Origin of the sequence: Nitratireductor sp. OM-1 (assembly GCF_003296175.1) — a bacterium.
In the GTDB taxonomy this organism is placed as follows: Bacteria; Pseudomonadota; Alphaproteobacteria; order Rhizobiales; family Rhizobiaceae; genus Nitratireductor; species Nitratireductor aquimarinus.
The window spans coordinates 229138-286357 of record NZ_CP029208.1; the positions used below are offsets into that span (position 1 = coordinate 229138).

Annotated in this window: 54 protein-coding genes and 1 tRNA gene (2 of these 55 running past the window's edge); 28 read left to right on the top strand and 27 right to left on the bottom strand. The window is 62.4% G+C overall.

Annotation, left to right across the window (positions count from 1 at the left end):
* Window positions 1–292 carry the 3' portion of an NfeD family protein gene (locus DEJ54_RS01030; protein ID WP_113152926.1) on the top strand. It extends 170 nt beyond the left edge of the window, so only the last 292 of its 462 coding nucleotides appear in the window; the start codon falls outside the window, past its left edge; the stop codon is at window positions 290–292.
* Between the two features lie 101 nt (window positions 293–393).
* Here the strand turns inward: DEJ54_RS01030 and DEJ54_RS01035 are convergent, their stop codons facing one another.
* A complete protein-coding gene (locus DEJ54_RS01035; RefSeq protein ID WP_113152927.1) occupies window positions 394–606 on the bottom strand; it encodes a hypothetical protein in 213 nt (70 codons plus the stop codon).
* Window positions 607–787: 181 nt separating this feature from the next.
* A complete protein-coding gene (locus DEJ54_RS01040; protein WP_113152928.1) occupies window positions 788–1783 on the bottom strand; it encodes an SIS domain-containing protein in 996 nt (331 codons plus the stop codon).
* Window positions 1784–1959: 176 nt separating this feature from the next.
* On the opposite strand from DEJ54_RS01040, the gene DEJ54_RS01045 reads away from it, so the two are divergent.
* Window positions 1960–3567: an outer membrane beta-barrel protein gene (locus tag DEJ54_RS01045; protein ID WP_245447656.1), complete on the top strand. Its 1608-nt coding sequence runs from the start codon at window positions 1960–1962 to the stop codon at window positions 3565–3567.
* A gap of 130 nt (window positions 3568–3697) precedes the next feature.
* Here DEJ54_RS01045 and galU read toward each other — a convergent pair whose 3' ends face one another.
* Complete coding sequence (gene galU / locus DEJ54_RS01050) at window positions 3698–4570, bottom strand: UTP--glucose-1-phosphate uridylyltransferase GalU (RefSeq protein WP_113152930.1); 873 nt, start codon at window positions 4568–4570, stop codon at window positions 3698–3700.
* A 198-nt stretch (window positions 4571–4768) separates the two neighbouring features.
* Here galU and DEJ54_RS01055 point away from each other — a divergent pair, with 198 nt between their 5' ends.
* Window positions 4769–5995 carry a lytic murein transglycosylase gene (locus DEJ54_RS01055; protein WP_113152931.1) on the top strand — a complete coding sequence of 409 codons (1227 nt, stop codon included), beginning with the start codon at window positions 4769–4771 and terminating at the stop codon, window positions 5993–5995.
* Between the two features lie 36 nt (window positions 5996–6031).
* Window positions 6032–7276, top strand: coding sequence for a DUF459 domain-containing protein (locus DEJ54_RS01060; protein ID WP_113152932.1), 1245 nt, complete (start codon window positions 6032–6034; stop codon window positions 7274–7276).
* 303 nt (window positions 7277–7579) lie between these two features.
* Here DEJ54_RS01060 and DEJ54_RS01065 read toward each other — a convergent pair whose 3' ends face one another.
* From DEJ54_RS01065 to gltB, 3 genes are all read right to left on the bottom strand, one after another.
* Window positions 7580–9034, bottom strand: coding sequence for a glutamate synthase subunit beta (locus tag DEJ54_RS01065; protein ID WP_113152933.1), 1455 nt, complete (start codon window positions 9032–9034; stop codon window positions 7580–7582).
* Window positions 9035–9154: 120 nt separating this feature from the next.
* Window positions 9155–9745 (bottom strand): glutathione S-transferase family protein, encoded by a 591-nt coding sequence (locus DEJ54_RS01070; RefSeq protein ID WP_113152934.1) that lies wholly within the window; start codon window positions 9743–9745, stop codon window positions 9155–9157.
* A 26-nt stretch (window positions 9746–9771) separates the two neighbouring features.
* Window positions 9772–14505: a glutamate synthase large subunit gene (gene gltB / locus DEJ54_RS01075; protein ID WP_113152935.1), complete on the bottom strand. Its 4734-nt coding sequence runs from the start codon at window positions 14503–14505 to the stop codon at window positions 9772–9774.
* Between the two features lie 541 nt (window positions 14506–15046).
* Here gltB and DEJ54_RS01080 point away from each other — a divergent pair.
* The 5 genes from DEJ54_RS01080 (at window position 15047) to DEJ54_RS01100 (ending at window position 18963) form a co-directional block, all read left to right on the top strand.
* Window positions 15047–16099, top strand: coding sequence for a low specificity L-threonine aldolase (locus DEJ54_RS01080; RefSeq protein WP_113152936.1), 1053 nt, complete (start codon window positions 15047–15049; stop codon window positions 16097–16099).
* A gap of 194 nt (window positions 16100–16293) precedes the next feature.
* Window positions 16294–16599 (top strand): DUF2282 domain-containing protein, encoded by a 306-nt coding sequence (locus DEJ54_RS01085; protein ID WP_113152937.1) that lies wholly within the window; start codon window positions 16294–16296, stop codon window positions 16597–16599.
* Between the two features lie 48 nt (window positions 16600–16647).
* Window positions 16648–17592: a DUF692 family multinuclear iron-containing protein gene (locus DEJ54_RS01090; RefSeq protein WP_113152938.1), complete on the top strand. Its 945-nt coding sequence runs from the start codon at window positions 16648–16650 to the stop codon at window positions 17590–17592.
* On the top strand, window positions 17576–18400 hold the full coding sequence (locus DEJ54_RS01095) for a DNA-binding domain-containing protein (protein ID WP_113152939.1): 825 nt from the start codon (window positions 17576–17578) through the stop codon (window positions 18398–18400). The genes DEJ54_RS01090 and DEJ54_RS01095 overlap by 17 nt, the downstream gene beginning before the upstream one ends.
* 14 nt (window positions 18401–18414) lie before the next feature.
* On the top strand, window positions 18415–18963 hold the full coding sequence (locus tag DEJ54_RS01100; protein WP_113156003.1) for a DoxX family protein: 549 nt from the start codon (window positions 18415–18417) through the stop codon (window positions 18961–18963).
* 92 nt (window positions 18964–19055) lie between these two features.
* Here the strand turns inward: DEJ54_RS01100 and DEJ54_RS01105 are convergent, their stop codons facing one another.
* Entirely contained in the window at window positions 19056–19514 is a 459-nt protein-coding gene (locus DEJ54_RS01105) for an Hsp20 family protein (protein WP_113152940.1), read from the bottom strand.
* Window positions 19515–19948: 434 nt separating this feature from the next.
* Between DEJ54_RS01105 and DEJ54_RS01110 the strand changes: the two genes are divergently transcribed.
* Window positions 19949–20908 carry an alpha/beta hydrolase gene (locus DEJ54_RS01110; RefSeq protein ID WP_113152941.1) on the top strand — a complete coding sequence of 320 codons (960 nt, stop codon included), beginning with the start codon at window positions 19949–19951 and terminating at the stop codon, window positions 20906–20908.
* 30 nt (window positions 20909–20938) lie between these two features.
* Here the strand turns inward: DEJ54_RS01110 and hisN are convergent, their stop codons facing one another.
* Together hisN and DEJ54_RS01120 are read right to left on the bottom strand one after the other, a co-directional pair.
* A complete protein-coding gene (hisN, locus tag DEJ54_RS01115) occupies window positions 20939–21709 on the bottom strand; it encodes a histidinol-phosphatase (protein ID WP_113152942.1) in 771 nt (256 codons plus the stop codon).
* A 268-nt stretch (window positions 21710–21977) separates the two neighbouring features.
* Window positions 21978–22868 carry an N-formylglutamate amidohydrolase gene (locus tag DEJ54_RS01120; RefSeq protein WP_113152943.1) on the bottom strand — a complete coding sequence of 297 codons (891 nt, stop codon included), beginning with the start codon at window positions 22866–22868 and terminating at the stop codon, window positions 21978–21980.
* Between the two features lie 213 nt (window positions 22869–23081).
* Here DEJ54_RS01120 and cpdR point away from each other — a divergent pair, with 213 nt between their 5' ends.
* Window positions 23082–23444, top strand: coding sequence for a cell cycle two-component system response regulator CpdR (gene cpdR / locus DEJ54_RS01125; protein ID WP_007008549.1), 363 nt, complete (start codon window positions 23082–23084; stop codon window positions 23442–23444).
* A gap of 118 nt (window positions 23445–23562) precedes the next feature.
* A tRNA-Val gene (locus DEJ54_RS01130) sits at window positions 23563–23637 on the top strand.
* A 154-nt stretch (window positions 23638–23791) separates the two neighbouring features.
* On the opposite strand, the gene DEJ54_RS01135 is transcribed toward DEJ54_RS01130, so the two are convergent.
* Window positions 23792–24208: a thermonuclease family protein gene (locus tag DEJ54_RS01135; RefSeq protein WP_245447658.1), complete on the bottom strand. Its 417-nt coding sequence runs from the start codon at window positions 24206–24208 to the stop codon at window positions 23792–23794.
* A 125-nt stretch (window positions 24209–24333) separates the two neighbouring features.
* Between DEJ54_RS01135 and DEJ54_RS01140 the strand changes: the two genes are divergently transcribed.
* From DEJ54_RS01140 to DEJ54_RS01160, 5 genes are all read left to right on the top strand, one after another.
* Window positions 24334–24552: a hypothetical protein gene (locus DEJ54_RS01140; RefSeq protein ID WP_113156004.1), complete on the top strand. Its 219-nt coding sequence runs from the start codon at window positions 24334–24336 to the stop codon at window positions 24550–24552.
* 39 nt (window positions 24553–24591) lie between these two features.
* Complete coding sequence (locus tag DEJ54_RS01145) at window positions 24592–24858, top strand: hypothetical protein (protein WP_113156005.1); 267 nt, start codon at window positions 24592–24594, stop codon at window positions 24856–24858.
* Window positions 24859–24892: 34 nt separating this feature from the next.
* Window positions 24893–25567, top strand: coding sequence for an SOS response-associated peptidase (locus tag DEJ54_RS01150; RefSeq protein ID WP_113156006.1), 675 nt, complete (start codon window positions 24893–24895; stop codon window positions 25565–25567).
* Window positions 25568–25635: 68 nt separating this feature from the next.
* Window positions 25636–26373, top strand: coding sequence for a hypothetical protein (locus DEJ54_RS01155; RefSeq protein ID WP_113152945.1), 738 nt, complete (start codon window positions 25636–25638; stop codon window positions 26371–26373).
* Window positions 26373–27971, top strand: coding sequence for a hypothetical protein (locus DEJ54_RS01160; protein ID WP_113152946.1), 1599 nt, complete (start codon window positions 26373–26375; stop codon window positions 27969–27971). The genes DEJ54_RS01155 and DEJ54_RS01160 overlap by 1 nt, the downstream gene beginning before the upstream one ends.
* Window positions 27972–28006: 35 nt before the next feature.
* On the opposite strand, the gene DEJ54_RS01165 is transcribed toward DEJ54_RS01160, so the two are convergent.
* The 5 genes from DEJ54_RS01165 to DEJ54_RS23680 all read right to left on the bottom strand — a co-directional run bounded on the left by DEJ54_RS01165 (window position 28007) and on the right by DEJ54_RS23680 (window position 30729).
* Window positions 28007–28927, bottom strand: coding sequence for a DNA cytosine methyltransferase (locus DEJ54_RS01165; RefSeq protein WP_245447660.1), 921 nt, complete (start codon window positions 28925–28927; stop codon window positions 28007–28009).
* The gene (locus tag DEJ54_RS23675; protein WP_113152948.1) at window positions 28887–29090 is read right to left on the bottom strand and encodes a Com family DNA-binding transcriptional regulator; all 204 of its coding nucleotides are present in this window, start codon (window positions 29088–29090) and stop codon (window positions 28887–28889) included. The genes DEJ54_RS01165 and DEJ54_RS23675 overlap by 41 nt, the downstream gene beginning before the upstream one ends.
* Before the next feature lie 147 nt (window positions 29091–29237).
* Window positions 29238–29981: a DUF2793 domain-containing protein gene (locus DEJ54_RS01175; protein WP_113152949.1), complete on the bottom strand. Its 744-nt coding sequence runs from the start codon at window positions 29979–29981 to the stop codon at window positions 29238–29240.
* Between the two features lie 9 nt (window positions 29982–29990).
* Window positions 29991–30215 carry a hypothetical protein gene (locus DEJ54_RS01180; RefSeq protein ID WP_113152950.1) on the bottom strand — a complete coding sequence of 75 codons (225 nt, stop codon included), beginning with the start codon at window positions 30213–30215 and terminating at the stop codon, window positions 29991–29993.
* A 208-nt stretch (window positions 30216–30423) separates the two neighbouring features.
* Entirely contained in the window at window positions 30424–30729 is a 306-nt protein-coding gene (locus DEJ54_RS23680) for a helix-turn-helix domain-containing protein (protein WP_162742199.1), read from the bottom strand.
* Between the two features lie 145 nt (window positions 30730–30874).
* Here DEJ54_RS23680 and DEJ54_RS01190 point away from each other — a divergent pair, with 145 nt between their 5' ends.
* Entirely contained in the window at window positions 30875–31456 is a 582-nt protein-coding gene (locus DEJ54_RS01190; protein ID WP_113152952.1) for a hypothetical protein, read from the top strand.
* A gap of 398 nt (window positions 31457–31854) precedes the next feature.
* Here DEJ54_RS01190 and DEJ54_RS01195 read toward each other — a convergent pair whose 3' ends face one another.
* Window positions 31855–32577, bottom strand: coding sequence for a GntR family transcriptional regulator (locus DEJ54_RS01195; protein ID WP_245447661.1), 723 nt, complete (start codon window positions 32575–32577; stop codon window positions 31855–31857).
* A gap of 107 nt (window positions 32578–32684) precedes the next feature.
* Here DEJ54_RS01195 and kynU point away from each other — a divergent pair, with 107 nt between their 5' ends.
* The 5 genes from kynU to DEJ54_RS01220 all read left to right on the top strand — a co-directional run bounded on the left by kynU (window position 32685) and on the right by DEJ54_RS01220 (window position 39896).
* Window positions 32685–33905 carry a kynureninase gene (kynU, locus tag DEJ54_RS01200; RefSeq protein WP_113156007.1) on the top strand — a complete coding sequence of 407 codons (1221 nt, stop codon included), beginning with the start codon at window positions 32685–32687 and terminating at the stop codon, window positions 33903–33905.
* Window positions 33906–34073: 168 nt separating this feature from the next.
* Entirely contained in the window at window positions 34074–35240 is a 1167-nt protein-coding gene (locus DEJ54_RS01205; RefSeq protein ID WP_113152954.1) for an efflux RND transporter periplasmic adaptor subunit, read from the top strand.
* Entirely contained in the window at window positions 35237–38362 is a 3126-nt protein-coding gene (locus DEJ54_RS01210; RefSeq protein ID WP_113152955.1) for an efflux RND transporter permease subunit, read from the top strand. The genes DEJ54_RS01205 and DEJ54_RS01210 overlap by 4 nt, the downstream gene beginning before the upstream one ends.
* 129 nt (window positions 38363–38491) lie before the next feature.
* On the top strand, window positions 38492–38974 hold the full coding sequence (locus DEJ54_RS01215) for a MaoC family dehydratase (protein WP_113152956.1): 483 nt from the start codon (window positions 38492–38494) through the stop codon (window positions 38972–38974).
* 34 nt (window positions 38975–39008) lie between these two features.
* Window positions 39009–39896: a class I SAM-dependent methyltransferase gene (locus DEJ54_RS01220; RefSeq protein WP_245447663.1), complete on the top strand. Its 888-nt coding sequence runs from the start codon at window positions 39009–39011 to the stop codon at window positions 39894–39896.
* Between the two features lie 142 nt (window positions 39897–40038).
* On the opposite strand, the gene DEJ54_RS01225 is transcribed toward DEJ54_RS01220, so the two are convergent.
* Both DEJ54_RS01225 and DEJ54_RS01230 read right to left on the bottom strand, forming a co-directional pair.
* Window positions 40039–42045, bottom strand: coding sequence for a BCCT family transporter (locus tag DEJ54_RS01225; protein WP_113152958.1), 2007 nt, complete (start codon window positions 42043–42045; stop codon window positions 40039–40041).
* Window positions 42046–42324: 279 nt separating this feature from the next.
* Window positions 42325–43335 carry a DUF2156 domain-containing protein gene (locus tag DEJ54_RS01230; protein ID WP_113152959.1) on the bottom strand — a complete coding sequence of 337 codons (1011 nt, stop codon included), beginning with the start codon at window positions 43333–43335 and terminating at the stop codon, window positions 42325–42327.
* Window positions 43336–43475: 140 nt separating this feature from the next.
* Here DEJ54_RS01230 and DEJ54_RS01235 point away from each other — a divergent pair, with 140 nt between their 5' ends.
* Together DEJ54_RS01235 and DEJ54_RS01240 are read left to right on the top strand one after the other, a co-directional pair.
* Window positions 43476–44147, top strand: a complete 672-nt coding sequence (locus DEJ54_RS01235) for a metalloregulator ArsR/SmtB family transcription factor (RefSeq protein ID WP_113152960.1) — start codon at window positions 43476–43478, stop codon at window positions 44145–44147.
* 54 nt (window positions 44148–44201) lie between these two features.
* Window positions 44202–45623 (top strand): MFS transporter, encoded by a 1422-nt coding sequence (locus DEJ54_RS01240; protein ID WP_113156008.1) that lies wholly within the window; start codon window positions 44202–44204, stop codon window positions 45621–45623.
* 10 nt (window positions 45624–45633) lie between these two features.
* On the opposite strand, the gene DEJ54_RS01245 is transcribed toward DEJ54_RS01240, so the two are convergent.
* The 6 genes from DEJ54_RS01245 to DEJ54_RS01270 form a co-directional block, all read right to left on the bottom strand.
* A complete protein-coding gene (locus DEJ54_RS01245) occupies window positions 45634–45942 on the bottom strand; it encodes a hypothetical protein (protein WP_113156009.1) in 309 nt (102 codons plus the stop codon).
* 62 nt (window positions 45943–46004) lie between these two features.
* The gene (locus DEJ54_RS01250) at window positions 46005–46547 is read right to left on the bottom strand and encodes a sarcosine oxidase subunit gamma (protein ID WP_113152961.1); all 543 of its coding nucleotides are present in this window, start codon (window positions 46545–46547) and stop codon (window positions 46005–46007) included.
* Complete coding sequence (locus tag DEJ54_RS01255; RefSeq protein ID WP_113152962.1) at window positions 46540–49524, bottom strand: sarcosine oxidase subunit alpha; 2985 nt, start codon at window positions 49522–49524, stop codon at window positions 46540–46542. Before DEJ54_RS01255 ends, DEJ54_RS01250 begins: the two co-directional genes overlap by 8 nt.
* Window positions 49524–49817 carry a sarcosine oxidase subunit delta gene (locus DEJ54_RS01260; RefSeq protein WP_113152963.1) on the bottom strand — a complete coding sequence of 98 codons (294 nt, stop codon included), beginning with the start codon at window positions 49815–49817 and terminating at the stop codon, window positions 49524–49526. The genes DEJ54_RS01255 and DEJ54_RS01260 overlap by 1 nt, the downstream gene beginning before the upstream one ends.
* 116 nt (window positions 49818–49933) lie before the next feature.
* Complete coding sequence (locus DEJ54_RS01265; protein ID WP_113152964.1) at window positions 49934–51187, bottom strand: sarcosine oxidase subunit beta; 1254 nt, start codon at window positions 51185–51187, stop codon at window positions 49934–49936.
* 146 nt (window positions 51188–51333) lie between these two features.
* Window positions 51334–52419, bottom strand: coding sequence for a hypothetical protein (locus DEJ54_RS01270; RefSeq protein ID WP_113156010.1), 1086 nt, complete (start codon window positions 52417–52419; stop codon window positions 51334–51336).
* Window positions 52420–52668: 249 nt separating this feature from the next.
* Between DEJ54_RS01270 and rpsU the strand changes: the two genes are divergently transcribed.
* From rpsU to DEJ54_RS01285, 3 genes are all read left to right on the top strand, one after another.
* Complete coding sequence (rpsU, locus tag DEJ54_RS01275) at window positions 52669–52896, top strand: 30S ribosomal protein S21 (RefSeq protein WP_007008828.1); 228 nt, start codon at window positions 52669–52671, stop codon at window positions 52894–52896.
* Window positions 52897–53147: 251 nt separating this feature from the next.
* Window positions 53148–53978 (top strand): tetratricopeptide repeat protein, encoded by an 831-nt coding sequence (locus DEJ54_RS01280; RefSeq protein WP_162742200.1) that lies wholly within the window; start codon window positions 53148–53150, stop codon window positions 53976–53978.
* 140 nt (window positions 53979–54118) lie between these two features.
* Entirely contained in the window at window positions 54119–54604 is a 486-nt protein-coding gene (locus DEJ54_RS01285; RefSeq protein WP_113152966.1) for a DUF992 domain-containing protein, read from the top strand.
* Window positions 54605–54769: 165 nt separating this feature from the next.
* Here DEJ54_RS01285 and DEJ54_RS01290 read toward each other — a convergent pair whose 3' ends face one another.
* The 3 genes in view from DEJ54_RS01290 to DEJ54_RS01300 are tightly spaced (at most 1 nt apart) and all read right to left on the bottom strand, a layout consistent with a single transcriptional unit that may run on beyond the window.
* Window positions 54770–56167, bottom strand: a complete 1398-nt coding sequence (locus DEJ54_RS01290) for an NAD(P)(+) transhydrogenase (Re/Si-specific) subunit beta (protein ID WP_113152967.1) — start codon at window positions 56165–56167, stop codon at window positions 54770–54772.
* Between the two features lies 1 nt (window position 56168).
* On the bottom strand, window positions 56169–56594 hold the full coding sequence (locus tag DEJ54_RS01295) for a proton-translocating transhydrogenase family protein (protein ID WP_113152968.1): 426 nt from the start codon (window positions 56592–56594) through the stop codon (window positions 56169–56171).
* Window positions 56594–57220, bottom strand: partial view of a Re/Si-specific NAD(P)(+) transhydrogenase subunit alpha gene (locus tag DEJ54_RS01300; RefSeq protein ID WP_113156011.1) — the 3' end only. The gene runs 711 nt beyond the window's last position; 627 of the gene's 1338 nt are visible here — the last part of the coding sequence; its start codon lies off the right edge, out of view — the gene reads right to left on this strand; it ends in the stop codon at window positions 56594–56596. Before DEJ54_RS01300 ends, DEJ54_RS01295 begins: the two co-directional genes overlap by 1 nt.

Here is a 57220-nt window from a genome sequence, read left to right on the forward strand (position 1 = left end):
CTGGCACGTGCAGGTTCTCGTCTTCCTGGCGCTGTCCCTGCTCTCGGCCTATGGCGGCAAGCGTTTCATGGATTCACGCAGAAACGAGGAGACGGATCAGCCGCTCCTCAACCGCCGCACCGAGCAGCTTGTCGGCCGCACGGCAACGCTCGAACAGGCCATCGAAAACGGCTTTGGCCGCGTCCGGCTCGATGACACGCTATGGCGCGTCGCCGGTCCTGACCTCCCGGCCGGCACGCGCGTGAAGATCGCAGCGGTGGACGGCTCCACATTGCGCGTCGAGGCAGTCTGAACCACAAATAGCCCCGGAGCCTGTAGCGTCCGGGGCTTTTTTATCTGCCATCAAAAACGCCTCTGCCACCGCCTGTTTCAGAACAGGCAGCGCTCCGGCCATCATGATCGGGACAGGGGCAGCCTGAGACCGGCATAGCCAAAGACCAGAGCCAACACGCCTTCGATCCACTTGCTGAATTTCTGGTAAGCCCGACCCAGAACACCGGTCGAAAAAAGCAGGGCGTAGCCAACATTCACCGTCAGGCCCAGAATGGCGCATCCCACGATGATCGTGAGCAGGGTGTATGACGGTGCATTCGGCCAATATGACACGCGATGGGTTCGCCCCCAATTGCAGAATTGTACCCCTTGGCATCATCCCCGCTGGCGGCACACAGCCACTAAGCGAGCGAACCGGTCAGTCCTGCTCCCCCCTTCAGCCAAACGAAAAACGCCCCGCTTGAAACGGGGCGCCTGTCAATTTCACATGGTTCTGAATTACAGCCTGTCAGATTCAGGCAGCGCCAATCCGCAGCAGGTCGTGCAGATGCACCACGCCGCAGGGCTTGCCGCCCTCCACCACCATCAGCGTGGTGATCGACGAGGAATTGACGATCTGCAGCGCGCTTTCGGCCAGCGTTTCCGGCCCAATCGTCTTCGGATCGCGGGTCATCACCTGATCCACCGTCATCGCCAGAAGCTCGCTGTCGATGTGGCGGCGCAGATCGCCGTCGGTGATGATGCCGATCAGTGCGCCATCGCCATCGGTGATGCCGACACAGCCAAAGCCCTTCTGGGTCATTTCCAGAATGGCCTCGCGCATCAGCGCACCGCTTTTCGCCAGCGGAAGCTCCGCGCCCGAATGCATGATCTGGCGCACCTGCGTCAGCTTTGCGCCCAGCTGCCCGCCGGGATGGAAAGTGCGGAAATGGTCAGCCGTAAAGCCGCGCGCCTCCAGAAGCGCCACGGCCAGCGCATCGCCGATCACCAGTTGCAGCACGGTCGAGGTGGTGGGGGCGAGCCCATGCGGGCAGGCTTCGGGAGCCCGGGGCAGACCGAGCACCACCGTTGCTTCCTTCGCCAGCGCCGAAGCCTTGCCGGCGGTGATTGCGATGATCGGAATGGCGAAGCGACGCGCATAGGCGATGATGCCATGCAGCTCGGTCGTCTCGCCCGACCACGACATGGCAAGGATGACATCGTCGCTGCCGATCATGCCGAGATCGCCATGATTGGCTTCGGCGGGATGCACGAAGAATGCCGGCGTTCCCGTGGAAGCCATGGTGGCGGCAATCTTGGAACCGATATGCCCGCTCTTGCCCACGCCGGTAACGATCAGGCGCCCCCTGATCCCGGCAACGGTGCGCACCGCTTCGGCAAAGGGTTCGGCAAGCCCGTTGTCGAGGGCTTCGGCCAGTTCTTTAAGTCCGGCGCGTTCGGTTTCAAGCGTGCGAACGGCAGAAGCGATAACGCTTTGCTGGTCCAGGTTCATGGAAGAGTCTTTCAGCATGGCATTGCCATTACCGCCTTGATGCCGCGCTGTCCATTCAGTTTGTCCATTGTGCCCGCCCCAGGCGTAGACACATGCACACAAGGTTTTGTTAACCACGATGATTTACTGCTGGGTAAGTACAATTGTGGCGTGTCTTTATAGTCTGGATCTGAATGTCTTCTCCCGGTTTCAGAGTGGGTTGGAATACGCGCATATGGCGCAGATCCACTGCGCTGGGTCTCAGTCTTTCAGCATGTGTCTACGGCGTCGCTACGGCGCAGGAAGTCAGTGGTCTGCGCGGGCTCGTTTCCGAAACAGACATCACCTCTTCCATACAGAGTGGCGCTGGTGCGGAAACGGGCCTGCCCGCCCCGCGCTATGAACCCGTCACGCCGAGCCCGTCGGGCGATCCGGCTTCTGCGGAAGCGCCAGCCGAAACCAGCAACAGCCGTTCCAGCCGCACACCATCGACCGCCATCGCGCGCGAGCGCGCCCGCGAGGCGCGCAACCTTCCCGCGCAGGCCGGCCAGACGCCGCTCGACGGTGTCGTCACCAATGGCATTCCCGAAGGCGTTCTGGACGAGACCGACGGCGTCGACCGGGCTGACAGCACGGACGCCCTCAACCCCCGCGTCGGCGCCATCGAGAGTAATTTTCAGGCTTCGGAAGAAAATCCCTATGCGCCGCTCGGCCTGCGCGTCGGCACGTTCACCGTCACCCCCACGCTCGAACAGGGCGTGACCTGGACCACGAATGCCGATTCCAGCCCTGGCAGCGGCGAGGCGGCGATCTCGGAGACCACGCTCCGGCTCAACGCCGTGTCCGACTGGGCGCGCCACGCTGCCACCATCGACGCTTACGGCATCTACCGCAAATCCGTTTCGGGCGAAGCGGTTTCAGACATCGAAGGCGGCATCGATGGCGCGTTGCGTTTCGATCTGGCGGGCGACTATACGGCGCTTGCCAGCCTCGGTTACACGATCAGCCCGGAATCCGCCTCCTCCCCCGTCGTCATCGTCGGGGTCGAAGACCGGCCGCTGCGCCACATCATCGACGGCAGCCTTGGCCTCTCCAAGGATCTCGGCAAGCTGCGGCTGAGCGCCACCGGCTCCCTGACGCGCGAGCATTATGGCGACGCCACGCTCATCAATGGCAGCACGCTTTCGCAGAAAGAGCGCAACTCGACGCTGGCCACGCTGCGCCTGCGCACCGGCTATGCCATCTCGCCAGCCCTTGCACCCTTCATCGAAGGCGAGATCGGTCGTCGCTTCTACGATGAAGAGAGAGACAGCGCCGGCTATGAGCGTTCGGCCACACGCTTCGCCGCCCGCGCCGGCGTCATGGTCGACATTGAAGAAAAACTGTCCGGCGAAGCCTCCATCGGCTGGGTCGCAGAAGACATCGACGACGACCGCCTCAACACGGTTTCAGGGCTTGCGCTTGCCGCCGCGCTCAACTGGTCGCCGCAGCGCGGCACCGATGTGCGCCTCGACGCCTCGACCACGATTGAAGGCACCACCGATCCCGGTGACAGCGGCTCGATTCTTCACTCGGGAACCCTGCGGGTGGAACGCCAGATCCGCGCCAATCTGACGGCCGAGGCCGCCGCCGGACTTTCCTGGCGCGACTATGAAAATGGCGGGCACGATCTGACGATGAACGGCGAAGCCGGCATGACCTGGTGGCTCAACCGCACGCTCGGCCTCACCGGTCGGGCGCGTTACGAGAAACGCACCAGCAGCCTCCCCAGCCGGGAGTATGACGCAAGCAGCGTCTTCCTCGGCGTGCGCATGCAGCGCTAGATTCCTGGGCGTCCATTCGGACGCAGGGTGATCCGGGAAAATCAGTTTTCCAGAATTCGGTGCGGAATTTCCGCAAAAAAGACAAAACGCCGCCATTTCGGAGAAAATGACGGCGTTTTTCAAAATTGCGTCAGACGCGGCCGGAGGCCTCTACGACGCGCAGCACATGCTCGCGCAGATCGGGGCGTTCCAGCGCGAAAGCGAGGTTCGCTTCCACGAAACCTTCCGGCGAACCACAGTCGAATGTGCGGCCCGTGAAGGGGAAACCGTGGAAGGGCTGATTCTTCAGAAGTTTCAGCATGGCGTCGGTCAACTGGATCTCGCCACCCGCACCGCGCTCCTGCTCGGCGAGAAGGTCAAAGATCTCCGGTCGCAGGATGTAACGGCCATTGATGTAGAAGTTCGACGGCGCATCCTCGGGCTTCGGCTTCTCCACCATGGCGTTGATTTCGAACCCACCGGCAACCGTATCGCCGCGACCGACGATGCCGTATTTGTGGGTCTGCGAGGGCTCGCACTCTTCGACGGAGACAACGTTTCCGTCCGTCTTTTCAAAGAGTTCCACCATCTGCGACAGGCAGCCCCTGGGCGACTGCATGATCATGTCGGGCAGAAGAAGCGCGAAGGGCTCATTGCCCACCAGTTCACGCGCACACCAGACGGCGTGACCAAGGCCCAGCGGCTCCTGCTGACGGGTGAAGCTGGTCTGGCCGGGCAGCGGCTGCATGCTGTGCAGGCGGTCGAGAACCTCGTTCTTGCCGCGCCGCTCCAGTGTGTCGTACAATTCGACCTGAATGTCGAAGTGATCTTCAATGACCGCCTTGTTGCGTCCGGTCACAAAAATGAAGTGCTCAATGCCGGCTTCGCGGGCCTCATCGACGACATACTGGATCACGGGCTTATCGACGACAGTCAGCATTTCCTTGGGGATTGCCTTGGTGGCCGGAAGAAAACGCGTTCCCAGACCAGCGACAGGAAATACCGCTTTGCGAAGTTTCGTCATCAGAAATCTATCCCCGAAAGGTTGAAATGAAGGCGTTTGGCGCTGCCTTAGCAACGTCGGATTGATGTTTCCTGAATGAATGCGCGTATATCGTGACAAGTTCCGGAGAACCCGATCACGGACATTAACAGCATGGTAAACGTTTTTCTAACCGGGACCTGCCATGGAAAGGCTGGACTACCTGTAACGGAGATCGTGATGTTGTTCCGCTTGCCCCCACGAAACCTCGTCGCGACGTTGATCGCTTCTTTCGTGCTCGCATTTACCGTAACCCTCCAGCCGGCCAGCGCCGATGCCGGCTTCCAGCGCTGGGTCCAGCAGTTTCGCGCTGTTGCGATCAAGAACGGCGTTTCCGGCGCCACCTATGACCGCGCCTTTCGCGGCATCACCGCCCCCGATCCGGAGGTACTGGAGAAAGCCCGCTACCAGCCCGAATTCCGCGCCGAGGCGTGGGAATATTTCGACAACCGCGTTCAGGCCGACGCCATCCAGCGCGGCCAGCAGCTCGCCCGCCAGTGGAAACCCTGGCTCGACCGCATCGAAAGCCAGTACGGCGTCAGCCGCTATGTGCTGCTCGCCATCTGGTCGATCGAATCGAACTATGGCGAAGTGCTGAAGAACGAACGCGTCATGCGCAGTGTGCCGCGCTCGCTGGCCACCCTCGCCTATGCCGACAAGCGCCGCGCCAAATTTGCCCGCCAGCAGCTCATCGCCGCGCTCAAGATCCTGCAGAGCGGCGACATTGATGTTGGCCACCTGACCGGCTCCTGGGCCGGCGCGATGGGCCACACGCAGTTCATCCCCACCAGCTATCAGGCCTATGCGGTCGACATGGACGGCAATGGCCGCCGCGACATCTGGACCTCGATCCCGGACGCCCTTGCCACCGCAGCAAACCTGCTGCGCCGCAATGGCTGGCGCACCGGCGAAACCTGGGGCTATGAAACGGCTGCGCTGCCAGGCGGACGCAAGTTCCCGGGCGGCAACATGTCGCTTGCCCGCTGGGCTTCCATCGGCGTCGTGCGCGCCAATGGCAAGCCTTTCCCGCGTCCGAACGACAGCGCCGAGCTGAAGGTCCCGGACGGTCGCGCAGGCCCCGCCTTCCTCGTGACCAAGAATTTCCAGGTCATCAAGCGCTACAACAATTCAGACAAATACGCGCTTGCCGTGGGCCTTCTTGCCGACGAAATCGCCGGCTATGGCGGCCTCGTGCGTGACTGGAATCGTCCGTTCGAACGTCTCAGCTACAACGAGACGGAAGAACTGCAGCGCCGCCTTGGTGCGCTTGGCTATTATGACGGCCCCATCGATGGCAAGATCGGCTCCGGATCGCGCGCCGCGATCCGCGCCTTCCAGTCCCGCAACGGAATGCAGGAAGACGGCCATCCGGGCAAGGAAGTGCTCCGCCGCCTGCGCGGGAACTGACCGGAGACAATTGACCGGAGACAGGGGAAACAGGACATGAAAACGGACAGGGCAGAGGCAGGACGAGAAGGCGGCAAACGCTTCGTCATTGCCATCATCTCGTTAAGCCTCGCCCTGCCCGTTATCCTCTCCACGCCCTCGCCTGCCGGGGCCCAGGAGAGAAGTCGCGGCCTTCTGGATTTCCTGTTCGGCGGGCGGGCGCGCCAACGCGAGCCCGAGCGCCCTGCGGTGCGGCAACCCAGCCAGCGCCGCAGCCAGCCGGCCACGCGAAGTCCCAGCCGCTCGACAACACGCGCCGCACCCCGCCAGCCAACGACGCCTCCACCGCCGCCGGAAGTGGAGAAGCTTGAGAATGCACGCACAGTGCTGGTCGTTGGCGACTTTATGGCCGGAGGGCTCGCAGAGGGCCTGAGCGACGCATATGCAGAGTCTCCCGGTGTGCGCGTGATCAATCGCAGCAACGGTTCGTCCGGCTTTGTGCGCGACGACTATTATGACTGGAATGCCGAGATTTCGGGCATTCTGGAAGAGGTTTCCCCGACCGTCGTGATCGTGATGATCGGCTCCAACGACCGGCAGCAACTGCGCATCGACGGTCAGCGCGAGGCCCCGCGCTCGGAGGCCTGGCTCGCCGAATACACCGACCGCGTCAAGACCTTCGCGGCGGCCATCGAAGAAAAGCAGATCCCGCTCGTGTGGAGCGGCTTACCGGCCTTCAAATCATCGACCATGTCGTCCGACATGCTGGCTTTCAACGACATCTACAAGACCACAGTGGAGAGCATAGGCGGCACATTCGTCGACATCTGGGACGGTTTCGTGGATGAAAACGGGGCCTTCATCTTTACCGGGCCGGACATGAACGGGCAACCGGTGCGGCTGCGCGGCAGCGATGGCATCAACCTGACGCGTTCCGGCAAGCGCAAGGTGGCCTTCTATGTCGAGAAACCGCTGAACAAGCTTCTCGGCGAAGCCATTTCGCCCGATATCGGCGAGGTCGGCATCGAGAACCTGCCAAGCCTCGTTCTCTTCCCCGAAGAGCCCACACCTGTCGACCGGACCGTGCCGATCTCGCTGTCTGACCCGGCGCTCGATGGCGGGCTGGAGTTGATGGGTGCCGTGGTGGAGCCGATCGGGCGACAGCAGCGCAGTGACGAAGCGGAAGCCGACAGCGCCACATCAAGTCAGCCCGGCCGCGCCGACAATTTCTCGTTACGTCCGGTCGCACCAGTGGCAGAAAAGAAAACGCCGCCGCAGCCAGAAGCCACGGTGACGCCCTGATCTCATCCAGATCTCTTCGGGGCTCGCAGATCACTGCAGGCAGGTGGGATCACCTGACGCCCGCATGATGCGTGGAATGACGCGATGGGGCACCGACTTCGAGGCCCCTTCTTCCCGCGCGCGGGGAGAAGGTGAGGATGAGGGGCGAGCGCCAGGTTCTGCCAACCCCACAATATGAGGAGATTTTCTTGCACCGCGTCAGCCCCTCATCCCCCTGCCGGGACCTTCTCCCCGCTAGCAGGGAGAAGGGGGCCGTCATCCACCTGGAGCATCCTTTGTGCGTCTAAATGGACGCACGGCGCCCTAACGCGGCAGGACCGAACTGCCCATGAGGAACGAGTCAATCGCGTGGGCGGCCTGACGCCCCTCGCGGATCGCCCAAACCACCAGAGACTGACCGCGCCGCGCATCGCCCGCTGCAAACAGACGGTCGATGGTGGTGCGATACTCACGGTCGTCAGCATTGACGTTCACAGAGTTGCGGCGGTCGATATCGGTTTTCAGCCGGTCGCCAAACTCGGACAGAACGCCTGTTTCCAGCGGGCCGGAAAAGCCGATGGCGATGAAGGCGAGATCTGCGCGAATGACGAATTCCGTGCCCGGAACGGGTTTGCGCTTCTCGTCCACCTGACAGCATTTCACACCGGTCAGAACGCCATCCTCACCAACGAATTCAAGCGTCGCCACCTGGAATTCGCGATCGGCGCCTTCGGCCTGTGAAGAGGAGGTGCGCATCTTCGTCGCCCAATAGGGCCAGACGGCAAGCTTGTCTTCCTTCTCCGGCGGACGCGGGCGGATGTCGAGCTGGGTGACGCGCACCGCGCCCTGACGGAAGGCCGTGCCGACGCAATCCGATGCGGTGTCACCACCACCGACGACAACCACATGCTTGCCGCCGGCAAGGATGGGCTCGGCCGCCCATGCGACGGACTGAATATCCTCACCGCCCACACGCCGGTTCTGCTGAACCAGATAGGGCATGGCGTCGTGAACGCCGTGGAATTCGCCGCCGGGAATGCCGGCCGGGCGCGGGCGCTCCGAGCCACCGCAGTAGAGAACGGCGTCGTGCTCGGCCAGAAGCTCTTCCACCGGCTTGTCCACGCCGACATTGACACCGCAATGGAAGGTCACGCCTTCGCCCTGCATCTGCTCGATGCGGCGGTCGATATAGTGTTTTTCGATCTTGAAGTCGGGAATGCCGTAGCGCATCAGGCCGCCCGGCCGGCTTTCGCGCTCATAGACATGGACCTGATGACCGGCGCGCCCGAGCTGCTGGGCAGCGGCCATGCCGGCCGGGCCGGAGCCGATGATGGCGACCTTCTTGCCGGTCGTGTGGTCGGCCGGATAGGGCCGCACGAAACCGGCCTCATAGGCCTTGTCGGCAATGGCCTGCTCGACCGTCTTGATGGCGACGGGAATGTCTTCGAGATTGAGCGTGCAGGCTTCCTCGCAGGGTGCAGGGCAGATGCGGCCCGTCCACTCCGGGAAGTTGTTGGTGGAGTGCAGATTGCGGATCGCCTCTTCCCAGTCGCCATTATAGACGAGGTCGTTCCAGTCAGGGATCTGGTTGTGGACCGGGCAGCCTGTCGGGCCGTGGCAATAGGGAATGCCGCAATCCATGCAGCGCGCGGCCTGTTTCTCGACTTCCCTGTCCGACATGGGCAGCGTGAATTCGCGGAAATGGCGAATGCGGTCGGACGCCGGCTGGTACTTGTGCACCTGACGGTCGATTTCGAGAAAACCTGTAACCTTACCCATCGAGTAAACCCCGTTATTTTAGAGCTTCGAACCGAAAAGCGGATACCGTTTTCCGGTTGTTCCGATGCCCCAACAATAATTCAGATCGTCCTTTGTGCGCCCCGGTGGACGCATGGCGATCTAGTGAAGTGCCGGAAGTCCGAGGACATCCTCGCACCGTGCAATCCAGCGGGTGAGCGCCCTGCGCCCGTCGAGTTCAAAGCCCCCCTGAGGGGCAAGCCGCGTGTAGCCGAGGAGCGCGATATCGGCGATGGTGAGCCCGTCACCGACAAAGAAATCGCGCGTGTTCAGCGCCTCGTCCATCAAATCGAGCGCGGCCTCGCCCCGCTCGACCTTCAACGGATCGCGCGCTTCAACCGGCTCCTTGCGGTAGAACACCTGAAAGCGCGCACCGGCCACATTGGGCTCATGGAAGTTCTGCTCCCAGAACATCCACTGATCGATTTCCGCCTGGGCAAACGCGTCTTCGGGCAAAAGCGCCGAACCGCGCGCCAGATAGCGGATGATTGCGCCCGACTGGCCAAGCGTGCGCCCGTCATCGAACCGCACGACCGGCACCTGCCCAAAGGGCGACATGGCGAGAAACGCGTCCGTGCGGCTCTCGCCAGCCATGAGGTCGAGCTCATGCCAGCGATAGGGCAGACCGAGATGGTCCGCCGTGTATCTGACCTTCAGGCAATTGCCCGAATTCCGGTCGCCAAAAACATCCATGGGCAACAGATCTCCAGAACCCACGGCTATTCCGCCGCCAGACCGAGCTTCATGCGCTCCATTTCTTCCAGTGCACGGCGGTACTCGACCGGCATCACCTTGCGGAATTTGGGACGGTATTCCGCCCAATGATCCAGAATGGCGCGCGCCCGCTCGGAGCCCGTGTAGTGGAGATGGTTGGAGATAAGCTGCGCCAGACGCTCTTCATCATGCCGGGTCATGTCGCCGGTAACGTCGACACGGCCCTTGTGCATGAGGTCACCGCCATGGTGGTGCAGCTTTTCGAGGATGTCGTCCTCCTCCGGCACCGGCTCCAGCTCGACCATGGCCATGTTGCAGCGCTCGGCGAAGTCGCCCGCCTCATCCAGCACATAGGCAACGCCGCCGGACATGCCGGCCGCGAAGTTGCGGCCCGTCTGACCGAGCACGACCACCACGCCGCCCGTCATGTATTCGCAGCCATGATCGCCGACGCCCTCGACAACGGCGACCGCACCCGAATTGCGCACGGCAAAACGCTCGCCCGCAACGCCGCGGAAATAGCATTCACCCTCGGTTGCGCCGTAAAGCACCGTGTTGCCGACAATGATGGAGTCTTCCGCGACAATGCGGGAATCGTCCGTCGGGCGGATGACGATGCGCCCGCCGGAAAGGCCCTTGCCGACATAATCATTGGCGTCGCCCTCAAGCCTGAACGAAACACCGCGCGCCAGAAACGCGCCGAAGGACTGACCGGCCGTGCCCGTGAGGCGCACGTCGATGGTGTTTTCCTTCAGGCCCTTGTGGCCGTAGCGCTTGGCGACCGCGCCCGACAGCATCGCGCCGGCCGACCGGTCGGTGTTGCAGATCGGGAAGTCGAGCGACACGGGCTCGCGGTTTTCAAGAGCCGGCCTTGCCGCCTCGATGAGCTTGCGGTCGAGCACATCATCGATGGGATGCTCCTGACGCTCGGTCCAGTGAATGGCCTCGCGCGGGGCATCGGGCTTGTAGAAGATCTTCGTGAAATCGAGGCCACGCGCCTTCCAGTGCGCGATCATGCCGTCCTTTTCGAGAAGGTCGGACTGGCCGACGATATCGTCGAGCTTCGTGTAGCCCATCTCGGCGAGATACTGGCGCACCTCTTCCGCGACGTAGAAGAAGTAGTTGATCACATGCTCGGGCGTGCCCTTGAAGCGCTTGCGCAGCACCGGGTCCTGCGTGGCGACGCCAACGGGGCAGGTGTTCAGGTGGCACTTGCGCATCATGATGCAGCCGGCGGCGATCAGCGGTGCGGTGGAGAAGCCATATTCGTCGGCGCCCAGCAGCGCGCCGATGATGACATCGCGACCGGTCTTCAGCCCGCCATCGACCTGCAGCGCGACGCGCGAGCGCAGACCGTTCAGCACCAGGGTCTGGTGCGTTTCGGCAAGGCCCATCTCCCACGGGCTGCCCGCATGCTTGATGGAGGTGAGCGGCGAAGCGCCGGTGCCGCCATCATAGCCGGAAATGGTGATGTGGTCGGCGCGCGCCTTGGCGACGCCGGCGGCCACCGTGCCCACGCCAACCTCGGAGACGAGCTTGACGGACACATCCGCATCCGGATTGACGTTCTTCAGGTCGAAGATGAGCTGCGCCAGATCCTCAATGGAATAGATGTCGTGGTGCGGCGGCGGCGAAATGAGCCCGACGCCCGGCGTGGAGTGACGCACCTTGGCGATGGTGGCGTCGACCTTGTGGCCGGGAAGCTGACCGCCCTCGCCCGGCTTTGCGCCCTGCGCCACCTTGATCTGCATCATGTCGGAATTGACGAGATATTCGGTGGTGACGCCGAAACGGCCGCTGGCGATCTGCTTGATGGAGGAGCGCTCCGGGTTCATCGAACCGTCGGGCATCGGCAGATAGCGATCAGGCTCCTCGCCGCCCTCGCCCGTGTTCGACTTGCCGCCCAGCGCGTTCATGGCGCGCGCCAGCGTGGTGTGCGCCTCGCGGCTGATGGAGCCGAAGGACATGGCGCCGGTGGAGAACCGCTTGACGATCTCGGCTGCGGGCTCGACCTCATCCAGCGAGACCGGCTTGCGGCCTGTATCCTTCGCCTTCCTGACAGCGAACAGGCCGCGAATGGACTTGGCGTCGGCTGCCTGCCCGTCGACCATTTTCGCAAATTCGCGATAGGTCTCCCAGGACTTGCCGCGCACGGCATGCTGGAGGGAGGCGACGGCGTCGGGCGACCAGATGTGGGATTCGCCACGCATGCGGAAATTGTATTCACCGCCCACTTCCAGCGCGCTCTTCAACACCGGGTCCGCGCCAAAGGCGGCGGCATGGCGGCCAACCGTCTCGGCGGAAATCTCGTCCAGACCGACACCTTCGATGGTGGTGGCGGTGTTGGTGAAGAAGTGCTCGATGAAGTCGCTTTCCAGACCCACGGCGTCAAAGATCTGCGCACCGCAATAGGACTGGTAGGTGGAGATGCCCATCTTGGACATCACCTTGAGGATGCCCTTGCCGATGGCCTTGATGTAACGCTGGACCACTTCCTGTGTGTCGACCTCCGGCGGGAAATCGCCGGCCTTGTGCATGGACAGAAGCGTGTCGAAGGCAAGGTAGGGGTTGATCGCCTCCGCGCCGTAGCCCGCCAGGCAGCAGAAGTGGTGCACTTCGCGCGGCTCGCCGGATTCGACCACGAGGCCAACCGCCGTGCGCAGACCCTTGCGGATCAGGTGGTGGTGAACGGCGGCCGTTGCCAGAAGCATCGGGATGGCGATGCGGTCCGGGCCGATCTGGCGGTCGGACAGGATGATGATGTTGTAGCCGCCGGCAACCGCAGCCTCGGCGCGGTCGCAGACGCGCTCCAGCGCACCGCGCATGCCGGCAGCACCCTCGCCCGCCGCATAGGTGACGTCGATGGTCTTGGTGTCGAACCGGTCTTCGGTGTGGCCGATGGAGCGGATCTTCTCCAGATCGCCATTGGTGAGGATGGGCTGGCGCACCTCAAGCCGCTTGCGGCGTGAAGAGCCGACCAGATCGAAAATGTTGGGGCGCGGGCCGATGAAGGAGACGAGGCTCATCACCAGTTCTTCGCGGATCGGATCGATCGGCGGGTTGGTGACCTGCGCAAAGTTCTGCTTGAAATAGGTGTAGAGCAGCTTGGGCTTGTCGGACATGGCCGAGATCGGCGTGTCGGTGCCCATGGAGCCGATGCCTTCCTGGCCGGTCGTGGCCATGGGCGCCATCAGCATCTTCGTGTCTTCCTGCGTGTAGCCGAAAGCCTGCTGGAGATCGAGCTGGGCCACATCCTTGCGCAGGGCGCGCGGTTCGACCGGCTTCAGGTCTTCAAGGATGAGCTGGGTGTTGTCGAGCCACTTCTTGAAAGGATGCCTGGTGGCGATGGCCGCCTTCACATCCTCGTCGGAGATGATGCGGCCTTCCTTCATGTCGATCAGAAGCATGCGGCCGGGCTGGAGACGCCACTTGCTGACGATCTTGTCTTCGGGAACCACGAGCGCGCCGGCTTCCGAAGCCATGATGACGCGGTCGTCATCCGTGACCACATAGCGGGCCGGGCGAAGGCCGTTGCGGTCAAGCGTTGCGCCGATCTGAATGCCGTCGGTAAAGGCCACGGCAGCCGGGCCATCCCACGGCTCCATTAACGCGGCGTGGTATTCGTAGAACGCCTTGCGCTCGTCGCTCATCAGACGGTTGCCCGCCCAGGCTTCCGGGATCAGCATCATCATCGAATGGACGAGCGAATAACCGCCCTGGAACAGGAATTCGAGCGCGTTGTCGAAGCAGGCCGTGTCGGACTGGCCCTCATAGGAAATGGGCCAGAGCTTGGAAATGTCGTTGCCGAACAGCTCCGAATCCACCGAGGCCTGACGCGCGGCCATCCAGTTGACGTTGCCACGCACCGTGTTGATCTCGCCATTGTGGGCGACCATGCGATAGGGGTGCGCGAGTTCCCAGGAGGGGAACGTGTTGGTCGAAAAGCGCTGGTGAACGAGCGCCAGCGCCGTTTCAAAACGCGGGTCTTTCAGGTCGCTGTAATAAGCGCCGAGCTGATAGGCGAGGAACATGCCCTTGTAGACAATGGTGCGCGCCGACAGCGACACGGTGTAGAAACCTTTGATGCCGCCCTCAAGCTCCTCGCGCACGCGGCCCGAAATGACCTTGCGCAGAATATAGAGACGACGCTCGAAATCCTCCTCATCGTGAATGCCCGCGCCACGGCTGACGAAGATCTGGCGGTGGACGGGCTCGGAAGCGGCAATGTCGGGCGCCTTGGAAAGGCAGGCATTGTCGACCGGCACATCACGGAAGCCGATCAGCTCCTGGCCTTCCGAGCGCACCACATCGGCGATGATGTCGTAGATCTGTTTGCGCAGCTCCGCATCGCGCGGCATGAAGAAGTGACCGACGCCATAATGGCCGGGCTCCGGCAGTTCGACGCCGCGCTCCGCCCATTCCTCCCGATAGAGGCGGTCGGGGATCTGCATCAGCATGCCCGCGCCATCGCCGACCAGCGGATCAGCACCCACCGCGCCGCGATGGGTCAGGTTTTCGAGCATGGCCAGGCCATCGCGCACGATATCATGCGAGCGACTGCCCTTCATATGCGCGACGAAGCCGACGCCGCAGGCATCGCGCTCATTGCGGGGATCGTAAAGCCCCTGCGCAGCGGGCACGCCCGGCGCGGACATCTTCACGGTGCGTTTGACGGCGGCCGTTTCGGCCTCGTTGGCCGGCCCGAACCCGGTCGAAAAAGAGGGCGTCATTTCCGTCATCGCAAATCCTCACATTCTAGAGCCCGGGGCAAGCCTCCCTGGGCGGTCGTTCAGTCGCCAGAAAGCCCTTGCGGCCTTCCGGGGTGTATGCACGGCATTTCCATTTAGAAGCCGGAGCAACGCTACCGATATGCTCCGGCGCGTGTTCTTGTTCTTGGGCGGGCATCCCTGCCTGTGCTCCGGTCATTGCCGGACCGCCTTTGTTGCACCGGTCGTTCGCAACACTATCACGAGCGCAAAAGCCACGCTGAGGCGCTGGCAACCGAACTGCACAACAATAGGACAGCACTGCTGTCTTATTCGCTGAAATGCCAGAAATACCAACACCAGACAAGACGGAAATGCAAATTTTTTGCGCAAAACACGAAATAAAATACCTAAACTGCAAGTATTGATGACATTTTGATAAACCGCCGCAGAATATCCTGTCAGGCGCAAAAATCACCGCAACATCTCATCCGAAGGGCTTGAACCGGAGCATCGAAGCGCGCAATCTCCCGCCGCCACTGCTTATTTTGGGGTCAAAAGAGAGATCTGCCGCATGAATTTCGCCTCCGACAACTGGGCCGGCGCCCACCCGCAAATCGCCGAAGCGCTCGTCACCAATGCAGGCGGCTTTGCGCCGGCCTATGGAACCAGCGAGCTGGACAAACGGGTGGAGAAGATGTTCAGCGACATCTTCGAACGCGAGGTGGCGGTGTTTTTCGTCGGAACGGGAACGGCGGCAAACAGCCTGTCGCTCACCTGGGCCTCGAAACCCGGCGGGGTCGCCTTCTGCCATTCGGAAGCGCACGCCATTGATGATGAGGGCGGCGCACCGGAATATCTGACCGGCGGCGCGCGCCTGAAGGGCGTGGCAGGCCGGCTTGGCCGCATGGACCCGAACGCGCTCGACGCAGCGATCCGCGAGCACCCGGCCCAGTTCGTGCACGCCGGGCAGCCCATGGCCGCCTCGATCACGCAGGCGACCGAGATCGGCACACTCTATTCACTGGAACAGATCGAAGAGATCGCCGGCATCTGCCGCGAAGCGGGCATTCCGCTGCATCTGGACGGCGCGCGCTTTGCCAATGCGCTCGTGTCACTGGACACGACGCCGGCCGAGATGACCTGGAAGCGCGGCGTGGAGATTGCCTCTTTCGGCGGCACGAAGAATGGCTGCTGGTGCGCGGAAGCGATCATCGTGTTCGATCCGGCGAAGATCGGCCAGATGCACTTCCTGCGTAAGCGCGCCGCACAGCTCTTCTCCAAGTCGCGTTTCATCGCGGCGCAGTTCGAGGCCTATTTCCGTGACGACCTCTGGCTGAAGAATGCGCGCCACGCCAACGCGATGGCCGCGGAGCTCGCAACCGCCATCTCCAATGCCGATGGCGCGCGCCTTGCCTGGCAGCCGCAGGCCAATGAAGTGTTTGCGCTCATGAAGGATGAGAAGGCCCAGGCGCTTCAGGCCGCGGGCGCGCAGTTCTATCCCTGGAAGCCACCGCTCTCATTCGCAGGCGAAATGACGGCGGGCGACACGCTCTATCGTTTCGTCACAAGCTTCGCCACCGAGGCCGCCGACATCCAGAAGTGCGCGGAAGCATTGAAGGCCTGAGCAACACGGCGCGCGCGGCACGACAACAACCCCAGGGTCAGGGCCCAACGATAAACCCCAACGATAAACAAAGCCTCACACGCAAGTGATGCCGGCTCGCGCGCGCTTGATTTCCAAGTGAACGATCCCTCTGAAAAAACGGGTCCTGCCGGGACGGAACCCCGGTTTCGACAGGACCCGAGAGGAGATCATTCATGTCCACCAAAACCGCACTCACCGCCGCCTATATCGCCGGAACGGTCGCAGCCGCCCTTTCGGTCGGCACGCTGGCCACCACCACGGCCGCCCAGGCCCAGGAAAAAGAAAAGTGCTATGGCGTGTCCATGGCCGGCAAGAACGATTGCGCGGCCGGACCCGGCACCACCTGCGCCGGCACCTCAAAGGTCGATTACCAGGGCAATGCCTGGAAATATGTCGATGCCGGCACCTGCGCCACGATGGAACTGCCCGGCGAGCGCATGGGTTCGCTTGAGCCGCTTGAGCGCGACATGCCCTCCTGATCCAGCCAGCATGATCTGACCTGACACCAAATGCCGGGAGGCGACCTCATGGCACGCGAAGCAAAACCCCTTTCCGCAATCCAGAGCCGCTTTCCGGCATTTCCCCCCGCTGATGCCTCCACTGGTGCCCCCGCTGGCCGGGCCGGTGCGAGTTTCAAGCCGCAGCATTTCGACGCAATCGCTGAAAACCCTGCGTCAGTGGGTTTCGTGGAAGTACACGCAGAAAACTATATGGGCGCGGGCGGCCCGCCGCACGCCGCGCTGACCCAAATCCGCAACATGCTGCCCGTCTCGTTACACGGCGTGTGCATGTCGATTGGCGGCCTCGACCCGCTCGACCCCGAACATCTTCAACGCTTTGCCGGGCTGGTGGAGCGCTACGAACCCTTCAAAGTGTCGGAGCATCTGGCATGGTCGACCCATGACGATGTGTTTTTCAACGACCTGCTGCCCCTGCCCTACACCGATGAGACGCTTGCACGGGTGTGCGAGCACATCGATCAGGTGCAGGAAGCCATCGGCAGGCCGATGTTTTTGGAAAACCCGTCCACCTACGTCCTTTTCTCTGAATCCGAATGGCGGGAAACGGATTTCCTCCGCGAGATCGTAAAGCGCACGGGCTGCGGGCTGCTGCTCGACATCAACAATGTGTTCGTTTCCGCGACCAATCACGGCTTCAGCGCCACGGAGTATCTCGCCGATTTCCCGCTGGCGCATGTGGGAGAAATTCACCTTGCCGGCCATGACGAACAGGAAGACGACGAGGGTGCGCCGCTGCTGATCGACAGCCATGACCGACCGGTCGCCGACCCGGTCTGGAGCCTTTATGAAACGGTGATCACCGCATGTGGCCCCGTCGACACGCTGATCGAATGGGATGCGGACATTCCCGACTGGCCGGTTCTGCAATCCGAGGCGGCGGCGGCTGAACGCATTCTCGACCGTTATCGCACCCTCGAGCCGGAAGAAAAACGCCATGCGCTCCATTCCTGAAGCCATGAGACAGGGCCCGGCGCAGCCCTATGACGACGCCTTTGGCGCCGTGCTGCTCAACCCGGAGCGCGCCACGCCGCAGGGCGTGAGCGGCCCGCACGGCAAGGCGGCGATCAAGCGCTTCAACGTCTATCGCAACAATGTCACCCATAGTCTCGTAACCGCGCTTTCAGAAATCTTTCCGGCGGTCGCCATGATCCTGGGGGATGAGAATTTCCGCATGATCGCACGGGAATTTCTGCGCGTGCATCCACCGCGCTCACGCCTCGTCTTCGAATACGGGCACGGGTTCGGCGATTTTCTGGCCGGGTTCGAGCCGATTCGGCATCTGAAATATCTGCCCGACGTGGCGCGGCTGGAACGCGCCTGGCTCGACGCCTTCCACGCAGCCGACCGCACACCGCTCGCGCCCGCCGATCTCGCTGCCCTGCCGCCGGAAGCGCTTGCAACAGCCCGTTTCACGCCGCACCCGGCCATGCATCTCATAGGCTCGGACTATGCGGTGCATACGATCTTCACGGCGCATCGCACGGGGCCGATGCCTGATCGCATCGACGCGGGTATTGCCGAAGCAGCGCTGGTGACCCGGCCCGCACTTGATGTGCAGGTGCGCGAGCTCGACCGGGGCCAGTTCACCTTTCTGAAGGCGCTCGCCAATGGCGCAGCGCTGCAACAGGCGGCCGGGGCGGCGCTTGAAGCCGACCCCGGTTTCGATCTATCCGCCGCCATCGCCCTGATGCTCGAAAGCGGCGCATTCGAGACATGCCAGGCAGGCAATGACAGTCAGAACAAGGATGAAAGCCCGTGATCCACGCAATCCAGATGCTTCATGCGCGCGTTTTCTCCACCCTTGAGCGAGTGCTCGATGGCTGGTTTCCGGGCCTTGCCGCGCGCTTCGCCTTCTTCGCCGTTCTCTATTTCTACTTCCTGAATTCGGCCCGCACGAAGGTGGGCGACGGCCTGCTCGGCTTCTTCAGCGTCGCAGACGGGGCCTATTACCAGATCGCGCTGCCGGCGGTGGAGGCTGCGGGCGGCGATGTTTCAGCCGTGCCCTTCATCCCATGGGGCGCAATCGTGTGGGCCGGCACCTATGCAGAGTTTGTCCTGCCGCTCCTGATCGTGATCGGGCTTTTCACCCGGATTGCCGCACTCGGCATGATCGGTTTCGTGCTGGTGCAGTCCTATGTGGACATTGCCGTGCACAAGGTGGGCGCGGAGACCGCCGGCGCGTGGTTCGACCGCTTCTCCGACGGGCTGATCTGGGACCAGCGGACGCTCTGGGTGTTTCTGCTGCTTTATCTTGTGGTGAAGGGTGCGGGACGCATCTCGCTGGATGCCGTTCTTGGCCGCAAATTCGCGATCACTGCCTGAAAACACAAAAGCGGCGCCACACGGGCGCCGCCATCATTCAAACTCTTATCCGTTTGCTTTTAGCACATCGGGTGTGCCCTCAGTCCGAAGCCTTAGTGGGTCCTGGCCTCGATCTCCTTCGTTTCCTTCGCCGAAGCGATGGGAATACGGCGCGGCTTCATCTCCTCGGGGATGTTGCGCGTGAGATCGATGTGAAGGAGCCCGTTTTCAAGGTTGGCGCCCGTCACTTCGACATGGTCGGCGAGCTGGAAGCGGCGCTCGAAGCTGCGTGCGGCGATGCCGCGATAAAGCAGTTCGCCTTCGCTTTTCTGCTCGGCGTTCTTCTCACCCTTGACGGTGAGCACATTGCGATGGGCCTCGATGGAGATGTCCTCATCGCCAAAGCCGGCGACGGCCATCGAGATGCGGTAGGAATCATCGCCCGTGCGCTCGATATTGTAGGGCGGATAGGTCTGGCTGCCCTCGGGCTGGGCCAGCGTATCGAGCATGCCAAAGAGCCGGTCGAAGCCGACGGTGGAACGATAGAGAGGCGAAAAATCAACGTGACGCATGGTCTGTTCTCCAGTTGAGCAACATTGCGTTATGGCCATTTTCGGAAACCCGCTTCGGGCGTTTCCCGCTGGCCAGCGACCCCGTTCTGGCGGCCGCAGAAGATATATGGGAACCCCAAAAATCGGGTTCAAGAGCCCGTCGATTTCAGATGAACGGCGGATGAACGGGCCGCTCGGATACCGTTCAGCTTCACGCTGCTACCGTTAGCGCAATGGATCGGCGGCGGGCTTATGACGCCGCCCTGCGGAACGTACCGGATGTAACGTCCCTTCCAGCCGGTGCGGAATGCCGGAAGTGGTTCAGGCCACTTCCGGCTTTCAGTTTCAGTCGCAACCGTTCTGTTTCTTGCCATTCACGCATCCCGGCTCTATTCCTTCTTAGGAATATCATCTTCCACACCCCTCAAAGCCGCTCTTGAGGTCCACGATCCTGCATGAATGACCTGCTTATCGTCGTTCCGGAAAATCCCCCGCCCGAGGGGATGAAGGCGGACCTGTTCCAGACGAAGGACGGGGTTTCGATCCGCTTTGCGCGCGCGCCGGGACGCGGAGCCGAGAAACACGGCACGGTGGTGATCCTGCCCGGCCGCAACGAGTATATCGAGAAATATTTCGAGACCGCGAACGACCTGACCGAACGCGGCTATGGCGCGGCGATACTGGACTGGCGCGGACAAGGGCGCTCGCAGAGACTGCTGCCGGACGCCAATCGGGGCTATGTTGAGAGCTTCGACGATTATGTGCGTGACCTGGATGCGTTCTTCGAACAGGTGGTGCTGCCCGACTGCCGCGGCCCCTATTACATTCTCGCCCATTCCACCGGCGTTCTGATTGCGCTTCTGGCCGCACCCATGATGGCCAACCGGGTGCGCCGCATGGTGCTTTGCACGCCGCTTCTGGGACTTCCGGTCTCGACTAGAACAACACGCTGGGTGTCGCACTTCGCGCAGCTTCTCTACGCTTTGGGACTTGGCCGAATGTATATGCCAGGCCGCCGCAACCGGATGAAAATGCCTGAATTTTCGCCGGCGGCGCTGAGTTCCGACCCTCAGCGCTTTGCCCGCAACCGGGCGACGGTCAGCGCCTGGCCCGGACTTGCCATCAACGGGCCGACGGTCGCCTGGACGCGCGCCATGTTTCTGGCCATCGAACGGGTGACCGACCCGGCCTTTGCAGCCCGGATCCACATTCCCTCGCTCATCCTTTCGGCCGGAGCGGACCGCGTGGTCTCCAACCCGGCAATCGAGCGCTTTTCCCGGCAGTTACGCAGCACATCGCTCCTGACCATTGATGGCGCGCGGCACGAATTGCTGCAGGAGGCAGACCTTTACCGGGAACAGGTGATGGCCGCCTTCTTCGCCTTCGTGGAAGGCACCGGCGACATCAATTTCTGAACGCCAGAGCGGGTTATCTGCCGCAATGTTCTAGCGCAGAAGCGCCATCGCCTTCTTGTGCAGTTCGGGCGTGGCGGCGGCGATGATGTCACCTCCGCTCTCAGGACGGCCGCCGGCCCAGCTGGTGATCACGCCGCCCGCCTGCTCGATGATCGGGACAAGCGCAGCGATGTCGTAAGTCTGAAGACCGGTCTCGATGACCAGATCGATCTGGCCCGCTGCCAGCATCGCGTAGGCGTAGCAATCGGTGCCGTAGCGGGCGAGGCAGACCGAATTTTCCACCCGGTCATAGGCGGCGCGGTGCAGCGAATCGAACAGCGCCGGCGTGGTGGTGCACAGCGTGGCGTCGGACAACTCGGTCGTGTCGCGCGTCTTGAGACGGCGTGGGCCGCCCGGCCCCTCGTAATGCGCGCCATCGCCAACCGTATAGAAGAGTTCGCCGGTAAAGGGCTGGGACATCATGCCGGCAACGGCGCGGCCCGATACGGTGAGCCCCACCAGCGTGCCCCAGAGCGGCAGGCCGGAAATGAAGGCGCGCGTGCCATCGATGGGATCGATGATCCAGCGGTGATCGCTCGCCTCGCCTTCAAGGCCGAACTCCTCACCCAGAATGCCGTGATCGGGAAACGCCTCGCTGATCAGCCCGCGAATGGCGCGCTCGGCCTCGCGGTCAGCCTCCGTGACCGGATCGAAACCGCTTTCGAGCTTGTTGTCGATCAACACCGGCTGACGGAAGCGCGGCAGGGTCTGGGCTGCGGCGGCCTCGGCAATGCGGCGCATCAAAGCCGGCGACACGGTCATGGAACTCTCCTGAATTTACGGATTCGCTGCCTGAAAGGGCTGTTAAGAGCGGCGATCTTTGCCGCGTTTGGCGCGGTTTGCAATGGGCGCGTTACGGTTAACGCTTGACAATTGTGCATCGCAACATAGACTTTGTTCAGGCAGTTGATCTGCCGGATGCCCTTATTGGGCGTTTCCTCCCTAGACTTTTGGCCGTATCGCCAGGGCGATGCGGTCTTTTTTTGTCGCCGTCCAGAGCAAATTTGCTGCACTGCAGCAAAGCGCGACTTCACTCGGCGGCGAGCGGATAGTCGGTAAAATACTGCCCGGCGATCGCCATCAGCTCACGCACGAAGCCAGTGAGATCGTCCATCAGCGCGTTGAAGCCCGGCCTCTTCTCCAGTGTGCGCTCATCCATATAGAGGCTGCGGTTGATTTCGATCTGCAGCGCGTGAAGCCCCTGTGCGGGGCGGCCGTAATGCTCGGTGATGAAACCACCGGCATAGGGCTTGTTGTGCACCACGCAATAGCCGCGCGCCGCCAGGAGACCGATCACGCATTCGGTGAGTGCCGAAGCGGCGGAAACGCCGAAGCGGTCACCGATGATGAAATCGGGCCGCAGCGCGCCATCGCCGGAACGCACACCCGCCGGCATGGAGTGGCAATCGATCAGAATGCCGTGGCCGAAGGTGCAGTGCGTGTCGATCAAAAGGCGCTTCAGGCGCTCGTGATAGGGCACGTAGATGGTCTCGATGCGCGACACGGCCTCGGCCAGCGGCAGGCGACCCTGATAGATGTCCATCCCCTCGCCCACCAGCTTGGGCACGGTGCCGAGCCCACCGGCCACACGCGGCGAGCGGATATTGGCGTAAGGCGGCACCGGCTCGGAGAACATGCGCGGGTCGAGTTCCCACGGCTCGCGGTTCACATCCAGATAGGCGCGCGGAAAATTGGCGGTGAGAAGCGGCGCGCCACAGGCGACCACGCCGGAGAAGAGCTCATCCACATAGCAGTCTTCGGAGCGCCTGATCATGGTCGCATCCAGACGACTCATGTCGAGGAAGCGCTGGGGATAATGTCGCCCGCTATGCGGCGAGTTGAAAACGAAGGGAGCAGTCTGGAACGCAGGAGAACGCACCTCGAAAGCGGGGATTTTCGCAAAATCCGCTGCGGCAGTCATACGATTTTCACGCCTCCGGCATACTATTTCGGTATAAAATCTGCCATTCGTGCGCACGCCTGTCCAGCCAGTCCACAAGCTGGATCAGCAGGTTTCACTTGATATTTACCACGCTGGAATCATATAGCTGGTCTCATTCAAGTGAATTGTGGGCAAGCGATTTTTGGGCAAGCGTTTGCGGGTCAATCGCTCTCGCACTATCTGGACGGCAAAATGGCACGGATTCTCCTGGCGGAAGACGACAATGATATGCGGCGCTTTCTGGTGAAGGCGCTGGAGCGGGCTGGTTACGAGGTCGTCGACTTCGACAATGGCGCCGGCGCTTATGACAGGCTGCGCGAAGAACCCTTCTCCCTTCTGTTGACCGACATCGTGATGCCCGAGATGGACGGCATCGAGCTGGCACGCCGCGCCACCGAGATCGATCCGGATCTGAAGGTGATGTTCATCACGGGATTCGCGGCTGTCGCGCTCAATCCCGATTCGAACGCACCGCAGGACGCGAAAGTTCTCTCCAAGCCCTTCCATCTGCGTGACCTCGTGAACGAGGTGGAGAAACTTTTGCAGGCCGCCTGACCGCGGTTTTCAAGGCGTTCGGCGAGAGCCGGCAGAGTGATCGTCACATTGCGGTAAAAACACTCAAACTACCTATTGACGCCGGCCTGATTTGTGTGATCTATGCGCGGCGTCGGATGGGCGTGTAGCTCAGCGGGAGAGCACTACGTTGACATCGTAGGGGTCACTGGTTCAATCCCAGTCACGCCCACCATCCTTCCCAAACATCTTGAATAAAGATGATGATCTCGAACCGCTCCCGGGTTCGTCGAGATATTGTAGCGCGCAAGTTCAGTTGGCGCGGGTGCGCAAGTTCAGTTGGCATCAATCGGAATGCGTCGTTTGATCCGTTGAACGGGTGTTGAATGCTATTTGCACCAGGTCTCGCGGCGGCCGGTCGATGGGTGGGCGTGGCCCTCTTCGATCAGCTTCGCACCGACGCTTTCGCCATCGATCAGCACCACCGCCTGTGTGTGGCCATACTGGTCCTTGCCGGTCCGCACGATCACCCGCTTTCCCCAAACAGGCAGCTCGGCCAGGCGGCCCGCGGCGCGGGCCGCCTCGATGCGCTCGTTGACGCATCGCCCCCCGGTCTCCGGCGCATCTATGTCGGCCAGCCTGAGCTTCTCGCCATCGATCCAGACCGTGTCCCCGTCGACCACACAATTGTAGCGCTCGCCCGTCCCGCACAGGGCGAAGGGTCCGGACGCCTTTGCCGATATCGTCATCGGCCACGCCGTCTGCAGCACCGCCAGTATCGTGACGGCCGTTTTCGATCTTCGCAATGCGATCCCTCCGTTGTGTCGCCCTAGTTCGCTCAACCGGGCGATGAATGAGAACACAATGAGAACAAATGCTGGACTCGTTCCATCCGTCTGCATTAGAATTGGCGTATCAGATGGAGGCAGAAATGACGACACAAACGGTGCGCACGCCCGATGGCGGCGCTCGCGCTGACGCAGACCCGTATGAGCCGCAGGCAACGGCCTTCATTACCGCTTGTGGCGGCGATCCGCGCCAGGCGGTGATCGCCCTGATGGGCGAGAACGACTATCTGGCCAGCCGCATCGAAGCGTTGGAAGACGCGGTCAGCTGGGGCTATGTGCGCGCTGGGGCGGCGCGAAGATGAATGCAGGAACGGTGCGGCTGCAAGGAACGGAGCCGCCTTATGCGAAAGTTCAAACCCCGCCATCTGTCGGAAGTCGTTGTCTACACCTCTGACGGGTTGATCCGCTTCAACGATATTCAGCCCTGGTATCTGCTGGGCGCCCATTGCGCTCGGTGCAAGATGATCGCCGAACTCGACCGGGCCGCGCTGGAAAGGCGCTTCGGCAAGGACGCGGTGACCTACGAACTATCGAAGCGCCTGGTCTGCCGCAGTTGCCAAAACCGCCGCGGCAACACATTCTTGGTCGTCGATCAGAGGCAGCGGTGACGCGGCCGCAATGCTTCGGGCGGGAGATGAAACCATGTGCAACCTCTACAATATGACCACCACACGCCAGGCGATCCGCGACTTCGTCCGCTTCACGCGTGAATACAAGTTCAACGAGGCGTCGCTGCAGGTCTATCCGAACCGCTATGCGCCGATCGTCCGGGTCGGCAAGGACGGCGAGCGCGAGATGGTCCGGGCGCGCTGGGGCATGCCGACGCCGCCCATGTTCATCAAGGGCAAGCATGATTCCGGCGTCACCAACATCCGCAACGCCGGCTCGGCCCATTGGCGCCGCTGGCTCGACCCGGAAAACCGCAGCCTGGTGCCGGCCACCAGCTTCGCCGAGCCGGACCCGGCCAACAAGAAGGATGGCGGACGGACGCCCGACCAGTGGTTTGCGCTGAGCGAAGATCGACCGCTTTTCGTCTTCGCCGGCCTCTGGACGCCCTGGCACGGCAAGCGCATGGCGCGCGAAGAGCCGGACGATCACGAGGTCTACGGGTTTCTCACCACCGAGCCCAACGGTGTCGTGGCGCCGGTGCACAAAAAGGCGATGCCGGTGATCCTGACGACGGCCGAGGAGATCGACACCTGGCTTGCCGCGCCCTGGGACGAGGCGCAGGCGCTGCAAAGACCGCTGCCCGATGACGGGCTGGTGAAGGTGGAGGCGCCGGAGATGCCAGACGAACCCAAGCAGGTGCGGAACTGATGAGGAGGTCTCCGAAGACATTGCCGGATCATGAACGGCTAAGGCTGGCAAAGGCTCGTACGGGTCGCTTGGTCGACCACATCTGCAGCCTGTTTCAGATGCACGAAGCAAATGTGTTCGCGATCTACAATGGAACGCTCGCACGCCAGATTCCGCGCTCCTACGCAGGGCATGCCTTCAACCAATTTCAGGCCAGTATGTATCTCTTCGAGGTGATTCGTCTCGCCGCACTTTGGGACACTCCGGGCGATGATCGCGAAAGCATTCCGACCATCGTCAAACTGATCGACAAGGCCGAGATACTCAACGCTGTGATCGATGACACGCGGGCCTACTACCTCAACGAGATGCTGATAGCCGACCTCAATCCCGTCGAAGACCCATTGACCGTCGAGGCAAAGCAGCACTGGCTGCAATCTTATCGCGGTGAGCGGGCGCATATGGAGATTGGCAGGACGAAAGAACGCTTTCGCGCAGCCATTAATGGGTGCGCTGCAGTCGTGCGCTCAGAGCAGCTCCAGTCGATTCGCGCGTATCGCGACCGTTATATCGCCCACAATCTGGATCTGCCGGATGCCAAGCTCGGCGAAAAAACAAACGTACCCCGCGCCGCGAAATACGGTGATGAAACCTGGGTGCTCGAAAAGACGGTCGAGATCGCCGACAATCTGCATCTTGCACTCAACGGTTCGAGCTTCGATTGGGACGGTTCACGAGATATTGCCAGGCGCAGTTCGGAGCAATTGTGGAGCAACTGCCGCTTCGACATTCCCACGCGGCAAAGCCGAAGGTCAGGCGACGATTGATGAGTGCGGACCATTCAGCGGCTGCCCTTGCCATGCGGCGTGAGCGCGCTCGCAAGAAGCTCGCGAAGATGCTGTCGATGGCCCTTCCAGACGATTTCCTGACCATGATCTGGGCCGGCGCCGCGATCAAGGACGAGCGCGTCGACAAGGCGCTTGCACGGTTTCAGATCGCGCCACCACTACTCATCGAAGCGCTGAAGAAGCCATCGGCACTGAATCTGTGGACGCTTGAGACTCTCGTCAACGAATATCTGACGACGCCCATGCGCCTGAACAGCCAGCGTGTCCACATCCTCAATTGCAAGGACTTGAACGTTCTAGGAGAGCTGCACGACCGAGTTATGGATCTCGAAAACGCTGACGATGGCATCTTCCTCAGCCAGAACCCAGGGCTTTCGGGGATGTCGCGCATCGCACAGCGCCAGTTCTACTGGCAGCGGGACAACTTCAATCGAACCGCGCTGTTTAGGGCAACAACACTGTTTCATTTCCCGGAGGCGGAGGAGCACTTTCGCGCCAAGCACGGCATGTCGATGGCCGACTTTTCGAGAGTTTGTCTCCTAGTTTACAGCCACCTCAAGTCATATCCGGCCATCGCGCTGACTGCCGACACCAAGCCGGTTGGCCTATCCGGCGAAACGCGCGATGCCGCATTCGCGATCCTATCGGAAACGCTGCTTTCGGCACGAAAAGAAGCCACGTCGATGAGAGCGCCGTACCCCCATGTGGCCTATAAACCCAGCAGCCTGCGCCAAAAACCCTGCCTGATCTCCAAAGATGGGCAGCATATGCTGGCGCCGATTCCCGAGCTCGTCATGGAGCGCTGCACGCGCGGCCTCTACTATGACCTCGTTGATGGCGGCGGACGTTTGAACCATAAGCTCGGCGAGAATTTCGAGACCTATTGCATCACACTTTTGCGCGGAAGCCTGGAGCGCATCACGGTCCATCCCGAAACCGCTTACAGGCAGGGACAGCAACGAACGCCCGACATCCGGTTGATGTGTGACGACAAGGTGCGCGTGGTCATTGAGTGCAAGGCAAAGAAGGCGCCCTTCCTGGCGAAATTCGGGGAGATGGGTGCGGCATTGAAATCCGCCGGCCTGGACGAGCTGGCGCACGGCGTGAAGCAAATCTGGCAGTATTTCGCCGACGTGCGGCGCGGTGACATTCAGGATGCCGGGGCCACCCATGAGAACGCGTTGGGGATGGTCCTGACGCTGGACAGCTGGGCCGACATGTCGCACGAAATACGGGGAGAAATCATGAAGCGGGCGCGAGCGCTGGCCGCCGAAAAAGTTCCCTATGCGATCGACGAAGACCTTCGGCCTGTGCTGATCAAGTATGTCGACGATCTGGAGATCGTTCTTGCTACCTGCACGGACGACAGTTTTCTTGCGGCACTCGACAAGGGTACCGCCGATGACCTGGCGGACTGGCACCTTGCCAGCCTGCACGCCAAGGTGCCTGGTAACAGCAGTGCGGGAAAACCCTTCCCGTTCATGGCTGAATGGCCACAGGTCATGTCCTGGTGGGAGGACTGGCTGAAAGACATTCGCCCGAAGTTCGGTGCTCCTGGGCGCGAAGATACAGGTTGATCTGCGGGAGGGTTGTGTCCGCGCACCCTCAATCCTCATCTTCTCCCAATGTGGGCAGCCTTGAGAGTGCGCCACGCATATGCTGCAGCCAGGCTGACCACTCCGTTACCGGCTGCCTGGGCGCGGTCCATCCGATCGGCCACCCCATCAGCCAGTCCGAGAAGTTCGGGTTGAAGGTCAGGTCGCCGGCCGAGTATCTCCCCCCAACGGTCAAACTCAGATGGAGCGGGTGCGAAGAGCGGAAGTTGAAGGATTTCGGCCTCTCCGCGCAACTCGTGACAATCAGCCAGATCATCGTCCAGAGCTTTGCTGCCTTGCCTATCGCGACCTGGCTTCCCGTCTGGTTCGAATCGTGGCGAAGCTTCAATCCCTGTTCCGATAGCTCCATCTCGATCCGGTTGCAGTAGAGGCTGCGGGTTGGCGTGGGCCACAATGAAGAGCCGCCGGCGAAAGTGTGAAGCGCCAACCTCAACCGCCGAGAACAGGCCCGCTTTGACGTGGTAGCCCATTTTGCGAAGGTCGCTGATGACCTCGGCGGATCCCAGATCGAGATGTCCTTCGACATTCTCGAAGAAACACCATCGGGGCTCGATTTCCGCGACAATCCGCCGGATATGTGGCCACAGGTGCCTTGGGTCGCGCGCGCCGCGCTTGCGGCCTGCACAGGAGAAGGGCTGGCAGGGATAACCTCCAGTGACGATATGAACCTTGCCGCGCCATGGGCGGCCGTCGAAGGTGGCAAGGTCGTCCCATAAAGGCGCGTGATCCAGGGCCTGGTCTTCCATCCGGGCCACGAGGGTGGCCGCAGCGAAGGTTTCCCGCTCGACGAAACATACAGTCCGATATCCGGGTTCTGCGACATGGAGGCCGAGCTCCAGTCCGCCAACGCCAGCACAAAGCGCGACGCCTTTGAGTTCATCCTGCGGTCGAGGCATTCCGGGGGGAGATAGAGCCACACGAGCTTTCCCTTGGCGGACGCTCCTGGCGTTCCGGTTCGGGCTCGGCCGGCCTCAGATGATTGATCGTGCCGCATCGGCGGCATTTGATCTCAATCTCGCTCCTATCGTTGTTCGCCCTGAAGAGCAATGCGCGGCATCGGCCACAGCGAACATCCTTCATCTCGATTTAACCCGATCACGGCCACACTCCGTTCGCCCGAAAGGGCAGCGGGTGCGGCGGTTATCTTTGGTCATCGTCGGGCGGGGTTTGTTTGGCGACAGGCCCGCCGCCGGCGCTTTTGGGCGCTGGCCATCCGTGATGCTGCCTCTAGGATTGCGGCACCGTCGGCAGAAAATAGTGGATGGCGACACGCACCGCGCCGCCGGTGAAATCGCTGCCATTGGCGGTCAGGCGTATGGGCGTGTCGGCATAGAAGGCCTGAGGGCCGATCACGCCGGCATTAATTGAGCCGGCTGCAACCCCCAGCGATCCGCCGAATTTCGAGGTTTCGCCTGCGAGGCCACAATCATATGAGCTGGCACCGGTGACCTCCGTCACTGTCCTTGTCGAGACCCCGAAAACAATCGCACGGTTGGGAATGGTGATGGTCGTGTCGACGCTCGGACCGGAGAGGCCGGAAAGCAGTTCTTCGGCCGAGACGATCGCATTGGCGCTGCCGGCTGCTCCTTTGCTCACTGTGGTTGCGGCGGAGCGCGTGATCAGACCGAGTGCATCTGCAAGCGACTTCCAGTCCGCACCGTCGAAGATCAGTGCCTGCGCCTCATCTTCTGTCCATGCAAGCCAGCCAGCGCGCGGCGCAAGCTTTTCCCAGGCGCCGCCGCTATAGACGGCAATGTTCAGATCCCACCCGAGCCATGCCCCGGTTGCACCGGAAGCGGGAATGTACGCATCGCCATCGGCGGGGTTTCCCGGTGGCACCGTCAGATCCCGATCCATCACTGCCATCTGCACAAGCGTGTCGAGGCGCAGCAGGCTCTCATTCACCGGCACATGTTTCTGGGCCTGGTCGGCGGCGATCAGGGGCAATTGGAGTTTTGTCGTATCGACCATGGGAGCCTCCTAGTCATGAATAAAGCCGGCGCGCCAGATGCCGAGCCCATAGCGGGCGCTGCGCTGGGCAACGCGGGCGTGAAAATCTGTCTGCGGTGAACCGAAATCATCGGTCTGATGGGCGGCGGTGTAGAGAAAAACCGCCTCGGTCGGCTCGACAGCGCGCAGCACGCTCCCGCCCGGTCCGTCGAGGATTTCAAGCCGGTAGCGCTCCTCTTCCTCGCCAAGCGGCACCTCTGTTTCCGCCCAGGCATCGCCGCCGATCCGCGTGCGCCTGATCCAGGTGAGCTGCCAGTCGCCGGTGGCGGCGATCCGGTGGCCTTTCAGCCTTGCAGGCGAGAGACTGCGATCGGAGGCAGGGGTTGATTGGGACTGACAAAGAGGAACCCGCAGCGGGCGTCCTCATTGTCCACGTCCTTCCGCTTGTCAGACCGGCGAGGCGTCATAGCAGCTCTCTCTTGTCCACATGAGGCTGGTGCTTTTGACTCGCACCCGTCAGCTGCGGTCTGGTACAACCGGAACGACGTCGACCATTCGGCCAGTACCGGTCAGGCCACAAAGTCTGCACCGGCACTTTAAGTGCGCTCGCGATCGCCCGTTCGGCTTTTGGGTAGGGGGAACCGAGTGCCGCCGAGATTTCGCTGGCGGTGAGGTCCACGTGACGGGCAAAGGCTCGTGACGAACCAAAGCGTCGCTTGATCTCGGCGAGAATGGCGTGACGGTCCCATGTGGTCGTGTGCTCGTGCACCCGGCTGCTCCCGAATTGTTCGACCCGGTGTGCTGACCGGTTCGATCGCAAATCAGTTCTGATTAGTCAGGAGGATCGCTTTTGATCCTTTCAGTCAACCGGAAGTTGCCAATACGGATCATTTTCGATCCTTTCGAGCAGGCTTATGAACAGAAATAGCGCCACTGATGAAGAGACCACGCGTGAGCTTCTGCGCCGGCTCGTGGCAGATTTCGGTGGGCCGACAGCAGTGGCTACGCTGTCAGGCGTCCCACTGCCGTCATTGAAACGCTACATCAGCGGTGCAACACGAAAGATCCCGCTGGAGGTGCTCGAGAAGGTGGCGACTGCCTGCGCCGTTCCGGTGGACACGCTGATACCAGCTCGAAAGTCCGGATTGATCGGGGAGGCAGAACCGTTCGCTCAAAAGGTTGCGTCGTTACAGGCGCAGCGTCCCTGGACGATGCGTGCGCGTTCGCTGGATCTGGCCGGTGTCCTGCCAGGCGATCTGATGTGGTTCGCAGAGAATACGACTGCCGGGACAGGCGACGTCGTTCTTGCACAACTGTCTGATGACGACAGTGGATCGGTGGCTACAATTGTACGGCAGGTCCGTGGCGAATATCTGCTCACGCGCTCGAGTGATCCCGAATCCGAGCAAACGCCGATTTCCCTCAATGATAAAAGGCTGCAGATCGTCGGAGTATTGGTTGATCTGCGTCGCCTCGTGCCACCAAAGCGCTCCTAGGCGGTCGGTCAGAGTTCAGAAAACACGCTGGCCGCGCGAAAAACAGGCAAAGGCTTGAACTTATTCACGAACATGAAACTCTGACCGCTTCCGGCGCAATACGATGCCAGGTCAGGGTTCAAACGCGGTCATCATTGAAACTACTGGATTATTCGCGTTGGTCAGAATTCTCTGTTCAACCGCAGCTGCCAAGTGAACTTGCGCGCGTCTGGAAGCTCACTCCCATGTGTTCCACCGCAACCCGTTGAACCGCCGCGCTTTTTCACCAGTTCCCGGCAATTCCCACCTATTCCCGGCAAAAGCCTAGATCTGCCAAGTGAACCTGCGCGTTACAGATATCTCGAACAACTTTCATTTTACCCACTGCGCAGACGCCGCAACGGCGACAGCTCAGTCGCTCACTCCCCCTCCCCGCCGGAAGCCGCGCGGTGCACGGCCAGCGTGAACTGTACGTGGGCGCGCAGCAGCGTGGCGGCATGATCCACGTCGCGGGCAAGTGCTGCATCCATCAGGCGTGTGTGCCCCTCAAGCGCCAGCGCCTCCTCAAGAAGCGCCCGCGTTGCCGGGTCATGGGTGATGGCCTCCCCGCCCGCATCGGCAGGGGAAAAGAGAAGCGCGTGGTGGTGCCGGCGTAATTGCTCGGAAAGCTGCCGCTGAAACGATTTCAGCCAGACAGAGCGCGCAGCCGCAAGGAGCGCGGCGTGAAAGGCGTCATGCGCCTCCATCCACTCCGAATAGGCCTGCGCACCGTCATCCAGCGCGGCCGAGGCGCGCGCAAGACGATGATGCGCGGCAACGATGGCAGCCTCCCACGCAAGGTCGCCATGGGCGATGGCGTCTTCCAGAAGCGCCACCTCGATCAAAGCACGCGACTGCTCAAGGTCCTCCAGCTCCGCAAACGAAACGGGAGCCACCCGGTAACCCCTGTTGGGGCTCAGCACCACAAGCCCCGCCTCCCCGAACCGCGACAGCGCCTCGCGCAGCGGCGTGTAGCCAACGCCATAGCGCTTCGAGAGCGCCATCAGGCGCAGCGGCTCCCCCGGCGCTAGAACGCCGCTCACGATGTCGCGCTTCAGCGCTGCAACGCCGCCCTCGCCTTCCGGAGTTTTGGTCTGAAGCATTGTCTTGACCTGAAATCCCATATAATCAATCATATTATATATAATAATTCGATCCAGTGGGATAGCGACCAATGAATGCACGGGCGGACAATCAGGACACACAGACGATGGCGCGGGCCGATGAGGCCGACCGGCTGGACCCGCTGAAGGCGTTTCGCGAGCGCTTTGCCCTGCCCGAAGGCGTGATCTATCTGGACGGCAACAGCCTGGGCGTTCTGCCGGCCGGCCTCAGCGCGCATATGAAGGACGTGGTGGAACAGCAATGGGGCGAGCGGCTCGTGCGCGGCTGGAACGATGCCGGCTGGATCGACCTGCCGGCGCGCGTCGCGGGCAAGATCGCCCGGCTGGTGGGCGCAAAGAAAGACAGTGTCGCGGTTGGCGATTCCACGACGATCAACGTGTTCAAGGTCCTTTCGGCAGCCCTTTCGCTCAGACCTGACCGCCGCGTGATCCTCTCCGACCGCAACAATTTCCCGACCGATCTCTATGTTGCGGACGGGCTCGCGCGTCTTCTGGGCCAGGGTTACGAGCTGAAACTGGCGACCGCCGACGATATGGAAGAAGCCGTCGACGAAAACGTGGCGGCGGTGCTTTTGACCGAGGTCGATTACCGCACGGGCCGGCGCTACGACATGGCGGCGATGACGAAGCACATCCACGACAAGGGCGCGCTTGCGATCTGGGATCTTTGCCACAGCGCCGGTGCTTTTCCGGTTCATCTGGATGCAACGGGCGCCGATTTTGCCATTGGCTGCGGCTACAAATATCTGAATGGCGGCCCCGGCGCGCCCGCTTTCCTCTACATTGCAGAGCGCCACGTGGCGCATGTGGCCCCGGCGCTTTCGGGCTGGATGGGGCATCAGACGCCCTTCGCCTTCACCGAGAACTACACGCCGGCAGACGGCATTGCGCGCATGATGGTCGGCACGCCGCCAATCCTTTCCATGTCATCGCTCGACAGGGCGCTGGACGCCTTCGACGGCGTCGACATGGCGGTGGTGCGCGAGAAGTCGCAGCAGCTTTGCGACCGGTTCATCGCCGAGGTTGAGCAGCGCTGCCCGGAGCTGGAACTGGCGACCCCGCGCGACCATGACCAGCGCGGCAGCCAGGTTTCCTTCCGCCATCCGGAAGGCTATGCGGTGATGCAGGCGCTGATCGCCAATGGCGTGATCGGCGACTTCCGCGCGCCCGACATTCTGCGTTTCGGCATGACGCCGCTCTATCTCAGCCATGCGGATATCGTCACGGCGGCGGAGATCCTGGAACGGGTCATGCGGGAGCGGCTGTGGGATCAGGAAATCTATCGCAAACGCGCCAAGGTGACCTGAACCGCGGCCATTTCGGCCCGCGTGCCCTGCCCTAGCCTTACGAGAATTTAATACTAGAACAGATGAAAAGCCGCCCGGAAGCTGGCATAAGACAAGTGGCCTGAAGCGACCGGTATACCGGCTGATGAATGCCACCTCCACCGCCACAAGATAACAGCCGGAGCGTGCATGTCTTTCTGGAAACAGGCAGTTCTCTGCCTCCTCATTCTCGTTGCCGCCGCGCTGGCGTGGTTCTGGTATTATCCCGGCGCGCAGAACATTCTGGCCCGTGCGGGCCTGATGGAAGAGGCGCCTGCGGCCACGAGTGGAGCCGCTTCCGGCAATGGGCAGCGCGGCCCGGGTGGCGGCGCGCCCGGTCCCGTGGTCACCGCACCGGTGGCCTATGCCACGATCAATGACAGGCTGAACGCCATCGGCACCGGCCGCGCGCTGCGGTCGGTTTCGGTGAACCCGCTCACCTCCGGCACGCTGACCGAGCTTGCCGTCGCATCGGGCGCGGAAGTTCAGGCCGGCGATTTGATCGCAAAGCTGGATTCGGATTCCGAAGAGATTGCGCTCGACCGCGCCGTCATCGCGCTCGACGACGCCACGACGAAGCTTGAGCGCATCATGGCGCTGCGCGCCTCGAACACGGTGAGCGTGGTACAGCAGAACGAAGCGGAACTGGCGTTACGCAATGCCGAGCTTGCCAAGCGGGAAGCGCAGCTGGCGCTCGACCGCCGCTCCATCACCGCCCCCATCGACGGCACGGTCGGCATTCTGCCGATTTCCGCCGGCAGCTATGTAACCAACAGCACCGAGATCGCGACCATTGACGACCGCTCGCAGATCCTCGTCGATTTCTGGATTCCCGAGCGCTATGCCGACCTGATCGAGATCGGCGCGCCGCTGACCGCAGCTTCGGTCGCGCGCAGCTCTTCCGTTCATGAGGGCGAAATCAGCGCGCTCGACAACCGCATCGACCCCGACAGCCGCACGCTGCGCGTGGAAGGCCGCATCGAGAACCCGGACGACCGGCTGCGCGCGGGCATGGCCTTCACCATCACCATGCGCTTCCCCGGCGAAACCTATCCGGCAATCGATCCGCTGGCCGTGCAGTGGAGCGCGGACGGGCCGTTTGTGTGGATCGTGGAGAGCGGGAAGGCGCGCCAGAAGCCGGTGCGGATCATCCAGCGCAACGCAGACAGCGTGCTGGTCGACGCCGAGTTCGCCGAGGGGGATCTGGTGGTGACGCAGGGCATTCACAACATGCGTGAAGGCGCGCCGGTGAACACGGCTGGCAACCCGGCCAGCGCCGGATCGCGCCTTGCCACCGCGGAAGGGTCAGCGACGTGAGGGAAGCGCTCCACAACGCCCAGACGGGCATTACCGCCCTTTTCGTACGACGACCTGTTCTGGCCTTCGTCTTCAACACGCTGATCGCCGTTGCGGGTCTGGCGGCGCTGTTCGGCATCGAGGTGCGCGAACTGCCGGACGTGGACCGCCCGGTGATCACCGTTTCGACCAATTTCTCCGGCGCGGCCGCCGAAACCATGGATCGCGAAGTGACCGCGATCATCGAAGGCGCTGTCGCCCGCGTGCCGGGCGTTCAGGCCATCTCGTCCAATTCCTCTTACGGACGCAGCCGCGTAACGGTGGAGTTCAGCGACAGCGTAGATCTCGACACCGCCGCCTCCGACCTTCGCGATGCGGTGAGCCGCACCCAGAACAGCCTGCCCGACGACGCCGATGCGCCACGCATCATCAAGGCCGACAATGACGCGCAGGCGGTGATGCGCATTGCACTCACCTCCACCACCATGCCTATCCAGGACATGACGACGCTGGTGGAAGACGAGGTGGTGGACGTCTTGTCCGCCGTGCCCGGCGTCGCCGATGTGCAGGTCTATGGCGACCGCACCGAGATTTTCCGCATCGACATCAACCAGACGAGGCTTTCGAGCCTTGGGCTGACGGTGGCCGATGTCTCCAGAGCTCTTGGCACGGTCGCGTTCGACACGCCGGCGGGCTCTCTGAGCAACACGACGCAGAACCTGACAGTGCGGGCGACGGCGGCCATTTCGACGCCCGGGCAGTTCGAAGCGATCTATCTGAAAGACCATGTGCGGCTCGGCGACGTGGCCACCGTGACGCTGGGCGGCGACATCGGCGAAAGCCAGTTACGCGCCAATGGCCGCACGGGCATCGGCATCGGCATCGTGCGTCAGGCCCAGTCGAACACGCTGGAAATCTCGTCCGGCGTGCGTGCCGCAGTGGAGCAGCTGAGCACCACTCTGCCCGACGGGGTGGACATTGAGGTGACCAGCGATGATGCGACCTTCATCAATGGCGCAATCCATGAGGTGGAAATCGCGCTGGTGATCGCCGTGACGGTCGTGCTTCTGGTGATCTTCCTGTTCCTGCGCGATTTCCGCGCGACGCTTATTCCCGGGCTCGCCATTCCGGTGGCCCTGATCGGCACGCTGGCGACGATCTATCTGGCGGGCTTCTCCATCAACATTCTCACCCTTCTGGCGCTGGTGCTCGCCACCGGCCTCGTGGTGGACGACGCCATCGTGGTTCTGGAGAACATCGTGCGCCGCCGCAATGAGGGCATGGGCGCGCGGGCAGCCGCCGTTCTGGGCACGCAGGAGGTGTTTTTCGCCGTGCTTGCGACCACGGCAACGCTGATCGCGGTGTTCGTGCCGATCTCCTTCCTGCCGGGACAGGCCGGCGGCCTGTTCAAGGAATTCGGCTTCGTGCTGGCGATGGCGGTGTTCCTGTCTTCGCTGGTCGCGCTGTCGCTTTGCCCGATGCTCGCCTCGCGCATGCTGATCGCGCATCCCGAAGGCGAAGCACGCGAAGACACCGGCGTCATCGCCAGGGTGGGCGGCGCGATGACGACGCTCTATCGGAAACTTCTGCGCTTCTGCCTCGATGCACCGGCGCTGATCCTGCTCATTTCGGTGCTGTTTGCGGGCGCATCCTATGGCGCGTTCGGCTTCATCAAATCCGAAATCACGCCGAGCGAAGACCGCTCCATGGCGTTCATGCGGGTCTCGGCACCGCAGGGTGTGAGCCTCGATTATTTCGCAGAGCGCCTGCGCCGCATCGAAGCGCTGATCGAGCCGCTGCGCGACAGTGGCGAGATCGTCAGCACCTTCTCCATTGCCGGACAGGGTGCTGGCAATAGCGGTTTTCTGGTACTGCGGCTTGCCCCGTGGGACGAGCGCGACCGCAGCCAGCAGGAAATCGTCGCCGACATCTCCGAACGGGTCCGCAATGAGCCGGGTGTGCGCGCCTTTGTCTTCCAGCCCAACAGCCTCGGCATCCGTGGCGCGGGCAACGGGCTGAGCTTCGCGGTTGCGGGCAACAATTTCACAAAGTTATCGGCCACCGCCGCCACCATCGTGGAGGCGATGGGCGAAGATCCGAGTTTCCGGCAGGCGCGGCTTTCCAGCGATTCCACGCAGCCGCAGCTCTCCATCGCCATCGACCGCGACCGCGCCTTCGATCTGGGGATCGACATTGACGGCCTCGGCAACACGATCCAGGCCATGCTCGACGGCCGCAGGATCGGCTCGGTGTTCATCAACGACCGCAGCGTCGACGTGAAACTCGTCTCGACCACCAATCCGGTCGATGACCCGACCGACCTCGAAAACACCTATGTGAAGGCCGGTGACGGGCGTTTCGTGCCGCTTTCGGTGATCGCGCGGCTCGAAGAACAGGCCGTGCCGCCATCGCTCTCGCGCGAAAACCAGCTGCGCGCCGTGGGCGTCAGCGCGTCGCTTGCGCCGGGTGTTGCGCTAGGCGAAGCCTATCAGCGGGCGCAGGAGATCGCAGAGCCCCTGCTCGAACCCGGCATGCGGCTTGTCCCGCTTGGCGAGGCTGCGGCCCTTGGCGAAACCGCCAATTCGATGCAGATCATCTTCGGCTTTGCGCTGGTGATCATCCTTCTGGTGCTGGCGGCGCAGTTCGAGAGCTTCATCAGTGCGCTGATCATCATGGCAACGGTGCCGCTGGGACTGGCCTGCGCGGTGTTCGCCATGCTGCTGACGGGCACGAGCCTCAACGTCTACAGCCAGATCGGCCTTGTGCTTCTGGTCGGCATCATGGCCAAGAACGGCATCCTCATCGTGGAGTTCGCCAACCAGCTTCGTGACCGCGGGCTCGGGGTGCGCGAAGCCATCGAACAGGCGTCCCTTATCCGCCTGCGGCCCGTGGCGATGACCATGATCTGCACGATCGTGGGCGGGGTGCCGCTGGTGATGGCAAGTGGTGCGGGCGCAGAGGCGCGCATCGCGCTCGGCTGGGTGATGGTGGGTGGTCTCGGCCTTGCCACCGTCTCCACCCTCTTCCTCACGCCGGTCGCCTATCTGCTGCTCGGCCGGTTCATCACGCCCAAGGCGGAAGAGGAGGCGCGGCTGGTGCGCGAGCTCGATCATGCGACCCGACTTGGGGACAAAACCACCTGAATGGGCGCGCCGCGCAATCGCGCGGCGCCAGGCGGGTGACAATCGCAAAACAAAACTGTATCTGTTCGCGGCGCGCAGGCGGGATCAATCCCGCCCGCCTGACCAGCTCAACAGCCACGGAGTGCCCCGTTGACCACCGGGACAATCAGCATTGAAGAAGCGCAGAAACTGGTGGGACAGGAAGTCGGCCTGTCCGACTGGCGTGTTGTCACCCAGGAGATGATCGACCAGTTCGCTGCGGCGACGGACGATCACCAGTTCATTCACACCGATCCAGAGCGCGCCGCACGCGAGACGCCCTATGGCGGAACCATCGCACATGGCTTCCTGTCGCTCTCGCTGCTCTCGACCATGGTTTTCGAGGCTGTGCCCCGTCTCGACGGTTCGGCGATGGGCGTGAATTTCGGCTTCGAGCGCATCCGCTTTCTGGCTCCGATCCGCAGCGGCGCACGCATTCGCGCACGCTTCGTGCTCGCCAACATCAAGCTGCGCCCCTCCGGCATTGCAGAGGTCAATTACGATGTGACGGTGGAGATCGAGAACTCGATCAAACCCGCCCTCACCGCGCACTGGCTGACGCTTGCCATGCCGGACCGCTCGCGCGAGGACTAGTTTCGCAAAGCAGGAAGCAGGCGAACACTGGCTGATGCGACTTGCAACAGTCGGTTGCTTTCGCACACGATATAAGCGCGCTGCATCATCAACTGTTCAGCGACCTGTTTTTTTTGCAGAAAGAGACAGAATAAGAGAATTATTCTTTATCTTTCGCAAATATCAAATCATAAGGCCTGAAACGCAGAGCGACGGGCGCGAAAAGAATATTTTCATGACTACAGATTTTAAAATTCTGGTTGATGAGCCAGCAAAGAAAACTCCGTACGACAACCCCAAAAGCCTCGAGTTCAATTTTCGCGCAAAACGCTTTCAGAATGTACGGACGCTGATCGAGAACGCTTTTTCAGAGAAAAATCAGATTCGCATTCTCGACCTAGGCGGAACCGAGGGATACTGGAAAATCGGATCCGATTTTCTTGAAAAACACCGTCAAAATCTGAAAATTACGCTCGTCAATCTCGAAGCCGAGCGCGTCAAGAACACCGAACTGTTTGATTCACTTGCCGGTGACGCTGCCGATCCGCAGCTTCTGGCGGGCGAGAGCTTCGACCTGGTGCATTCCAATTCCGTGGTCGAGCATGTTGGAAGCTGGGAGCGGATGATCCAGTTTGCCGAGAACACCAAGCGGCTTTCGAAGCGCTATTTCGTGCAGACGCCGAATTACTGGTTCCCCTTCGAGCCGCACTTCCGGACACCGGGATTTCAGTATCTGCCAACCAGTGTCAAGGTTGGCCTTGTCAGGCGCTTTCAGCTGGGCTTTTTCCCGCGCACCCCGGACCTTGAGGAAGCGCGCGATCTGGTCGAGCACAACAAGCTCATTTCGGCCCGTCAGATGCGGCGTCTGTTCGACGATGGAGAGATCCTGTTCGAGAAACTCGCATTCCTCAACAAATCGATCATGGCGATCCGGGCGGGCTAACCGCCAATCACTGATAGAGCGCCTCCCCTGACGCAATGAAGCGGCGGGAGATCAGGCGACAGCGCCACCTGCAATAAAGACCGGCGATGAACGGCGCAGTCATGAGGCGGGCCGGCAGCGCGTGCGCCACCGGCCCGGTCCCCTATTCTTCCGTCAGAGCCTGAACATCATGCTCCGGTGCTGCCGAAACCAGTTCCGAAGCCGGCGACTGCACGAGCAAGAGATAACGCTCATACTGGATCAGAACATCGTGGATGATCTGATCGCGCGTCATGCCCATGATGTCATAACCCTTGCTGCCACTGGAGAACTGCGTCCGCGCCTCATAGCGCAGGCCCGAGCGCGCAGCCTCGAACGCCGAGAATGCAGGCAGTTTCTGAGAAACGGGCGCAACGCCATAGACGAAGTCGCGCATGTCTTCGGCCGGTGAGGTCAGAGCGATGGCGCCCGCCTCTCCATCCTCGACAAAGGCCTCGCGACCGCGATCCGTCAGTTCCTTGGCAACCTGCTCCAGCGCGGGCTTCACATTGTTCTGAATGAAGGTGTGAATTTCCTTCTCGCTGGGCGCATGCATCATCAGGCTCAGCCGGCGCTGCCAGGTGATGCCCGAAGCCGGATGCGCCGGCGCAACCTGCGGAATTCCGGCATGCGCCTCACGCTGGGCAAGGTCTGCCCGCATGCCCACGAAGAGCGCCCAGACAAGCGCCAGCATGACGAAGGTGAACGGCAGCGCACTGGCGACGGTTGCGGACTGCAACGCGCCAAGCCCGCCGGCCAGAAGCAGGCTTGCCGCAACCAGACCTTCCATGCCGCACCAGAACACGCGCTGCAGGGTGGTGGTTTCGGTTTCGCCGCCGGCGGCGATGGTATCGATGACCAGCGAGCCGGAATCCGAGGAGGTGATGAAGAAGATCGCCACCAGAAGGACGGCCAGCGTCGAGGTGATCGCCGTCAGCGGCAGGTAGGTGAAGAACTGGAAGAGGCCGACCGAAACATCGGCCGCGACCGCAGCGCCAAGCTCGCCGGCGGCAACGCCGGTGTCGATGAAGATCGCGGTGTTGCCGAACACGGTCATCCAGAAGAAGGTGAAGCCGGCGGGGATGAACAGAACCGCCGTCACGAACTGGCGCACCGTACGGCCGCGCGAAATGCGGGCGATGAACATGCCCACAAAGGGCGACCAGGAAATCCACCAGGCCCAGTAGAACAGCGTCCAGCCGTCGATCCACGGGGTCGGCTCATAGGCGTAGATGTTGAAGGTGCGTAACACCAGCGTGTCGAGATAGAGACCGATGTTCTGCACGAAATCGCGGAACAGCGCCGATGTCGGACCGACAACCAGCACGAAAACCATCAACAGAACGGCGACGATCAGGTTGGTCTCGGAGAGGATGCGCACGCCCTTGTCGAGGCCGGTGACGACCGAAATGGTGGCAAGCGCGGTGATGACCGCAATGAGCGGCACCTGCACCCAGGGGGCGATGGGAACGCCGACCAGATAGTTGAGGCCGGCATTGATCTGCGTCACGCCAAGACCGAGCGACGTGGCGATGCCGAACATGGTGCCGACGATGGCGAAGATGTCCACCGCGTGGCCAATGGGACCATTGATGCGGTCTTTCAGAAGCGGATAAAGGCCCGAACGAATGGTGAGCGGCAGGTTGTAGCGATAGCCGAAATAGGCGAGCGACAGACCGACCACCGCATAGATGGCCCAGGCGTGAATGCCCCAGTGGAAGAAGGTGACCGACATGGACTCACGCATGGCGGCGATGCTGCCCGGCTCCGCAGTGGGCGGTGCGAGGAAATGCGTCATGGGCTCGCCCACGGCATAGAACATCAGGCCGATGCCCATGCCGGCGGCAAAGAGCATGGCAACCCAGGAATGATATTTGAAGTCAGGCTCGGAATCGTCCGGTCCCAGCTTCAGCCTGCCGAAACGGCCGATGGAAAACAGAAGAACGGAAGCAAGGAAAATACCGACGGAAAGCAGGTACAGCCAGCCGAATGCGGACAGGATATTGCTTTGCAGGGCGGAAAAAACATCGCCGGCCCGGCCGGGGAAGATAACGCCGATCAGGAGAAACACGGCGATAATAAACACCGAGCCGAAAAAGACCGGCGGGTTGATGACAAAACGACTAAACATGGGGAATTACTTTGCGCTCCCGTTTGTGAAACTGGCAGATGGCGCTCGCGATAAAAGCTCCCGACAGAAGCTGACAGCCTGAACAAGGCAAAAAACGCTGAAATCGAGCACCGGCGGCAGGCCTCCCGTTTCTGCTTGCCGCCGGCTAACTTGTCAATGATAGACACGTCAGGCTCACGACAAGACACGAAATGACTTTGCTGAACGGCAATTATCCTGTGTTTTTCTCTAAAAACCCAGAGAACAGAACCATTCAGGATCGCACGTGGCCTTACGGGGTCAAACGACCCCGCACGCCCGAACAAGCTTGAGCAGACGCGGCAGGGATGGCGGCGTGTTTAGCGCGCACCAGGTTTCACGCGCCTCGCCGCCATAGCTTTCCTTGTGCCGGGCAAGCGACTGGGTCGGGTAAACCAGTTTCTGGGCGATCGGGTTTGTGTAGATGAACCGGAAGGCGCGGCGCGTGAGCCAGTCCTTCTGGAACTCCTGATCCTCGATCTTGTGAAACGGCATGAGGCCCAGATAGAGCTTCGGCACGCCTTCGGCCTGGAAGGTTTCCACCGCACGGCGAACGAGGAAATAGGCCGCCAGCGGATCGGTATCGGGCAGCCAGCGGCGGGTGGCCGATAAATAGCCGATCAGCCTGCCATCTTCATAAAGCGGGTCGAAGAAAGCAAAGGCGACCGGCTGGTCGTTCTCGTTGAGGATGAAGAACTTTCGCACATCCGGTTCGTCGCGAAGCTGGATCGGTCGCACGAGAAAAGAGAGTTCGCGCCGCTTGGTGGTGCGGGTGCGCCGCCAGCCGAGCGAAATGGCCTCCACGCGTTTCGGGTCCAGCGAGGCCACCGGCACTTCGGCAACGCGATGCCCCATGCGCTCGAAGCGGTTGGTCGCGGTGCGGAAACTGCGCCGGCTGGGACCGGTGAAACTGTAGGTATCCAGATCGATCAGGCTTTCGATGCCGAGCGCATTGACGAAAAAGCCCTTGGTGGAAAGCAGCTCCGCCATGGGGCGCGAAATCTGCCAGAAGGTGACGTCCGGCCGGACCGCGACAAACGCATCAATCAGATCGGACCAGAGTGCGCGCGGGGCGAGCGGATCTGCCAGCACATAGGCCGTACGGCCCACCATGCGATAGGCGATTGCGCCATGCTCACTGCCGAAATAACGCATGTCGGGCTGATGCGCGACGGAATAGGCCAGCACGAAATTTCCGTGCCGCTGAAGAAGCGCATGGCGCTGTTCATCGGAAAGGTGAGCGTCGTCGCTCGGGAGACTGGTTCTGGACAAGCGCGTAATCTGGTTCACGGCGAAGAATCAAGTTCTGCGCCCCCACGTGGCGATGGATGCCACGCATCGCGGAAAGTGACAAGGTGGAATTGACAATAAAGAAACCATTAGGTTATTTAATTGTCGACTGGAGACTCGCCATGACTGCCTCGATCCTGCCCGCCCAGCCTGAAGCCGCCCCGGAAACGGCGGATGAACGCGTTCTTTTTGCCCTGAAGACCAAAGGGGCCATGACCGCGCAGCGTCTTGCACATCATCTCGCAATCTCGCCGGTTGCCGCGCGCAAACAGCTCGCCCGGCTGGAGGATGCAGCGCTGGTGCAGTTTCAGGAGGAAGCGCGCGGACCGGGCCGCCCGGAGCGCGTGTGGCGGCTGACGGCAAAGGGCCATGGCCGCTTTCCCGACAGCCATTCCGACCTGACGCTGGAGTTGATCGGCTCGATCCGCCGCCTGTTTGGCGAGGAAGGTCTCGACCGCCTGATCGGCCAGCGCGAACAGATCATGCAGCACTCCTATGAGAGCGCGCTGGAGACACAGGACGACCTGAAGGACCGGGTGGCCGCACTGGCCCGCACTCGCGCCCGCGAAGGCTATATGGCGGAGGTGGTGCCGCTCGAAGACGGGGCCTTTCTCCTGATCGAGAACCACTGCCCGATCTGCGCTGCGGCGACGGCCTGCCAGGGTTTCTGCCGCTCCGAACTCAGCGTTTTCAGAACCGTGCTCGGCCCGCAGACGCGGGTGGAGCGCACGGACCACATTCTGGCGGGCGCGCGGCGCTGCGCCTACCGCATAGAAGCCCGTTCAGGCGACTGAACATTTGAAAGCCGGATGCCGCTTTTCGGCCCGGCGCACCAGACGAGGCACATCATGAGCACGACAGGCGCCGGGCAACAGCCCGGCAATTCCGGCTGGGCTGCCATCTCGCAAACCGGCCAACTGGGGCAGTTCGCCCTCTTATGTCTCGGCATCTGGCTACACGCCGCCGACACGCTTCTGGTGGCGACGGCGATGCCGGCTGCGGTGGCGGAAATCGGTGGCGACCGGCTGGTGAGCTGGACGCTGTCGCTCTACCTTTTGGGCTCCATCATCTCGGCGGCGGCTGCTGCACTCATCGCCTCGGCGGCGGGCCTGCGCCGCGCTTTCGTGATCGCAGCGCTCATCTACACGGTGGGCTGCGTGATCAGCGCGCTCGCCCCGAACATGCCAGCCATGCTGCTTGGCCGTTTTGGCCAGGGCGTGGGCGGCGGTCTTCTGGTGGCGCTTACCTATGTGGCGACCCAGCGCCTTTTCCCGGAAGAGATGTGGCCACGGCTGATCGCCCTGATGTCGGCCATATGGGGTGCATCCGCCTTTTGCGGGCCGATGATCGGTGGCTTCTTCGCCGATATAGGCCTGTGGCGCTGGGGCTTCTGGACCTTCGCGATCCAGGCGGTTCTGCTGGCGGTTCTGGTGCCGCTGTTCATGCGGCCGACCAAAGGAGCCTCGGAAACGGCGCAGCGCTTTCCGGTGGTGCGGCTCGCGCTCCTGTCACTCGCCGTTCTGGCGGTGGCGACCGCCGGCATTTATGTGACGCCCGGCGTCTCGCTGCCGCTGGTGGCGGCGGGCGCACTGCTCTTCTATCTGTTCCTGAAGCGTGACGGCAGCCGCGCGACTGACAAGATGTTCCCCACCCGCGCCTTCGATCCGCGCACGGTGGTTGGCTGCGGCTTCATCGCCAATCTGGCGCTCGGAACGGCCATCATGTCTTTCACCGTCTACGGGCCATTCTTCCTGCAGCGCATTCACGGCATGTCGGCGCTGGGCGCGGGCTATGTGATGGCGGCGGAAGCCGTGGCCTGGAGCACGATGGCGATGGTGTTTGCCGGCGTGGGCGCAAAGGGCGAAGTGCGGGTCATCAAGGGTGGCGCATTGCTGATCGTGCTCGCTATTGCCCTGCTCGGGCCGGCGATGGCGGAGGGACCGCTCCTGACCATCGTGCTTCTGTCGATCGCGCAGGGCGCGGGCTTCGGCATGATGTGGGGTTTTCTGATCCGTCGTGTGGTCGCAGCGGCGCCCGGAGACGAGCGCGACAGCGCATCGGCCGCCATGCCGACCACGCAGCAGATCGCCTTCGCGCTGGGGGCAGCCCTTTCCGGCATCATTGCCAACTTGGCGGGCTTCGCAGATGCGCAAACGCCGACAGCCATGCAGCCGGTGGCCATCTGGGTGTTCACCAGCTTCCTGCCGCTGGCCGTCCTTGGCGCTGCTGCCGCCTGGCGGCTCGCCCGCGAGGTTGCGGCAGGAGATTAGTCATCCCGCCTTAGTCATCCCGCCTCGGACGGCCCGTATGGGTGGTCGAGGTGACGGAAACGGGATCACTGGCAGGAAAGGTGTCTTCGAGACCTTCCTCCAGCTCCTCTTCCAGTTCCTCGTCATCCAGCTTTCTGCGCGCCGGCTTTTTGGCGAATTCGGCAGGTGCGCCGGTGCGGGTCGTGCGTGTGACGGAGACCGGATCGCTTGCCGGGAAACTATCCTCAAGCCCTTCTTCCAGGGCTTCTTCAAGGGCTTCTTCCCTGGCCGCGCGTTCGCTTTCGGTTTCAGGTTTTGGCTTCTTGGGGTCAGGCTGCATCGAAATCATCCCTTTTCAGGATCAATGACGAGACAGCCCGTCCGGTTCCAATCTTTCAGCGATTACCGGTCGCGCGAGGCTGCCTCCAGAAGCATGAAGACATAGTCGGAAAAGGAGCGCCAGCATTCCACACGGAAAGCGTCCCTCTCCGTGCGCCACAGAATGACCTCCGCCTTGCCGAAGACCGTGCGCGAGCATGCGCCGACGGGAAAGGCGTCAAGCGAGAGATCCTGCGGGCAACCGGCATTGAGCACGGTCTCGACACGCGGGCCGGAGACAAGCACCGCCGTGTTGCGGTGCGAGACATCAACGGCGGAGTGAAACGCGCTGACAGAGGCGCAGTCCTCCATCAGGTCGCCGCCATTCTCATCGATCACCAGCCATTCGTCGGGACCGAGCCAAAGCGCTGCGCGTTTGCCGCCTGAAACCGACGCTTTGGGGCGCTGCGGCAGGTCGAGCCCGAGCGCCTTCGACAGCGGCTTTAGCGCCGTTTCGGGGGCGCGGAGCAAAAGCCGCGTGGCCGGCTCCGCACGCACCAGCGTGATGCCTTCATCATTGAGAAAGCGCCCTTCGAGCGCGCCTGCGCGGGCGATTGCGTCAGCCATTGGTGCGCTCTCCCTTCTCGTCAAAGAAAACCGTGGAGGTGACTTCCACCGCGATCGCGCCATCGGGCATAGGCACGTAGAGGGTTTCGCCCATGCGTTCATGTCCGCCCGCCACCAGCGCCAGCGCGATGGAATGGCCGCAATTCTCCGACCAGTATGAGGAGGTGACATGGCCGAGCATGGGCACGGGAAGCGGAGCGTCCGGATCGGCGACGATCTGCGCGCCCTCTTCCAGAACCGTTTTCGGATCGCGCGTCCTGAGGCCCACGAGCTGTTTGCGGCCGGGAGCCACAAGATCCGGCCGGGCAAGACCGCGCATACCGACGAAATCCGTCTTCTTCTTTCCGATGGCCCAGGAAAGCCCCGCATCATGGGGCGTTACGGTGCCATCGGTCTCCTGCCCGACAATGATGAAGCCTTTTTCGGCGCGCAGCACATGCATGGTTTCAGTGCCGTAGGCGCAGGCCCCGTGCTTTTCGCCTTCCGCCCAGACGGCCTCCCACACGGCGCGGCCATAGTCGGCCGGGACGTTGATCTCAAAACCGCGCTCGCCGGTGAACGACATGCGGAAAAGCCTCGTGGGAACGCCGCAGATCATCCCCTCCCGCACCGACATGTGCGGCATCGCATCGTCGGAGAGGTCGATGCCTTCCACCAGCGGGGCGATGATGTCGCGGCTTTTCGGCCCCTGAACGGCGATCACCGCCCATTGCTCCGAGGTGGACGTCAGATAGACCTTCAGATCCGGGAACTCGGTCTGGAGATAGTCTTCCATGTGGTTGAGAACGCGCGGCGCGCCGCCGGTCGTGGTGGTCACGTGGAAGCGGTCTTCGGCGAGCCGCCCCACCACGCCGTCATCATAGATGAACCCGTCCTCGCGCAGCATGACGCCATAGCGGCAGCGCCCGACGCCGAGCTTCTGCCACGGGTTGGTGTACATCAACTCCATGAAGCGCGCGGCATCCGACCCGACGACCTCGATCTTGCCGAGCGTGGTGGCGTCGAAAATGCCAGCACTCTGACGCACCGTGCGGCACTCGCGGGCAACTGCTGCATGCATGTCTTCACCGGCTTGCGGAAAATACCATGCGCGCTTCCACTGGCCGACATCCTCGAACACGGCCCCGTGCGCCTCCGCCCAGTCATGCATGGGCGTGCGCCGCACCGGCTCGAACAGACGGCCCTTGCCGTGCCCCACAAGCGCACCGAAAGTGACGGGCGTGTAGGGCGCGCGGAACGTGGTGAGCCCCACTTCGGGGATCGGCCGGTCCAACATCTCGGCGGCAATGGCGAGCCCGTGCATGTTGGATGTCTTGCCCTGATCGGTCGCCATGCCGGTGGTGGTGAAACGCTTGACGTGCTCGATGGAGCGCATGCCCTCGCGCACCGCCTGGCGGATGTCCTTCGCGGTCACATCGTTCTGGAAATCAACAAAAGCCTTGGCCGTGTTTTCGGCTCCGGCCCCCTCGCCCGCCCCCAGCATGCCGCCGGACCAGCGCTCGGTGCTGTCTGCGGCAAGTTTTGGCAGCTTGCGGGCCACGCCACCGGCGGCCTCATGCCCGGCCTTCAGGGCCTCGGCGACGGTTTCGCCAAGATCGACCGTGCCGGCGCACGCGCCGACCGACACCATATCCTGCACGGCATTGCCCGGCAGGAAGCGCTGTGTTTCCGCATCGAAGGCCAGCTTGCCACGCGACTGCGAGAAGAGGTGGACGGCCGGCGTCCAGCCGGACGAGGTCAGGAGTGCATCGCAGGCGATCGTGCGCTCCGCGCCGCCGGAAACCGGTCGTACCTTTATGGATGAAACCCTGAGCCGCCCGCCCGTGCCGGTGACGGCATGCCCCGTCAGGCACTCGATGCCAAGCTGGCGGGCCTCTTCCACATGCGGCCCCTGCGGATCGGGCCGGCAATCGACGATGGCGGCGATGCTCACGCCCGAACGCTTCAGGTCAAGAGCGGCCTGCCAGGCGCTGTCTTCTGCCATGTAGACCGCCACATTGCGCCCCACCGTGACGCCGAAATGGTTCAAATAGGTGCGGGCGGCGGACGCCAGCATGATGCCCGGCCTGTCATTGTCGGGAAACACCATGTGCCGCTCGATGGCCCCGGTGGCGAGCACGACCCGCTTCGCCCGCACCTGCCAGAGCCGTTCGCGCGGCTGATCGGTGGCCGGACTGACCAGATGATCGGTCAGCCGCTCGACGAGCCCCACCATGTTCTGCGCGTAATAGCCGAAACCCGTGGTGCGGGTGAGAAGCCGGACATTGTCGCGCGCGGCGAGATCCGCCGTCACGGCCTGCGCCCAGTTCCAGCCGGGCATGCCGTCGATCATCGCGCCGGTCTCATAGCGCAGAGCACCGCCCGTTTCCGCCTGTTCGTCGGCCAGAATGACGCGCGCACCGGCATTGGCGGCAGCAAGCGCTGCCGAAAGCCCGGCCGCCCCGCCGCCGATGACCAGCACGTCGCAATGGGCGAAACGGTTTGCATAACAATCCGGATCGGGCCGGTCGGGCGCTTCGCCAAGACCGGCGGCGCGCCGGATGAAGGGTTCATACACCCGCTCCCAGGCAGCCTTCGGCCACATGAAGGTCTTGTAGTAGAACCCGGCGGAGAAGAAGGGCGACGCCAGATCGTTGAGCGCACCGACATCGAAGGAGAGCGAGGGCCAGCGGTTCTGTGACACCGCGTTTAGCCCCTCATGGATTTCCTGAACCGTGGCCCGCACATTGGGCGCCCTGCGGGCTGCATCACGGTGAACGCCGACCAGCGCATTGGGTTCTTCCGCACCGGCGGAGACCATACCGCGCGGGCGATGATACTTGAAGGAGCGGCCGACAAGATGCACGCCATTGGCAAGCAGGGCCGATGCAAGCGTGTCGCCATGCAGCCCCTCGAAGGACCTGCCATCGAAGGTGAAACGAACGGGATCGGCCTTGCCGAGCCGGCCAGCGGTGGCGATGCGGAAAGGCTGGGTCATCACTTGCCCTCCCCGCCGAGACCGGGCTTCGGCTCGCCTGCCTTATAAGTCGTCAGGAACCGGTCCGATACGGTGTCGCGCGCGGCGTTGAAGAACCGGGCGCAGCCATGGATGTGCCGCCAGCGTTCATAGACGATGCCCTTGGGGTTTGAGCGAATGAAGAAGAACCGCTCGAAATCTTCGTCAGACATTTCGGCCATGTTTTCTGGACGGGCGATATGCGCCTCGCCGGCATGGCGGAACTCCAGTTCCGGCCGGTCTTCCTGGCAATAGGGGCAGTGAATGAGAAGCATGTGATCCCCTTGTTTAGAGCGCCGTGCGTCCATTCGGACGCACAAAGGACGCTCTGTCCTGTTGAATCTGCGCATCGTGCTTTCCGAAAATCGATTCCGATTTTCGGGCCGATGCGCTAGTGCGCCACGGCGGCGGCTGCCGCCTCATCGATGAGCCGGCCATTGCGGAACCGTTCCAGCGTGAAGGGCGCGTTGACGGGATGCGGCTCGTCGCGCGCGACGGTGTGGGCAAAGACATGCGCCGAGCCCGGCGTCGCCTTGAAGCCACCCGTGCCCCAGCCGCAATTCACATAGAGCCCGCTGACCGGCGTTTTTGCGAGAATGGGCGAGCGGTCGGGCGTGACATCGACAATGCCGCCCCAGGACCGCAGCATCTTCATGCGGGTGAAGATCGGGAACATCTCGCAGATGGCGTCGAGCGTGTGCTGGATGATGTGCAGCCCGCCGGTCTGGGAGTAGGAGGTGTATTGGTCCGTGCCCGCCCCGATGACCAGTTCGCCCTTGTCGGACTGGGAGATATAGGCGTGGACCGTGTTGGACATGACCACACAGGGGAAGACCGGCTTGACCGGCTCCGACACCAGCGCCTGAAGCGGGTAGGATTCCAGCGGCACCTGAACGCCCGCCATCTGCATCAGCACCGAGGAATGACCGGCGGCGGCGACGCCCACCTTCTTCGCGCCGATGGTTCCACGCGTGGTCTCCACACCGGTGACGGCCCCGTCTGGCCCGCGATTGATGCCGGTGACCTCGCAGTTCTGAATGATATCGACGCCGCGCGCGGCGGCAGCGCGCGCATAGCCCCAGGCAACCGCATCATGGCGGGCCGTGCCGCCGCGCCGCTGCAGCGCTGCACCCATGACCGGATAGCGCGCCTCGCGCGAAATGTTGAGCGGCGGGCAACAGGCCTTCGCCTCTTCAGGCGTCAGCCACTCATTGTCCACGCCGTTCAGCCGGTTGGCGTGGATATGGCGCTTGAACACCTGCACATCGTGCACATTGTGCGCCAGCATCATCACGCCGCGCGGCGAATACATGACGTTGTAGTTCAGATCCTGCGAAAGCCCGTCCCAGAGCTTCACGGAATGATCGTAGATGCCCGCGCTTTCGTCATAGAGATAATTGGAGCGGATGATGGTGGTGTTGCGGCCCGTGTTGCCGCCGCCGAGCCAGCCCTTTTCCAGCACGGCGACATTGGTGATGCCGTGCTCCTTTGCGAGATAATAGGCCGTTCCGAGCCCATGGCCGCCGGCGCCAATGATGATGACGTCGTAACTCTTCTTCGGCTCGGGAGAGGACCACTGTTCCGGCCAGCCCTTGTGGCCACGCATGGCCTCGCGGGCGATGGCGAAGACGGAATATTTGCGCATGGGCCTCTCCGCAATGCAGGCAGCGCGCCGCAGCCGGGCGCGTTCAGACACAGCCTAGCAGTAACGAAATCCCGCGCAATGGCTTGCGCTGATTGCGACGGCGCTTGCCGTTTTGCGTCAAATTTCGCGCTGAAGAAGACCCGTTGTCACGCAGCCAGATACCGGCTCTCTGCCTGCCGGCGAGAACGCCTCGCCAGCAGACAGCCATAGGCCAGGAAAAGAAGCGAGATATAGAGCTCGCGCACCTCGGAGAGCTCATATCCATCCACCATGTCGACGCCGCGAATGATGAACACCAGCTTGGAGAACACATAGACGGCGGCAAGGGCGATGGCGGCAAGGCGCAGCTCGGAGGATTTGAGCTGGCGCACGATGTCGAGACAGATCAGCAGCCCGAGGAAGAACCAGACCTGATAGGGCACGATGTTCCAGGATTCAAACATCAGCGACGCCACGGGCAGCCCGAAAAGCGCGAAGATGCGCGGCGGGATATAGGGCTCCACCTGACCGGAGAGACCGCCCGCACCACGCGGCCAGCACCAGGGCAGGACCACGAAGCAGAAGATCGCGCTCGTGTAGTAGATGGCCTCGAACTGGTAGGTGTAGAAATTGTGGATGTTGGTTTCATTCTGGATGTTCTTGCTGAAGAGATCGGGCGTGCCCCAGCCGAGCCAATGCTGCCCCCAGGACATCTCCTCCATCAGAATGAGAAACACCACGCCGGCCATGCCGGCCAGCACGAGACATGGCGGGAAGACACCGAGAAGGCGCGCGCCGCGCACGCTGCGCGACCGCCAGGCCGCAACGAGGAAGCTGATGACTGCGGCAACGAGCAGAACCTCGGTCGCCATGCCCAGCGGCTGCATCTCGCGCACAAAATCATTCAACGAGGTGGGAACGAAATGAACGGCGGCGGCGACCGCCAGAAGGAACCCACCAGCGACACCAATGCCCCAGAACGCCTGCGCCCGCTCGCCCCGAACCACCTCCAGGGTGCGCATGACAGGCTTCAACGCGATGAAAAGAAAAAGTGCAGCCAGAAAGGAAATGCCAATCCGGGCGCGACCGAAGGGCGTGAAGTCCGGATCCCCCTTGCGCAGCAGGCCATATCCATGGATGAGTTCGCCATAGACGGCCGAGCCAACAACCAATGCGAAAGCGGCCATGCCGAAACCGAGCCTCATCACGCTGGTTTTTAAGCCAGTGCCGGCCCGCCCATACTTCTCCGACATGTCGATATACTCCAATATACAAGACACGCCTGTGTAGTGCTCTTTCCTTTTCTCTACGTTAACGGGAACTGCCAGTTGAGCGCTTCCGGAAAAAATGCGAAAGAAAGCGCTCGACAGAAATATACCGTTCTGGTATGAGCCAGCGCTATTCGTGGCAGAATATGGCTGCGGAAACCTCTGCCCATGGGCGGAGGAAACCAGAATTCACTTTTGAAAATTAGAAGACCAACGTTCTGACAGGAAACCCACGTGCAGGTACTCGTCCGCGACAACAATGTTGATCAGGCGCTTCGCGCGCTGAAGAAGAAAATGCAGCGCGAAGGCATCTTCCGCGAGATGAAGATGCGTGGGCATTACGAAAAGCCGTCGGAAAAGCGCGCCCGCGAAAAGGCTGAAGCCGTTCGCCGCGCCCGCAAGCTGGCCCGCAAGCGCGCCCAGCGCGAAGGTCTGGTCGGCGGTCGTCCGGGCGCGCGCTAACAGCGCCCATCTTTCGACGATTTCTGTCTGTATCGAACGCGGTTCGACCCTGTGGTCGCGCCGCGTTTTTGCTTACATATATCTCTGCACGAGGATGGGAGTTCTGCATGAGGACGGCAATGGCTTGGTTTGACACTTCGGTTATGGCATTAAAAGCCATGACTTTTTTCCCAGCGCCTTCGCCCAGCCCCCAGAGCCCTCGTGACATGAGCCCCCGTAACATGAGCCCCCCTGACATGAGGCCCAGCCGCATGCGTTCCCGCCCCCTCAGCCATGGACTTGCCGGCCTCGCACTGGCGGCCCTGTTACCGCTGGCCGCCTGCCAGTCCGGCTCCAATCCGGCGACGGACATCAGCCGTGTGGATACGGCTCAGGGTTCTGCGCAGAACATCGGGTCGCTCAGCTCGGTCATCGACCGCACACCCAACGAGCCCGAAGCCTACAATATGCGTGGCGCGGCTTACGGACGTGCAGGGCGCTATCAGGAGGCGCTGAAGGATTTCGACAAGGCGATCTCGCTTAATCCGCGCTCGCCAAACGCCTATGCCAATCGCGCGCTGATCCACCGCTATATGGGCAACGACCAGCAGGCGCTGGCGGACTATAATCAGGCGATCTCGCTCGATCCCAATTACGACACCGCCTATATCGGCCGCGCGGAAATCTATCGCCTGGCCGGCCGCAGCACGGATGCGCTGGCGGATCTGGAGCGTGCGATCCAGCTCGATACGACGGACCCGCGCGCCTATTACCGTCGCGGCCTTCTCTATCAGGCTACGGGCCAGCATCCGTTCGCCATCGAGGATTTCGCCAAGGCGATCTCGCTCGCGCCCGATCAGCCCTATGGCTATAACGGCCGCGGCCTCTCCTACCTCGCCCAGGGCGACGACGAGAACGCATTCTCCGACTTCAACACGGCCATCCGACTCGACAAGGACGTGGCGGAGAGCTGGGCAAACCAGGCGCTTGTCTATGAGAAGCGCGGCGACAGGGCGAAGGCTGCGAAGTCCTATTCGCGCGCCCTTCAGCTCGATCCGGACTACATTCCCGCACGCGATGGTCTGGCGCGCACCCGCGCCTGAATTTCACGCACTCGCAGACTGCTGATCTCCTTTCAACGGCCCGCCATCGCGCGGGCCGTTGACGTATGGTCACCAAATTTAATCTGGAACCTTCTCTTTCGTGACGGGTTGTGAGGCCGGACGAAAAAGGAGTTCCAGTGATGAAAAAAGCAATCATTCTCGCTTCCGCCCTGACCGCCGCAGCCGCAGCGCCTGCCTTTGCGCAGGAGCGCGTCGAGGTCGGCGTTCTGGACTGCGTGATCGAAGGCGGCGCGGGCGTTGTGATCGCCTCTTCCCAGGAACTGGCCTGCACCTTCGAGCCCGCTGGCGACGAGCGCCCGCCGGAGACCTATGTGGGCGTGGTGAACAAGTTCGGCATCGATGTGGGCGTGAAGGACGCCACGCAGATGCAGTGGCTGGTTCTGGCCCCGACGGCGGACGCCTATGCGCCGGGCGCGCTTGAGGGCGACTATGCCGGCGTAAGCGCGGAGATCGCAGCGGGCCTGGGTGCGGGCGCAAACATCCTTGTCACCAAGGAGAGCGAGAGCCTGATGCTGCAGCCGGTGAGCCTTGAGGGCAAGACCGGGCTCAACGTCGCCCTTGGCGTCAGCGAGTTCCAGCTGCGTTCGACCTCTGCTGCCGAGTGAGACCTCCCTGCCCCACCCGGCACCAATAAAAAAAGCCCGGCTTCAAGCCGGGCTTTCTTTTGTCCAGAGCGCCTCCGCTGTTCGTTGAATCGCGGAAGCGCTCTCATTCACTGTCTTTGCGCAATTCCGGGCGGAAAACCGGTTCCCACTTTTCCTGGAATTGCTCTAGTGATCCATCGCCTTGACAATGTCTTCGGTCATCTTCTTGGCGTCGCCCAGAAGCATCATCGTGCCGTCCTTGTAGAACAGCGTGTTGTCGATGCCGGCATAGCCGGAGCCGAGCGAGCGCTTGACGAAGAGACAGGTGCGCGCCTTGTCCACATCGAGGATCGGCATGCCGTAGATCGGCGAGGTCTTGTCGTCACGCGCGGCCGGGTTGGTCACGTCGTTCGCGCCGATGACATAGGCAACGTCTGCCTGAGCGAACTCGGAGTTGATGTCTTCGAGCTCGAACACCTCGTCATAAGGCACCTGGGCCTCTGCGAGCAGAACGTTCATGTGACCGGGCATGCGGCCTGCAACCGGGTGAATGGCGTATTTCACCTCGACACCGGCTTCCTTCAGCTTGTCGGCCAGCTCACGCAGCGCATGCTGCGCCTGGGCGACGGCCATGCCGTAACCGGGCACGATGATGACCTTCTGCGCATTGGCCATCAGGTAGGCGGCATCGTCTGCCGAACCCTGCTTGACCGTGCGCTCGATGCCATCGTCTGCAGCCGCTGCCGTCTCGCCGCCGAAGCCGCCGAGAATGACCGAGATGAAGGAGCGGTTCATGCCCTTACACATGATGTAGGACAGGATCGCACCGGAAGAGCCAACCAGCGCGCCGGTGATGATGAGCGCGAGGTTGCCGAGCGTGAAGCCGATGCCCGCTGCGGCCCAACCCGAATAGGAGTTGAGCATGGACACGACAACCGGCATGTCTGCGCCGCCGATCGGGATGATGATGAGCACACCGAGCACGAGCGAGGCGATCACGATCAGCCAGAAGATCGAGGTGCTCTGGGTGGTGACGAGCAGCACGATCAGAACGACCAGCGCGATTGCCAGACCTGCATTCACCACATGGCGCATGGGCAGGAGGATCGGCTTGCCGGACATGCGGCCATCGAGCTTCAGGAAGGCGATGATGGAGCCGGTGAAGGTGATCGCGCCGATGGCGACGCCCAGCGACATCTCGACCAGCGCCTGCGCGTGGATCGCGCCCAGCGTGCCGATGCCGAAGCTTTCCGGCGCGTAGAGCGCTGCGGCGGCAACCATCACGGCGGCCAGACCGACCAGCGAGTGGAAGGCGGCCACGAGCTGCGGCATCGCGGTCATGGCGATGCGCTTGGCGATCACCGCGCCGATGCCGCCGCCGATGGCGAGGCCGAGCACGATGAGCACGAACCCGCCAAAGGAGGGCGTTGCGTAGAGCAGCGTGGTGCCGATGGCGATGGCCATGCCGACCATGCCGTAGACATTGCCCTGACGGCTGGTGGTGGGATGCGACAGGCCCCTCAGCGCGAGGATGAAGAGAATGCCGGAAACGAGGTAGAGGAAGGATGCAAGATTGGCGCTCACGTCACTTGTCCTTCTTCTTGTACATGGCCAGCATGCGGCTGGTCACGAGGAAGCCGCCGAAGATGTTCACCGACGCCAGGATGAGTGCGATGAAGCCGAAGCCCGTGGCAAGTCCGGAAGCGGAGATGCCCACGGCGAGCAGCGCACCGACCACGATCACCGAGGAGATCGCGTTGGTGACCGACATCAGCGGCGTGTGCAGCGCCGGCGTCACCGACCAGACAACGTAATAGCCGACGAAAATCGCCAGCACGAAGATCGCGAAGCGGAAGACGAACGGGTCGATCGCCCCGCCGGATGCGGCATGCGCGAGTGCGCTGGCTGCATCGGCGACTTCGGCCGACTGCATGCTTTCAACGGCGGCGCGAACGCTCGCCCCGGCGCTGTCGAGCTGGTCGAGCGCCTTTTCTAGTGCGGTTGGTTCCATCAGGATTCTCCCCCCGATTTGGCTGCGGCAGGCTTGTCGGCAGCGCTGGACGCGCCAGCTGGCTTATCTGCCGTTTTCTGAGCCGCTGTTTTCTGGGCCGCTGTTTTCTTCGTCGCCGCGCCTGCTGCAGCCTTGGCTGCGGGCTTGCGCGCAGGCGTCTTGCGGGCCGGGGCCTTCCTGGGCGCGGCCGCCTTGGCCACCGGCTTCACGGTGTCGACGAAATTGGGATGAACCACCTTGCCGTCATGGGTGAGCATGGTGGCCTTCACCAGCTCGTCTTCCATGTCGACGGCGAGCTCCTTCTTCTCCTTGTCGACCATGGTCTCAAGGAAGGTGTAGAGGTTCTTCGCGTAGAGCAGCGAGGCGGAAGCGGCCACGCGGCCCGGCACGTTGAGGTGGCCGACGATCTTCACGCCATTGGCCGTGGTGACGACCTCACCCGCCTTCGCGCCTTCCACATTGCCGCCACGCTCGACCGCCAGATCGACGATGATGGAGCCCGGCTTCATGGACTTGACCATGTCGGTGCTGACGAGGCGCGGCGCGGGCCGGCCCGGAATGAGCGCCGTGGTGATGACGATGTCCTGCTTGGCGATGTGCTCGGCGACGAGTTCGGCCTGGGCCTT

Coding starts and splice junctions, on each gene's coding strand:
- DEJ54_RS01040 (WP_113152928.1), bottom strand. CDS start 1,783: ATGCTGAAAGACTCTTCCATGAACCTGGACCAGCAAAGCGTTATCGCT.
- galU (WP_113152930.1), bottom strand. CDS start 4,570: ATGACGAAACTTCGCAAAGCGGTATTTCCTGTCGCTGGTCTGGGAACG.
- DEJ54_RS01055 (WP_113152931.1), top strand. CDS start 4,769: ATGTTGTTCCGCTTGCCCCCACGAAACCTCGTCGCGACGTTGATCGCT.
- DEJ54_RS01060 (WP_113152932.1), top strand. CDS start 6,032: ATGAAAACGGACAGGGCAGAGGCAGGACGAGAAGGCGGCAAACGCTTC.
- DEJ54_RS01065 (WP_113152933.1), bottom strand. CDS start 9,034: ATGGGTAAGGTTACAGGTTTTCTCGAAATCGACCGTCAGGTGCACAAG.
- DEJ54_RS01070 (WP_113152934.1), bottom strand. CDS start 9,745: ATGGATGTTTTTGGCGACCGGAATTCGGGCAATTGCCTGAAGGTCAGA.
- gltB (WP_113152935.1), bottom strand. CDS start 14,505: ATGACGGAAATGACGCCCTCTTTTTCGACCGGGTTCGGGCCGGCCAAC.
- DEJ54_RS01080 (WP_113152936.1), top strand. CDS start 15,047: ATGAATTTCGCCTCCGACAACTGGGCCGGCGCCCACCCGCAAATCGCC.
- DEJ54_RS01085 (WP_113152937.1), top strand. CDS start 16,294: ATGTCCACCAAAACCGCACTCACCGCCGCCTATATCGCCGGAACGGTC.
- DEJ54_RS01090 (WP_113152938.1), top strand. CDS start 16,648: ATGGCACGCGAAGCAAAACCCCTTTCCGCAATCCAGAGCCGCTTTCCG.
- DEJ54_RS01095 (WP_113152939.1), top strand. CDS start 17,576: ATGCGCTCCATTCCTGAAGCCATGAGACAGGGCCCGGCGCAGCCCTAT.
- DEJ54_RS01100 (WP_113156003.1), top strand. CDS start 18,415: ATGCTTCATGCGCGCGTTTTCTCCACCCTTGAGCGAGTGCTCGATGGC.
- DEJ54_RS01105 (WP_113152940.1), bottom strand. CDS start 19,514: ATGCGTCACGTTGATTTTTCGCCTCTCTATCGTTCCACCGTCGGCTTC.
- DEJ54_RS01110 (WP_113152941.1), top strand. CDS start 19,949: ATGAATGACCTGCTTATCGTCGTTCCGGAAAATCCCCCGCCCGAGGGG.
- hisN (WP_113152942.1), bottom strand. CDS start 21,709: ATGACCGTGTCGCCGGCTTTGATGCGCCGCATTGCCGAGGCCGCCGCA.
- DEJ54_RS01120 (WP_113152943.1), bottom strand. CDS start 22,868: ATGACTGCCGCAGCGGATTTTGCGAAAATCCCCGCTTTCGAGGTGCGT.
- cpdR (WP_007008549.1), top strand. CDS start 23,082: ATGGCACGGATTCTCCTGGCGGAAGACGACAATGATATGCGGCGCTTT.
- DEJ54_RS01140 (WP_113156004.1), top strand. CDS start 24,334: ATGACGACACAAACGGTGCGCACGCCCGATGGCGGCGCTCGCGCTGAC.
- DEJ54_RS01145 (WP_113156005.1), top strand. CDS start 24,592: ATGCGAAAGTTCAAACCCCGCCATCTGTCGGAAGTCGTTGTCTACACC.
- DEJ54_RS01150 (WP_113156006.1), top strand. CDS start 24,893: ATGTGCAACCTCTACAATATGACCACCACACGCCAGGCGATCCGCGAC.
- DEJ54_RS01160 (WP_113152946.1), top strand. CDS start 26,373: ATGAGTGCGGACCATTCAGCGGCTGCCCTTGCCATGCGGCGTGAGCGC.
- DEJ54_RS23675 (WP_113152948.1), bottom strand. CDS start 29,090: ATGAAGGATGTTCGCTGTGGCCGATGCCGCGCATTGCTCTTCAGGGCG.
- DEJ54_RS01175 (WP_113152949.1), bottom strand. CDS start 29,981: ATGGTCGATACGACAAAACTCCAATTGCCCCTGATCGCCGCCGACCAG.
- DEJ54_RS01190 (WP_113152952.1), top strand. CDS start 30,875: ATGAACAGAAATAGCGCCACTGATGAAGAGACCACGCGTGAGCTTCTG.
- DEJ54_RS01195 (WP_245447661.1), bottom strand. CDS start 32,577: ATGCTTCAGACCAAAACTCCGGAAGGCGAGGGCGGCGTTGCAGCGCTG.
- kynU (WP_113156007.1), top strand. CDS start 32,685: ATGGCGCGGGCCGATGAGGCCGACCGGCTGGACCCGCTGAAGGCGTTT.
- DEJ54_RS01205 (WP_113152954.1), top strand. CDS start 34,074: ATGTCTTTCTGGAAACAGGCAGTTCTCTGCCTCCTCATTCTCGTTGCC.
- DEJ54_RS01220 (WP_245447663.1), top strand. CDS start 39,009: ATGCGACTTGCAACAGTCGGTTGCTTTCGCACACGATATAAGCGCGCT.
- DEJ54_RS01225 (WP_113152958.1), bottom strand. CDS start 42,045: ATGTTTAGTCGTTTTGTCATCAACCCGCCGGTCTTTTTCGGCTCGGTG.
- DEJ54_RS01235 (WP_113152960.1), top strand. CDS start 43,476: ATGACTGCCTCGATCCTGCCCGCCCAGCCTGAAGCCGCCCCGGAAACG.
- DEJ54_RS01240 (WP_113156008.1), top strand. CDS start 44,202: ATGAGCACGACAGGCGCCGGGCAACAGCCCGGCAATTCCGGCTGGGCT.
- DEJ54_RS01245 (WP_113156009.1), bottom strand. CDS start 45,942: ATGCAGCCTGACCCCAAGAAGCCAAAACCTGAAACCGAAAGCGAACGC.
- DEJ54_RS01250 (WP_113152961.1), bottom strand. CDS start 46,547: ATGGCTGACGCAATCGCCCGCGCAGGCGCGCTCGAAGGGCGCTTTCTC.
- DEJ54_RS01255 (WP_113152962.1), bottom strand. CDS start 49,524: ATGACCCAGCCTTTCCGCATCGCCACCGCTGGCCGGCTCGGCAAGGCC.
- DEJ54_RS01260 (WP_113152963.1), bottom strand. CDS start 49,817: ATGCTTCTCATTCACTGCCCCTATTGCCAGGAAGACCGGCCGGAACTG.
- DEJ54_RS01265 (WP_113152964.1), bottom strand. CDS start 51,187: ATGCGCAAATATTCCGTCTTCGCCATCGCCCGCGAGGCCATGCGTGGC.
- DEJ54_RS01270 (WP_113156010.1), bottom strand. CDS start 52,419: ATGTCGGAGAAGTATGGGCGGGCCGGCACTGGCTTAAAAACCAGCGTG.
- DEJ54_RS01280 (WP_162742200.1), top strand. CDS start 53,148: ATGCGTTCCCGCCCCCTCAGCCATGGACTTGCCGGCCTCGCACTGGCG.
- DEJ54_RS01285 (WP_113152966.1), top strand. CDS start 54,119: ATGAAAAAAGCAATCATTCTCGCTTCCGCCCTGACCGCCGCAGCCGCA.
- DEJ54_RS01295 (WP_113152968.1), bottom strand. CDS start 56,594: ATGGAACCAACCGCACTAGAAAAGGCGCTCGACCAGCTCGACAGCGCC.